Annotated in this window: 51 protein-coding genes and 6 tRNA genes (1 of these 57 cut by a window edge); 45 read left to right on the top strand and 12 right to left on the bottom strand. The window is 38.7% G+C overall.

The genetic code is table 11. The features are described from left to right. The first annotated feature begins 18 nt into the window (after positions 1–18). From RM539_RS09370 to RM539_RS09330, 9 genes are all read left to right on the top strand, one after another. The gene (locus tag RM539_RS09370) at positions 19–1,584 is read left to right on the top strand and encodes a glycosyltransferase family 2 protein (protein ID WP_311503128.1); all 1,566 of its coding nucleotides are present in this window, start codon (positions 19–21) and stop codon (positions 1,582–1,584) included. A 71-nt stretch (positions 1,585–1,655) separates the two neighbouring features. Beyond that, positions 1,656–2,654 carry a glycosyltransferase family 2 protein gene (locus RM539_RS09365; protein ID WP_311503127.1) on the top strand — a complete coding sequence of 333 codons (999 nt, stop codon included), beginning with the start codon at positions 1,656–1,658 and terminating at the stop codon, positions 2,652–2,654. Continuing rightward, positions 2,655–3,650 (top strand): glucosamine inositolphosphorylceramide transferase family protein, encoded by a 996-nt coding sequence (locus tag RM539_RS09360; protein ID WP_311503126.1) that lies wholly within the window; start codon positions 2,655–2,657, stop codon positions 3,648–3,650. A 7-nt stretch (positions 3,651–3,657) separates the two neighbouring features. Further along, positions 3,658–4,782, top strand: a complete 1,125-nt coding sequence (locus RM539_RS09355; RefSeq protein ID WP_311503125.1) for a glycosyltransferase family 4 protein — start codon at positions 3,658–3,660, stop codon at positions 4,780–4,782. Between the two features lie 80 nt (positions 4,783–4,862). Continuing rightward, positions 4,863–5,936 (top strand): glycosyltransferase, encoded by a 1,074-nt coding sequence (locus RM539_RS09350; protein WP_311503124.1) that lies wholly within the window; start codon positions 4,863–4,865, stop codon positions 5,934–5,936. 111 nt (positions 5,937–6,047) lie between these two features. Further along, complete coding sequence (locus RM539_RS09345) at positions 6,048–7,322, top strand: O-antigen ligase family protein (protein WP_311503123.1); 1,275 nt, start codon at positions 6,048–6,050, stop codon at positions 7,320–7,322. After that, positions 7,279–8,292 carry a glycosyltransferase family 4 protein gene (locus RM539_RS09340; RefSeq protein ID WP_311503122.1) on the top strand — a complete coding sequence of 338 codons (1,014 nt, stop codon included), beginning with the start codon at positions 7,279–7,281 and terminating at the stop codon, positions 8,290–8,292. The genes RM539_RS09345 and RM539_RS09340 overlap by 44 nt, the downstream gene beginning before the upstream one ends. After that, positions 8,250–9,311, top strand: a complete 1,062-nt coding sequence (locus RM539_RS09335) for a glycosyltransferase family 4 protein (protein WP_311503121.1) — start codon at positions 8,250–8,252, stop codon at positions 9,309–9,311. Before RM539_RS09340 ends, RM539_RS09335 begins: the two co-directional genes overlap by 43 nt. 33 nt (positions 9,312–9,344) lie before the next feature. After that, entirely contained in the window at positions 9,345–10,739 is a 1,395-nt protein-coding gene (locus tag RM539_RS09330; protein ID WP_311503120.1) for a sugar transferase, read from the top strand. Between the two features lie 295 nt (positions 10,740–11,034). On the opposite strand, the gene lnt is transcribed toward RM539_RS09330, so the two are convergent. Beyond that, positions 11,035–12,627, bottom strand: a complete 1,593-nt coding sequence (gene lnt, locus RM539_RS09325) for an apolipoprotein N-acyltransferase (RefSeq protein WP_311503119.1) — start codon at positions 12,625–12,627, stop codon at positions 11,035–11,037. Between the two features lie 378 nt (positions 12,628–13,005). On the opposite strand from lnt, the gene RM539_RS09320 reads away from it, so the two are divergent. Further along, positions 13,006–13,767, top strand: coding sequence for a CDP-alcohol phosphatidyltransferase family protein (locus RM539_RS09320; RefSeq protein ID WP_311503118.1), 762 nt, complete (start codon positions 13,006–13,008; stop codon positions 13,765–13,767). Between the two features lie 51 nt (positions 13,768–13,818). On the opposite strand, the gene lptB is transcribed toward RM539_RS09320, so the two are convergent. From lptB to RM539_RS09300, 4 genes are all read right to left on the bottom strand, one after another. After that, a complete protein-coding gene (lptB, locus tag RM539_RS09315; protein WP_311503117.1) occupies positions 13,819–14,559 on the bottom strand; it encodes an LPS export ABC transporter ATP-binding protein in 741 nt (246 codons plus the stop codon). Between the two features lie 286 nt (positions 14,560–14,845). Further along, a complete protein-coding gene (locus RM539_RS09310; RefSeq protein WP_311503116.1) occupies positions 14,846–15,208 on the bottom strand; it encodes a carboxymuconolactone decarboxylase family protein in 363 nt (120 codons plus the stop codon). Continuing rightward, entirely contained in the window at positions 15,192–16,049 is an 858-nt protein-coding gene (tatC, locus tag RM539_RS09305) for a twin-arginine translocase subunit TatC (RefSeq protein ID WP_311503115.1), read from the bottom strand. The genes RM539_RS09310 and tatC overlap by 17 nt, the downstream gene beginning before the upstream one ends. Continuing rightward, positions 16,049–17,020 (bottom strand): KpsF/GutQ family sugar-phosphate isomerase, encoded by a 972-nt coding sequence (locus RM539_RS09300; RefSeq protein WP_311503114.1) that lies wholly within the window; start codon positions 17,018–17,020, stop codon positions 16,049–16,051. Before RM539_RS09300 ends, tatC begins: the two co-directional genes overlap by 1 nt. An 83-nt stretch (positions 17,021–17,103) precedes the next feature. Between RM539_RS09300 and RM539_RS09295 the strand changes: the two genes are divergently transcribed. Next, complete coding sequence (locus tag RM539_RS09295; protein WP_311503113.1) at positions 17,104–19,302, top strand: RecQ family ATP-dependent DNA helicase; 2,199 nt, start codon at positions 17,104–17,106, stop codon at positions 19,300–19,302. Between the two features lie 349 nt (positions 19,303–19,651). Here the strand turns inward: RM539_RS09295 and RM539_RS09290 are convergent, their stop codons facing one another. Continuing rightward, complete coding sequence (locus RM539_RS09290; RefSeq protein ID WP_311503112.1) at positions 19,652–20,458, bottom strand: hypothetical protein; 807 nt, start codon at positions 20,456–20,458, stop codon at positions 19,652–19,654. 57 nt (positions 20,459–20,515) lie between these two features. Further along, positions 20,516–21,232, bottom strand: a complete 717-nt coding sequence (locus RM539_RS09285) for a class I SAM-dependent methyltransferase (RefSeq protein ID WP_311503111.1) — start codon at positions 21,230–21,232, stop codon at positions 20,516–20,518. An 11-nt stretch (positions 21,233–21,243) separates the two neighbouring features. On the opposite strand from RM539_RS09285, the gene RM539_RS09280 reads away from it, so the two are divergent. Continuing rightward, on the top strand, positions 21,244–21,741 hold the full coding sequence (locus tag RM539_RS09280; RefSeq protein ID WP_311503110.1) for a YkgJ family cysteine cluster protein: 498 nt from the start codon (positions 21,244–21,246) through the stop codon (positions 21,739–21,741). Between the two features lie 218 nt (positions 21,742–21,959). On the opposite strand, the gene RM539_RS09275 is transcribed toward RM539_RS09280, so the two are convergent. Next, entirely contained in the window at positions 21,960–23,204 is a 1,245-nt protein-coding gene (locus tag RM539_RS09275; protein WP_311503109.1) for an exo-beta-N-acetylmuramidase NamZ family protein, read from the bottom strand. A gap of 9 nt (positions 23,205–23,213) precedes the next feature. Here RM539_RS09275 and RM539_RS09270 point away from each other — a divergent pair, with 9 nt between their 5' ends. Together RM539_RS09270 and RM539_RS09265 are read left to right on the top strand one after the other, a co-directional pair. After that, entirely contained in the window at positions 23,214–24,446 is a 1,233-nt protein-coding gene (locus RM539_RS09270) for an ABC transporter permease (RefSeq protein ID WP_311503108.1), read from the top strand. Between the two features lie 201 nt (positions 24,447–24,647). Beyond that, on the top strand, positions 24,648–25,655 hold the full coding sequence (locus RM539_RS09265) for a PLP-dependent cysteine synthase family protein (RefSeq protein ID WP_311503107.1): 1,008 nt from the start codon (positions 24,648–24,650) through the stop codon (positions 25,653–25,655). 384 nt (positions 25,656–26,039) lie between these two features. Here the strand turns inward: RM539_RS09265 and RM539_RS09260 are convergent, their stop codons facing one another. Next, positions 26,040–26,264, bottom strand: coding sequence for a hypothetical protein (locus RM539_RS09260; RefSeq protein ID WP_311503106.1), 225 nt, complete (start codon positions 26,262–26,264; stop codon positions 26,040–26,042). A 167-nt stretch (positions 26,265–26,431) separates the two neighbouring features. Between RM539_RS09260 and RM539_RS09255 the strand changes: the two genes are divergently transcribed. From RM539_RS09255 to RM539_RS09135, 25 genes are all read left to right on the top strand, one after another. Next, positions 26,432–27,136: an SGNH/GDSL hydrolase family protein gene (locus RM539_RS09255; RefSeq protein WP_311503105.1), complete on the top strand. Its 705-nt coding sequence runs from the start codon at positions 26,432–26,434 to the stop codon at positions 27,134–27,136. Between the two features lie 47 nt (positions 27,137–27,183). Then, positions 27,184–28,464, top strand: coding sequence for a DUF2851 family protein (locus RM539_RS09250; RefSeq protein WP_311503104.1), 1,281 nt, complete (start codon positions 27,184–27,186; stop codon positions 28,462–28,464). Between the two features lie 165 nt (positions 28,465–28,629). Further along, positions 28,630–28,860 (top strand): PspC domain-containing protein, encoded by a 231-nt coding sequence (locus RM539_RS09245; protein ID WP_311503103.1) that lies wholly within the window; start codon positions 28,630–28,632, stop codon positions 28,858–28,860. A gap of 167 nt (positions 28,861–29,027) precedes the next feature. Beyond that, positions 29,028–31,115 carry an amino acid carrier protein gene (locus RM539_RS09240; RefSeq protein WP_311503102.1) on the top strand — a complete coding sequence of 696 codons (2,088 nt, stop codon included), beginning with the start codon at positions 29,028–29,030 and terminating at the stop codon, positions 31,113–31,115. An 11-nt stretch (positions 31,116–31,126) separates the two neighbouring features. Further along, on the top strand, positions 31,127–31,990 hold the full coding sequence (locus RM539_RS09235; protein ID WP_311503101.1) for a ComEA family DNA-binding protein: 864 nt from the start codon (positions 31,127–31,129) through the stop codon (positions 31,988–31,990). 134 nt (positions 31,991–32,124) lie between these two features. Then, positions 32,125–33,294, top strand: a complete 1,170-nt coding sequence (locus RM539_RS09230; protein WP_311503100.1) for an acyl-CoA dehydrogenase family protein — start codon at positions 32,125–32,127, stop codon at positions 33,292–33,294. A 247-nt stretch (positions 33,295–33,541) separates the two neighbouring features. Further along, the gene (gene rpsU, locus RM539_RS09225) at positions 33,542–33,736 is read left to right on the top strand and encodes a 30S ribosomal protein S21 (RefSeq protein WP_311483079.1); all 195 of its coding nucleotides are present in this window, start codon (positions 33,542–33,544) and stop codon (positions 33,734–33,736) included. A gap of 125 nt (positions 33,737–33,861) precedes the next feature. Continuing rightward, a complete protein-coding gene (locus tag RM539_RS09220) occupies positions 33,862–34,752 on the top strand; it encodes a tyrosine-type recombinase/integrase (RefSeq protein WP_311503099.1) in 891 nt (296 codons plus the stop codon). Positions 34,753–34,783: 31 nt separating this feature from the next. Continuing rightward, a complete protein-coding gene (gene hpf, locus RM539_RS09215; protein WP_311503098.1) occupies positions 34,784–35,086 on the top strand; it encodes a ribosome hibernation-promoting factor, HPF/YfiA family in 303 nt (100 codons plus the stop codon). Positions 35,087–35,185: 99 nt separating this feature from the next. Continuing rightward, positions 35,186–35,259: transfer RNA gene (locus RM539_RS09210), tRNA-Thr, on the top strand. A gap of 205 nt (positions 35,260–35,464) precedes the next feature. Next, positions 35,465–35,546 (top strand) — tRNA-Tyr (locus tag RM539_RS09205). Positions 35,547–35,606: 60 nt separating this feature from the next. After that, positions 35,607–35,679: transfer RNA gene (locus RM539_RS09200), tRNA-Gly, on the top strand. 389 nt (positions 35,680–36,068) lie between these two features. Beyond that, positions 36,069–36,140: transfer RNA gene (locus tag RM539_RS09195), tRNA-Thr, on the top strand. 58 nt (positions 36,141–36,198) lie between these two features. Next, positions 36,199–37,386, top strand: a complete 1,188-nt coding sequence (gene tuf / locus RM539_RS09190; protein WP_311503097.1) for an elongation factor Tu — start codon at positions 36,199–36,201, stop codon at positions 37,384–37,386. 53 nt (positions 37,387–37,439) lie between these two features. Then, positions 37,440–37,512: transfer RNA gene (locus tag RM539_RS09185), tRNA-Trp, on the top strand. Positions 37,513–37,622: 110 nt separating this feature from the next. After that, positions 37,623–37,820: a preprotein translocase subunit SecE gene (gene secE, locus RM539_RS09180; RefSeq protein WP_311503096.1), complete on the top strand. Its 198-nt coding sequence runs from the start codon at positions 37,623–37,625 to the stop codon at positions 37,818–37,820. Positions 37,821–37,831: 11 nt separating this feature from the next. After that, positions 37,832–38,383, top strand: a complete 552-nt coding sequence (gene nusG, locus RM539_RS09175; RefSeq protein ID WP_311503095.1) for a transcription termination/antitermination protein NusG — start codon at positions 37,832–37,834, stop codon at positions 38,381–38,383. 72 nt (positions 38,384–38,455) lie between these two features. After that, positions 38,456–38,893: a 50S ribosomal protein L11 gene (rplK, locus tag RM539_RS09170; RefSeq protein WP_311503094.1), complete on the top strand. Its 438-nt coding sequence runs from the start codon at positions 38,456–38,458 to the stop codon at positions 38,891–38,893. A gap of 19 nt (positions 38,894–38,912) precedes the next feature. Beyond that, entirely contained in the window at positions 38,913–39,611 is a 699-nt protein-coding gene (gene rplA / locus RM539_RS09165) for a 50S ribosomal protein L1 (protein WP_311503093.1), read from the top strand. A gap of 9 nt (positions 39,612–39,620) precedes the next feature. Continuing rightward, positions 39,621–40,142 (top strand): 50S ribosomal protein L10, encoded by a 522-nt coding sequence (gene rplJ, locus RM539_RS09160; protein WP_311503092.1) that lies wholly within the window; start codon positions 39,621–39,623, stop codon positions 40,140–40,142. A 56-nt stretch (positions 40,143–40,198) separates the two neighbouring features. Beyond that, positions 40,199–40,573 (top strand): 50S ribosomal protein L7/L12, encoded by a 375-nt coding sequence (gene rplL, locus RM539_RS09155; protein WP_311503091.1) that lies wholly within the window; start codon positions 40,199–40,201, stop codon positions 40,571–40,573. Between the two features lie 134 nt (positions 40,574–40,707). After that, positions 40,708–44,520, top strand: a complete 3,813-nt coding sequence (gene rpoB, locus RM539_RS09150) for a DNA-directed RNA polymerase subunit beta (RefSeq protein ID WP_311503090.1) — start codon at positions 40,708–40,710, stop codon at positions 44,518–44,520. An 82-nt stretch (positions 44,521–44,602) separates the two neighbouring features. Continuing rightward, positions 44,603–48,904, top strand: coding sequence for a DNA-directed RNA polymerase subunit beta' (rpoC, locus tag RM539_RS09145; protein WP_311503089.1), 4,302 nt, complete (start codon positions 44,603–44,605; stop codon positions 48,902–48,904). A 104-nt stretch (positions 48,905–49,008) separates the two neighbouring features. Then, positions 49,009–49,323 (top strand): DUF3467 domain-containing protein, encoded by a 315-nt coding sequence (locus RM539_RS09140; RefSeq protein ID WP_311503088.1) that lies wholly within the window; start codon positions 49,009–49,011, stop codon positions 49,321–49,323. 130 nt (positions 49,324–49,453) lie between these two features. Continuing rightward, positions 49,454–51,037 (top strand): Ppx/GppA phosphatase family protein, encoded by a 1,584-nt coding sequence (locus RM539_RS09135; RefSeq protein WP_311503087.1) that lies wholly within the window; start codon positions 49,454–49,456, stop codon positions 51,035–51,037. A 57-nt stretch (positions 51,038–51,094) separates the two neighbouring features. Here the strand turns inward: RM539_RS09135 and RM539_RS09130 are convergent, their stop codons facing one another. Both RM539_RS09130 and RM539_RS09125 read right to left on the bottom strand, forming a co-directional pair. Next, on the bottom strand, positions 51,095–52,465 hold the full coding sequence (locus RM539_RS09130) for an alanine/glycine:cation symporter family protein (protein WP_311503086.1): 1,371 nt from the start codon (positions 52,463–52,465) through the stop codon (positions 51,095–51,097). A 118-nt stretch (positions 52,466–52,583) separates the two neighbouring features. Beyond that, positions 52,584–54,173 (bottom strand): peptide chain release factor 3, encoded by a 1,590-nt coding sequence (locus RM539_RS09125; protein ID WP_311503085.1) that lies wholly within the window; start codon positions 54,171–54,173, stop codon positions 52,584–52,586. A 195-nt stretch (positions 54,174–54,368) separates the two neighbouring features. On the opposite strand from RM539_RS09125, the gene RM539_RS09120 reads away from it, so the two are divergent. The 6 genes from RM539_RS09120 (at position 54,369) to RM539_RS09095 (ending at position 57,300) form a co-directional block, all read left to right on the top strand. Then, positions 54,369–55,250, top strand: a complete 882-nt coding sequence (locus RM539_RS09120; protein WP_311503084.1) for a retropepsin-like aspartic protease — start codon at positions 54,369–54,371, stop codon at positions 55,248–55,250. Between the two features lie 239 nt (positions 55,251–55,489). After that, a complete protein-coding gene (gene idi, locus RM539_RS09115; RefSeq protein WP_311503158.1) occupies positions 55,490–56,008 on the top strand; it encodes an isopentenyl-diphosphate Delta-isomerase in 519 nt (172 codons plus the stop codon). Then, on the top strand, positions 56,005–56,415 hold the full coding sequence (locus RM539_RS09110; RefSeq protein ID WP_311503083.1) for a 6-pyruvoyl trahydropterin synthase family protein: 411 nt from the start codon (positions 56,005–56,007) through the stop codon (positions 56,413–56,415). The genes idi and RM539_RS09110 overlap by 4 nt, the downstream gene beginning before the upstream one ends. After that, a complete protein-coding gene (locus RM539_RS09105; protein WP_311503082.1) occupies positions 56,416–56,871 on the top strand; it encodes a peroxiredoxin in 456 nt (151 codons plus the stop codon). It begins immediately after the preceding gene. Between the two features lie 79 nt (positions 56,872–56,950). Further along, positions 56,951–57,217: a hypothetical protein gene (locus RM539_RS09100; protein ID WP_311503081.1), complete on the top strand. Its 267-nt coding sequence runs from the start codon at positions 56,951–56,953 to the stop codon at positions 57,215–57,217. Between the two features lie 9 nt (positions 57,218–57,226). Beyond that, positions 57,227–57,300 (top strand) — tRNA-Thr (locus RM539_RS09095). A 163-nt stretch (positions 57,301–57,463) separates the two neighbouring features. Here RM539_RS09095 and mqo read toward each other — a convergent pair. Next, a protein-coding gene (gene mqo / locus RM539_RS09090; protein WP_311503080.1) for a malate dehydrogenase (quinone) crosses the window boundary here: on the bottom strand, positions 57,464–57,671 show its end. It continues 1,298 nt past the right edge of the window; only the last 208 of its 1,506 coding nucleotides appear in the window; its start codon lies off the right edge, out of view; its stop codon occupies positions 57,464–57,466.

Below are 57,671 nucleotides of genomic sequence, written 5' to 3'. Positions count from 1 at the left end.
GTTCAAAGTCAATTCTCCTTGAAAATTCTCATTCATCAAAAAGCACAAATTCCTATAAAAGTAATTTCTTCAGATGCTGAAGAAGTAGCGTTAACCAATACTACCTGTCCTGGCGCCTTATGGGAATTAGCAGAAAGATTTCCTAATGAAATTATTGGCTGGTGCGAAGAAGAATTATATAAGAATGTAAAGCTAGAGAATTGGAATAGAACTTTCCAGCATAACTTAATGATGGCTTCCTATGCTGTAAAAACAATTTTTCTGCCTGAAAGTATAGGTTATGTAGATCAATTGCCTTTTGTGAATGTGAACCGGAAGGTAAAATATCCTACCTGGCAAATGAGCAGCGACTTGGGGGGTATTAAGGGCAAAGTATTGCTGAAGTTTAAAAGATTGTTTAAGGATATTTCCGGCCTCGGCTACCTTTTAAATTCCATTGCTAAAACAGGGCAACAAAACGGTCTTTTTTGCTATAGCGATCCCGCTCTTACCACTGAAGGGACAAGTAATAAACCTGTTTCACAGGCTTCACAGTCGGAATTGTTTTCATTTATTCAGCAACATTATACCGGCTTCTGGACTTCGGTTTTGTTGTGGTGCTTATGGAAGTACGAAAATAAATTGCCTGTTTTGGCTTATTTCCTGGCTTTTTTTAAGAAAAACATTTTTAGGGAAGAGGTAGAGCTTTCGGAGTTTAAATATGAATTAACCTGGGGCAGCAATAATGCTTCCGTAGATGTAATCATTCCCACTTTGGGCAGGAAAAATTATCTTGAACAGGTGCTGGAAGATTTGAAAGTACAAAGCTTAAAACCACAACATGTTATAATTATTGAACAGGATCCTGAAAAAAATTCTGAGTCTCAGCTTAAAGAAATTATTAGTAAAGATTGGCCTTTTTCAATTATCCATCATTTTACACATAAAACCGGGGCCTGTAATGCCCGCAATATTGCTTTACAAAAAGTGCAAAGCGAATGGGTGTTTTTTGCTGATGATGATATCCGCCTGCCATCAGATCTCCTGAAAAATGTTTTGGAAGAAGCATCAAAATATCAAATCTCAGCTGTTAATTTAAATTGTAAACAGCCTGGTGAAGAAACTGTATTTGGAAAAATTAAACAATGGGGCAGTTTTGGTGCGGGTACGAGCGTGGTTAAAAAAGCTTTTGCCAAAAAATGCCGTTTTTCAGAAGTCTTTGAATTTGGATTTGGAGAAGATGCCGATTTCGGAATGCAGCTGCGCAAGCACGGTTGCGATATAATTTATCATCCTGAACTTCAAATCATCCATTTAAAAGCTCCTTCAGGAGGTTTTAGGAATAAGAAGGTTGTTCACTGGGAGCATGGTGAGATGTTGCCCAAACCATCTCCCACTTTAATGGCTTATGCCTTTAAACATTATACCCCGCAACAAATAAAGGGTTACAAAGTTTCATTATTTTTAAAATACTATAATCGGCAACCGGAAAAGAATCCCTGGAAATATTTCAGGCAAATGCAAAAAAGGTGGAAGTTAAGTGAAGAATGGGCAGAGGAATTATTAAAGAGCAATGGTTCTTTACACTCATCTCTCAATTCATAAAATCTTCTTACTGCCTTTATTGGTTTTTATATATTTGTTCTGCCTTTACCCCAAATTTCTTAGAAACCAGGATGAAATTTTCTTTAATAATATGTACCTATCACAGGCCACAGCCTTTGCTGAAGCTTTTAAAGTCTGTTGCGGAACAAAATCTTTATCCTGATCAAATCCTCATTATCGACGGTTCCCATAACAATGACACCGCTAATGCACTTGAAAAAGAATCCTTTTTAAAGCTGAAATATTTTAAAGTTACTGAGGAAAATCGTGGGCTTACAAAACAGCGTAACTTTGGAATAAAAAGAGTTGCCGCATCTTCTGAAATTGTTTGTTTTCTCGATGATGATATTGTGCTGACTCCTTCTTATTTTAAAAATCTTCTAAATACGTACACCGCTTTTCCTGATGCTGTGGGAGTGGGAGGTTATATTATTGATGAGGTTGAGTGGAATAAATCTGATAATGAAGATTCACATTATCATGAATTTGAAATTGATGGTTGGAAAAGAAAACTTGGGAGCCGGAATGTGTTAAGGAAAAAATTAAATTTACTTAGTACCAAGCCTCCCGGTTATATGCCGGCAGAAGGTAATGGATTTTCAACCGGCTTTTTACCTCCTTCCGAAGAAAATTATTCTGTGGAATTTTTTATGGGAGGAGTGGCTTCTTATAGAACTTCATTGTTTGAGAAAATATCATTTTCAGAATATTTTCAGGGTTACGGACTTTATGAAGATATGGATTTTTGTCTCAGGGCTTCTAAAGTGGGACAACTCTATGTTAATACAAATGCTAAACTTTATCATTATCACGAAGAGGGAGGAAGGCCAAATAAGTTCAGGTATGGCAAGATGGTGGTTCGAAATGGCTGGTATGTTTGGCGTGTAAAATATCATCATCCGACGCTAAATGCGAAAATTAAATGGCACGCAACGGCATGGCTGCTCACATTAATCAGGTTGGGGAATGGATTTACTACTTCAGAAAAAAAATCGGCATTTACAGAGAGTGTGGGGAGAATATGGGGATGGTTGAGCTTACTTTGGAATACGCCGAATGTGCATAGATAAATGAGGAGAAAATTTTTTACATATTTGGGGATTTTTCTTCTGGTGGGAATTTTCATGTTGTTGATATTGAATTTTAAATATCCGTTCATAAACTCTGTGGTAGGCAAATGGTCTGTAGGATATTCTTTTAATGATGAGGTGCTTGAAAAGCCAGTTCTGGATCCTGATAATATTATTTCATATCCCGAAGTGGATAGTATTTTGGATGAACCAGGTCATTATATTGCTGATCCTTTTTTTATAATGGAAAAGGATACTTTTTACCTTTTTGTTGAGCTAAAAGGAAAAAAAGATGCTGACATTGCACTTTTTACTTCTCCTGATGGTGAAGATTACCAGTATAAAGGCGTTGTGTTGGATGAGCCTTTTCATCTTTCTTTTCCGCAGGTCTTTAAGCACAAAGATGAATTTTATATGTTTCCGGAAACTAATCAATGCGATAATGTGATTCTGTATAAGTCCGCTGATTTTCCTTATAAATGGCAAAAAATCGATACCCTTATAAAAAACCGAAAATTAAAAGATCCAGCTACTCTGCTTTCCGAAGATTTGAACCTGATTGTGGCCGTAGATGAGCATATGCAACAGTATATGTTTACAGCCGATTCCTTAAGCGGGGCGTGGAATAAAGCAGAAGATTATACAGGTCGGCTTGGAAATGAAACCCGACCGGGGGGGAGATTTTTCGAATTTAATGGCAATCATTATTTGCCAATTCAGGACCGGAGGTATGGTTATGGTTCGGCAATTTCAATTTTCAGATTAGCTAATAAGGATAATCATCTGGAATTAATCCGTGAAGAAAGGGAGTATCTTGGTCCGAAGGAAAATATAAAGTGGTTTAACCGTGGAATGCATCAGATTGATATTCAGAAGGTAAATGAAAATTATTACATGGTTTATGATGGTGATTATAATAAAAATGGCGAAACTTATTTCCAGTATAAGCGTACTTTAAAGTTTATATATTCAGATTTTTATAATTTGTTTCATTAAGGACAGCATGAAATTCGGAATTATCACTTACATATTGCATAAGGAAGGGATAGATGGAAAGTTTTATTCCTATAGTCCTTATATTTCTGAAATGAATATCTGGATGAAGCTGGCCGATGAAACATTAATTGCAGCTCCAAAAGTTTCCGGCACTGCGTCTGCTATTGAAACTGCTTATTCTGAAGCTGGCATAGATTTTTATCAAATTCCGACACTTAATTTTACCAGTCTGGGCAACAGCTTCAAATCACTTTTGAAAATGTCTTCCGTAATTTTGGGAATTTTAAAAGTAATGCGGAAAGCAGATCATATTCATTTAAGGTGCCCCGGAAACATCAGCTTAATAGGTTGTTTTCTACAGATTTTTTTTCCGAAGAAGCCGAAAACGGTAAAATACGCCGGCAACTGGGATCCAAAAGCGGTGCAGCCATGGAGCTATAAACTTCAGAAGAAAATCCTGGGTAACACTTTTATTAGCCGTAATGTGAAGGTTTTGGTCTATGGAAAATGGCCCAACCAGTCGGCCAATATTGTGCCTTTTTTTACCGCCTCCTTTTCAGAATTGGAAAAGGAAAGGATTAATTTAATAAAGGAATTTCAGCCTCCTTTTCAATTTCTATTTGTGGGAAGCCTTGTTGAAGGAAAAAGACCTGGATATGTTGTAGAGCTTATAGAAGCACTCCACAATAAAGGAATTAAGATAAAACTAGATATTTTTGGAGACGGCCCGCTAAAAAATGACTTACAGAAGTACATAAGCCTACAGAATCTGGAGCATGTTATAAGCATAAGAGGCAGTGTTGAAATTTCAGAATTAAAACATGCCTATAAAAAAGCACATTTCGTAATACTTCCTTCCAAAAGCGAAGGCTGGCCTAAAGCAGTGGCCGAAGCTATGTTTTTTGGTTGTATTCCTATTGCAACCCCGGTTTCCTGTGTTCCCTGGATGCTTGATAATGGAAACAGGGGAATTTTAATTGGAGAAGAACTTAAACCTGCTCTGGCTGAAATAAGAAATTATCTTGAAGATGGGGAAAGGTTAGAGGCCGTTTCAAAAGCTGCGATGCAGTGGTCTCAACAATATACTTTAGAAAAACTTGAAACCGAATTAAAAAATGTTTTGGAAGGGTAGGGGCAAAATTATTTTTAAACCAAACACCAAACACCAAACACCAAACACCAAACACCAAACACCAAACACCAAACACCAAAGTGCGAGTACTTCAACTTATCGACTCTCTTAGGCCCGGCGGGGCAGAACTAATGGCGGTTTCCTATGCTAATGCTTTGAGTACTAAAATATCAAAGTCTTATCTTTGCTGCACCCGGGAAGAAGGTATTTTAAAGGAACGATTAATGCCGGAGGTTTCGTACTTGTTTTTGTGTAAGAAAAATAGTCTGGATATGACGGCGTTTATGAATTTGAATAAATTTCTGAAAGCCGAAAAAATTGATATAATCCATGCGCATGGAACTTCTTATTTTATGGCAGGAATACTGAATTTTTTTGGAGGAGATTTTAAACTGGTCTGGCATGACCATTACGGGAACAGCGAATTTTTAAGTCAGCGCAGCCTTCAGCCTTTATCTTTTTTATCCGGTTTTTTTGACGGAATAATTTCAGTAAATACCACTTTAGAAAAATGGGCGAAAACTAGGTTGAAGTGTAAAAAAGTAATTCAGCTAAATAATTTTGTTTCATTCGCGGAAGGTCCGGAGAATGAGAAAAATGTGGTGCTGAAAGGGGAAGAAAAAAAGTTTAAGATTATTTGTGTTGCTAATCTACGGCCTCAAAAAGATCATTATACTTTGCTGAAAGCTTTTGAAATTTTAGCGGAAAAGATTCCTACAAGCCTTCATTTGTTAGGCCAGGATCCTTGCGATGAATATTCCGGAAAATTAAAGGAGGCTTTTCAAAATTCATCACAAAGTGCAGAAATATTTTATTATGGCGAGCAAACAGAAGTAAATGTTATACTGAAAGAAGCAGATTTAGGTGTTTTATCTTCCAGATCTGAAGGTTTACCGCTGGCTCTTCTGGAATATGCAGGTGCAGGATTACCCGTAGTGGTGACCAATGTTGGAGAATGTTCTAAAATTGTAGGAACTAACGGAATTCTCGTGGAAAAAGGGAACCCCTCCCAACTTGCTTCCGGAATAATGAATTATTACTTCCAAGAGAAACAGAGGAATGCTGATGCTAAAAATCTTAAAAAATCTGTACAGGAAAATTTTTCAGAAAAGGCGATAATAAAAGAGGTGCTGGATTTTTATCGGAGTTTATAGAAATTAACTTAAAAAAACGGAGTAGAAATTAAAGACTTAAACTACATATCTTATCTGCAGTTAATCCTGGGGCATGTACTAATAGGGTTCCTGGTTTATTTGTACCGGCCCATGGCCGAGATACTACTTTTAGCGGTACTGGCATTTTCGCTCTTTTATGTCATTATCAAAGATAATAAGAACAACGAGGCTCTGATGGCAGCAGCCTATATTGCCGGGGCAGAAGTTTTTTTCAGAATGAACGGGGGGATGATTTTCTATGAAACAGGAAAATACGCCGTAATTCTTTTTCTGCTTATTGGTATGTTTTACAAAGGTACTTCAACAAGAACAGTTCCTTTTTGGATTTACCTTCTTATTCTGATTCCTGGTATTGTAGTGGCGTCCCAGACCCTGGATTATGATGTTGTTTTCAGGAAAGCCATTGCCTTTAATCTTAGCGGTCCTGTATGCCTCGGGATCTCAGCGCTTTACTGTTATTATAAAAAAGTATCAAAAATCCAGTTTAATTATATCTTATTGATGCTGTTATTGCCTCTTGTGGCCAATATGGCTTATCTTTATTTTTATACCCCAAGTATAGGAGAGGCATTAATGTCTGGTACAAATTCCAATTATGCGGCTTCCGGAGGTTACGGGCCCAACCAGATTTCTACGGTGATGGGTTTGGGAGCTTTTTTGGTATGTACCCGCCTATTTACTGTAAAAAACAGGGTGATCAATTTAATAGATATTATTTTGATGACGCTATTGAGTTACAGGGCTATAGTTACATTTTCAAGAGGAGGGGTTTTAACCGCAATTATTTGTGTTTTAGCATTTCTACTTATCTTTTTTGTGAAGCAGGATGTTCGTTCCCAGTTCAGATTAATAAAAAAACTGGCTCTTCTTTTTTTAACAATTGTGGGGATGTGGACAATTGTTACCATTCAAACCCGGGGATTAATTGCCTACAGGTATACCAACCGGGATGCGTCGGGAAAACTGGAAGATGATATTACCACGGGAAGGGCAGAATTAATAATAACAGAACTGCAGGGTTTTTATAACAATCCCGTAATAGGTGTGGGAGTGGGCAAAGCCAAGGAATTTCGTATGGAGGAAACAGGAATTGAAACGGCTTCACACAACGAGGTAAGTCGCCTTTTATCGGAACATGGCTTACTCGGATTACTAGCTTTGTTAATACTTATTTTTGTTCCCGTTATATTTTGGACTAAATTTAGGAACAATTATTATTTTTTGGCGTTCTTAGCATTTTGGTTTTTAACCATAAATCATTCGGCCATGCGAATTGCCCTTCCGGGTTTTGTTTATGGTCTGGCTTTATTATATATTGTAGATGACAAAAAGGATCCTGTACATAGGAAACGACTTACAACTTGATAGTTTTACCGCCACTTATATTTCTTTTTTAAGCAAAATGCTGAAAAAAGAAGGATATGAGGTAAGAACAGCTTCAACAAGAAGTAATAAAGGTTTACGGCTGGTGGAGATGCTGGCTTTGGTGGCTAAACATAGAAAACAAACCGATGTTGTGCTTATAGATACCTACGGGGCTATGAATTTTTATTATGCTTACCTGGTGGGTAAAACCTGTCGCCACTATAACTTGGATTATATTCCTATTCTGCATGGGGGAAACCTGCCGGAGCGACTGGAAGATTCACAAGCTTACAGTAAAAGTCTTTTTGGGAAAGCCAAAGTTAATGTGGCGCCTTCCCTTTTTCTATATGATATTTTTAAAGCTAAAGGATTTAATAATACTAAAATGGTTCCCAATGCTGTTCAGCTGGAGAACTATCCCTTTAAAGAACGTAAAAAATTTCGTCCACGGCTGTTGTGGGTACGTCGTTTTCAGAAAAGGTACAATCCCTTACTGGCACTAAAAGTGCTAATAGAACTGATGAAAAAATATCCCGATACAGAACTCTGTATGGTTGGTCCCGATAAAGATGGCAGCATGCAAACCTGTAAATCTTATGTGCGCAAACATAAACTGCCGGTAAGATTTACCGGAAAGCTCAAAAAGAAAGAATGGGCAGCACTTTCAATAGACTATGATTTTTTCATCAATACCACAACCATAGATAATACCCCAATTAGTGTGATAGAAGCGATGAGCCTGGGCCTTGCGGTAGTATCTACCAATGTAGGGGGAATGCCCGTTCTTATCCATGATGAAAAAGAAGGAAAACTGGTGCCTCCAAATAATAAAGATGCTATGGCGGGCGCTATAGCTGAATGTATTGAAGATCCTGCTAAAACTGCTGAAATTTGTAGTGCTGCCAGGAAAAAAGTTGAAAAATTTGATTGGGAACTGGTAAAAACAGAGTGGAATCACGTGCTCAAATGAATACCGGCATAAAGCGAATTATCTATATAGGTAATAAGCTGGAAGCAATTGGCGCTTCTCCCACAACTATAGACTTTCTCTCCAAACTCCTTAAGAAAGAGAAGATGAGGGTGATTACTGCTTCTTCAAAAAAGAACCGGCCGGGAAGATTGTTTGAAATGCTTTTTACGCTTGCCCGCACTCCTAAGCCTGTAGATTATGTTCTTATAGATACTTACAGTACGCAAAATTTCTGGTATGCGGTTTTGTCGGCACAGGTGTGCAGGGCAAGGAAAATAGACTATATACCTATTTTACATGGAGGTAACCTGGAAAAAAGGCTTCAGCAGAACAAAAGGCTTTGCAGGGATTTATTCGGAAAAGCATTTGTAAATATAGCGCCATCCCATTTTTTACTGGATAAATTCATCAAATACGGTTTTACCAACCTGAGATATATTCCTAATCCTGTAAAACTTGAAAACTACCATTTTAAGAAAAGAAATCAATTGCAACCGAAGCTCCTTTGGGTACGGTCTTTTGCTGAAATTTACAATCCGTTAATGGCTCTGAAAATTTTACAATTGCTTTTACCTGAATTTCCTGATGCCGAATTGTGTATGATGGGTGGCCGGAAAGACAGCAGCCTGGAAGATTGCCGAAAATATGCTGAAGAAAATGAGCTGCCGGTAAAATTTACCGGAAAACTGCATAAAAAACAATGGATTAAAATGGCCTCAGATTTTTCTATATTTCTTAACACTTCTAATATAGATAACACGCCTGTAAGTGTAATAGAAGCTATGGCACTGGGCCTGCCGGTGGTATCTTGCCAGGTAGGGGGAATGCCTTATCTAATCAAAAACCGTGAGGAAGGAATTCTTATAGAAAAAAATAATCCCCAGGCAGGTGCACGGGCTGTAAAATTTTTATTGCAATATCCGCAGGAAGCACAGAAATTAAGCTTTGCTGCCCGAAGAAAAGCTGAAAAATTCGACTGGGAAATTGTGAGGCAGGAATGGTTGGAAGTACTCACTTAAAACTTTATCTTAGGCTCGTCCCAAATTGTTTATATGTCCGGAAAGCCATTATTTCATTTTGAAATCTCGGAGCGCAAGATACTTCTGCGGTTATTTGATAATATTATAGTGCTGCTTGTTTTAAGCCTGGTAGGGATTTTATTTCAATTTGATTACTTCAGGATTGATTCCCAATACTGGATGTGGACCCTGATATTGATCCTGTTTCTCAATTTTTTTTCTACCGTTTTTGAACTTTATGATCTTCAGAAGGCCAGCAGGTTTGATAGTGTACTTAAAAATGTTATTCTAGCCACTTCCACTACAGTCCTGTTTTACATGCTTACGCCCTATTTAACGCCCAGTTTGCCTGAAAACCGCTTACAGATATTATTCTTTTTTATTTCTATAGCAGGGGCTCTACTCATCTGGAGGTTTTCTTACATTAATCTTATTTCTACCCCAAGATTTTATAAAAGGGTTTTAGTAGTAGGCGATTCTTTCGATATTAAACTTATTGCTGAAGATTTGCAAAAAACAGATCCTAATTATCATATTGTAGGTTTTATCAATACAGATAACCATGTAAAAGCCAGTTTGGATACCCATAATTTAAAGGAATTTCATGTAGAGGAATTGCCGGAAATTATTCCTGAAAATCATATTAGTGAAGTAGTGGTAGCCAGTGCATACAGAAGGGGATTAATGCTTCCCTTGTACAATAAGCTATATGAATTGCTGAAAAAAGGAGTTCCCATTAAAGATTATACCCAGGTTTATGAAGAGGTTACTCAACGGATTCCTGTGGAAAATGTAGATAAGGATTTTTACAGATATTTCCCTTTTAGCAGGAATAATGCCAACAAATTTTACACCCTCATTTTCAGGTTTTTTGATATTGTTATTTCTTTAGCGGGAATAATTATCGGCTTATTGCTTCTGCCGTTTATTGTTGCGGGAAACCTTATTGGAAACAGGGGATCAGTATTCTATTCCCAGGAACGCGTGGGGAAGGATGGTGAAGTTTTTAGTATTCTGAAGTTAAGAACCATGCGGCGCGACGCAGAACACGCCGGCCCCCAATACGCCCAAAAGAATGACTACAGAATTACAAAGTTCGGGAGATTTCTAAGAAGAGCGAGAATAGATGAAGTGCCGCAATTCTACAATGTACTTAAAGGTGAAATGAGTATTATTGGCCCAAGGCCGGAAAGGCCAGTTTTTGTTGAAGGACTTTCGCAGGCAATTCCATTTTACGATACCAGGCATATCATTAAACCAGGGCTTACTGGTTGGGCGCAGGTAATGGCGAATTACGGTACCTGCCATACCGATAGCCTGGAGAAACTGCAATATGACCTCTATTACATAAAACATCGCAGCATATTTCTGGATCTAAATATTCTTCTTAAAACCTTAAGTACTATCTTATTCTTCAGAGGACAATAATTATTTAAGATAGAAAGTGAATGTAAAATAGTAGAAAATTGGAAGCTGAAGTTTTAGCCAGACAGGCGGAAAACTGCATAATTAAAGGTTGCTAGTGAGGTGAAAAACCCGAATTTCAGATCCCAAATATGTAGCTTACAAATTGAAGAGCGAAAATAAAAAAAGGCAATTAAATCAAGATAGCTTAAACCACAAACCACAAACCACAAACCACAAACCACAAACCACAAACCACAAACCACAAACCACAAACCACAAATCACAAATCACAAATCACAAACTCTAAATAAACCTTTCACGCCGGTCTTTTTCTTCTGTATTTAACTATTGCAAAAAGAAAAATAAAGAGGGCCAGAAATTGAGCAACGCGGGCAATATAATTTCCATACTTAACGTAGAAAGTTTGCTCGTCATTTAGAACAAGATCATGTTTCAGGCTTCCCCTTTCTTCATACGCTAAACTTTTTTCCACATCTCCCAGCGGATTTATAAAAGCTGAAATGCCGGTATTGGCACTTCTTACCACTGCTTTCCTGTTTTCAATCGCTCTCAACTTGGCATAGCTAAGATGTTGTTGATGACCCGGTGTATCTCCCCACCAGGCATCGTTGGTGATAATAGTAAGAAACTGGGCGCCATTTTGAACATAGCCGGTTACATATTCCCCATAAACCGATTCATAGCAAATAATAGGTGCAGTAAGGCTGCCATTATCCAGCTGGAAAACTTCACGCTCGGGTTGGGTGGTTTTCATGGCTACGGTACCGCCTAGGTCTATCATAATATTTCCCAGGAGAGGCCGTAACAGGCTTTGATACGGAAAATTTTCAACCCCCACCACTAATTTAGATTTGTGATAAAGCTGGGTATTCTTAAAATTGCTGATCAAAAATGCCGAATTATAATCATCATACCAGTCGTTCATACCAATCCGGTTACTTTGGGGCCTTACCAGGGAAGGATCACTAAAACGCTGATAAAAGGAAATTCCACCGAGAAAACTTAGATTTTCATGATTTCTTACCAGTTGCCTGCCAAAAAAGGCAGCTTCAGAATTTTCAAATTCAGATAAAACAGTACCATCGGCAAATACTGTTTCCGGAGCCACAAGAAGGCTGGTGGAATCGGTTATTTTTTCCCTGCTTAGCTCCTTTAGCAGCTCTCCAATTCGGGTATCTGTAGTATTATATTTTTCAGTATAAGGATTAATGTTAGGCTGCAGCACCACAGCTTCCATTCTTTTGGAAGGTATTTCATAATTGTACCTTATGAGGTAGGAGAGGCCAATGGGAATACCAATGAGTAGCATCAGCTTTACAATTCCGCGGTAGACAATACCTTTATCTTTGAATTCCCGGTATAGAAGCAGTGCCTTAAAAACCATAATATTGGAGAGCCAGATCCAAAGCGTCCCACCAAATGTACCTGTATATTCATACCATTGGATAAGGTTGTGATATTCGGAAAATCCATTCCCGAGGTTTAGCCAGGGCCATGAGAAATCCCAGTTGAGATGTATTTGTTCAAAAACCATCCACAGGCTCACCAGGAAAGTGGATGCCGCAGAAAAACCGGTTCTTTTTGCCACAATATGATAGATAAGAAATACAATGCTCATCAACAGGGAATTTGCCAGAATGGCAAAAGCACCGCCAAAGGGAGTGGAAAAATAAATCCAGTAAGTGGTAATAAGGTTCCAGATTAGAAACGTGAGATATGCCGCACCAAAAACTTTCCACTTAACAGCTTTTTCTGAAAAATTCCTGATTTGAAATTCTGCAAAAAGCAGCGGTACAAAAGCAAAAAAGAGTAAAAATGGGAAACCAAAGATGGGCCATCCCAGTGCCAGAAGCAACCCGCTTAAAATTGCAAAAAATACTTGTTTCATTTTAGCTGTTTTTCAGGAAAGATTAAAATCCAGTCTCACCACAGATGTCTCAAAAATAGGAAACTGAAACGCATAAGTGGAAAGTGAAAAGTTAAAATAGTGCAGAGTGAATGGTCGACACTAATCAAGGATGTACAGGGGGCACTGAAGAATGGATTCCGCAGTAATTAATGTGATTTGCGCGAGAGTTTTAAAGTGAACGTTAAAATAAGAGACAGGCGAATTATTCTTGAATAGTAACTGGCCACAGATTGAGATTCTGGCCACAAATTCAGCAGAAATAAATAGCTGTTATATATTACACCACCTCGTACTTCGAACCTCGTAGTTCTAAAATCATATTTATTCTTACCTTAGTATTTTTATACAAAATTTTATATGGCCTTAAAAAAACATATCCCCAACCTAATCACGCTTCTCAATCTTTTAAGTGGAACTATTGCCGTAATTTTTGCCGTACAGGGAAACCTGATTATGGCTGCTGCTTTTGTATCGCTGGGAATATTTTTCGATTTCTTTGACGGGCTTGCCGCCAGGGTACTTGATGTGAAAAGTGAAGTAGGGCTGCAGCTGGATTCATTGGCCGATGCCGTGACCAGCGGCGTGGTACCGGGTATTGTGATGTACCATATGTTGGCAAAAGCCTTACCTGGCAGCCCCGAAGAAATTTCTACGGAGTGGAGTGCGGATAGCTCTTTTATGGAGTGGAATTTTAATAATCTTGCCCTGGTGGGGCTTTTTATAACATTGGCTTCAGCTTACAGGCTGGCTAAGTTTAATGTTGATGATAGGCAAACCGATTCTTTTATTGGACTTCCCACTCCTGCAAATGCTTTATTAATTTTGAGCCTGCCTCTCATTCTTACTTATCAGCCGGGAGAATTTGCTTCTTCGCTTATTCTGAATGAATGGTTTTTGTTAGGCCTTACTTTATTAAGCTGTTATTTTCTAAATGCTGAAATAAAGCTATTCGCATTGAAGTTTTCTAACTGGTCTTTTCAGCATAACAAGCTACGGTATATTTTTATCCTGTTGTGTTTGGTGCTTATAATCCTGCTACAGTTTGCAGCTATTCCTGCAATAATTATAAGTTACGTGTTGTTATCCCTTTTGTTCGGAGACCAGAAGAATATTGCCTGAAAATCGTTTCTTGCAGATGAGCAGATAAATTAATGAACTTTGCCAAAAAAATTATTCAAATATTTTCTTTTTCCGAAGCTCGAAATTTTTACCCAGATAAACTTTTCTAACCATTTCATCCTCTGCCAGTTCTTCTGGCTGCCCGTGTTTTAGAATGGAACCTTCAAACATAAGGTAAGTGCGGTCTGTAATTGCCAGTGTTTCCTGTACGTTATGATCTGTAATGAGGATGCCGATATTCTTGTTTTTTAGCTGGGCAACAATTCGCTGAATATCTTCCACAGCCACCGGATCTACTCCGGCAAACGGTTCATCTAGAAGGATAAATTTGGGATCGGTAGCAAGTGCGCGGGCAATTTCTGTTCTACGGCGCTCTCCACCGCTTAAAAGGTCCCCGCGATTCTTGCGGATATGATTTAACCCGAATTCATCAATAAGGGATTCCATTTTAAGCTGCCGTTCTTTTTTGGAGAGTGAGGTGAGTTCCAGTACACTCATAATATTATCTTCAATACTAAGCTTTCTGAAAACCGAAGCTTCCTGCGCGAGATACCCAATACCGTTTTGTGCACGTTTGTACATTGGATATTTGGTGATATTTATCTTATCCAGAATAATACTGCCGCTGTTAGGTTTTATAAGTCCAACTATCATATAAAAAGAAGTGGTTTTCCCCGCTCCGTTGGGACCCAGCAATCCAACAATTTCTCCTTGGTTTACCTCCAGGGAAATTCCTTTAACAACAGATCTTCCTTTATATGTCTTTACTAGTTTTTCGGCGCGTAATTTCATCCTTTTTAATATTTGTTCAGTCCAAAGGGTTTAATCAAAAATATATCCAAAAATGCTCCATTGCCATTAATTTTAAGGATTGGCCGTCACATAAATCACATTCAGTTTTAAAAATAATGACACTGAAAAGTGTAAAAAGGCATTCTTATTTATATAAGAAAAGATTTATGATTTTGGGAAAAGATTTCATGGATCATCTTTGAATGTGCATTAGGCCAACCTGTATAAAGGTAAGCTGGGAGAAACATACTAAAGTCATTCTACATAGCGTAAAATAATCCATAAGTTAACCTTCAACTTCTCCCTTTGCATTTTCCAAAGCTTCCCAATACTCAAAAGCCCGGCGCAGATGAGGAATAACTATGGTTCCTCCAATGAGTGTCCCAATACTAAGGGTTTCCATTACTTCTTCCCTGCTGATATCTTCTTTATGGCTGGATTCCAGATGATACTTTACGCAATCGTCACATCTTAAAACCAGTGAGGCCACAAGTCCGAGTAATTCTTTTGTTCTTTTATCAAGGGCACCTTCAGAAAAAGCATTGGTATCCAGATTAAAAATCCTCTTGAGTACTTTATTATTTTCCCTTAGGATCCTGTCATTCATTTGTTGGCGATAGGAATTAAATTCCTCAACCTTGTTGATCATAGCCTTTTTTATTTAAATTTTTTAATTCTCTTTTGTAGATTATCTTAGAGATAATAATACTTACTTCGTATAAAATCAAAACAGGAATAGCCACAATTATCTGGCTTACAATATCTGGAGGGGTAATAACTGCTGAAATTATTAACACGATGACCAGAGCATATTTTCGGTAAGTTCTCAGGAAATCGGGAGTTACCACCCCCACTTTTGTAAGAAAATATATTACAATAGGTAGTTCAAAAATTAAGCCGCTGGCAAGTACTGATGCTCTTACAAGGCTAATATAGCTACTCAGGTCAAAATCATTAAAAACCACTTCACTTACCTGATATTTCCCCAGAAAGTTAATAGAAAGCGGAGTTATTACATAATAACCAAAAAGGACACCCATGAAGAAAAGAATGGAGGTAATAAAAATAAATCCTTTTGCATTTTTTCTTTCATGCTCATGCATGGCTGGAGCCACAAACTTCCAAAATTCATAAATAACATAGGGAAAGGCAACTATAAAGCCTGCTGTTATAGAAGTCCATACGTGGGCCGAGAACTGCCCGCCCATAGTTCGACTTTGAATTCTAAAGGGCATTTCATCAAAACAAAAGCCACCGTCTATTCCTATAAAAGTAGACATGCGGCAAAGCATATCATATGAAAAGAAAGTTCCTTTACTGGGGCCAAAGAGCAAAACATCAAATATAAAATCCTTTGCCAAAAAAGCCAGTGCTGCTGCAATTACCACTGCGAGCGTGGCCCTTATTAAATGCCACCTGAGATCTTCCAGGTGGTCTAGAAAAGACATTTCTCTTTCCTGTTCCGGTTGAGGAGCTTCGATTTTTTTCATTATAAAATTCCTTCGCGAATTAAATTATGAAGATGTACCACACCGGCATAGCTATTTTCATTACCTTCTATGGCCAGCAACTGTGATATTTTGTTTTCTTCTATAAGTTCAAGAGCATCTACGGCCAAAGCGTCCTGTGTAATAAGCTTCGGATTTTTGCTCATAATGTCTTTAGCTTTAAGTGCTTTAAATTCAATATTATCCTTTAACATACGTCTTATGTCTCCATCGGTAATTACCCCTACTATTTTACCATTCTCAATCACGGCTGTAACGCCCAGCATTTTTTCAGAAATTTCTATGATTACTTCTGTAACACTGCTCTCGGGTTTTACCATGGGCTTTTCATTCTGTGAGGTAATATCCCGCACTCTCAGATAAAGTTTTTTGCCAAGGGATCCCCCGGGGTGATATTTGGCAAAATCCTTTCTGGAAAATCCTTTTAATTTTAAGAGGCATATGGCTATGGCATCACCAATTACTAACTGTGCGGTAGTACTGGTGGTTGGTGCCAGGTTGTTTGGGCAGGCTTCTTTTTCTACGTAGGAATTTAGAACAAAATCGGCCTCTTTTCCGAGGAAAGACTCTTTATCTCCGGTGATTGCCAACAGAGAATTATTGAAATTTTTAATTAAAGGAACCAAAACTTTAATCTCAGGGCTATTTCCACTCTTGGAAATACACAGCACCAGGTCATCTTTTTGAATAGTTCCAAGGTCGCCATGAATGGCATCTGCAGCGTGCATAAAAATTGCCGGGGTACCTGTAGAATTTAGAGTAGCCACGATCTTTGTAGCAATAACGGCACTTTTGCCCACTCCTGTAACAATTAATCGCCCTTTGGAATGATAAATTTTTTCTACCGCCATTACAAATTCATCATCAAGAAGGTTCTCCAGATTTGCAATTGCTTTAGCTTCGGTAGAAATGGTTTCTTTTGCGGCTGTAAGAATTTTTTCCTGAAGTTTCAAATTTGATGAATTATGGATTGTAAGTACTAAAGAAATATGTATATTTAGTATTGCAAATGTATATAAAATTGTAAGACAATTGAATGAGTTTGACGGAAATTGATTTACACCAACAACTGAAGAAATACTTTGGATTTAGCCAATTTAAAGGACTTCAGGAAGAGGTGATTACCAGTGTTGTGAAAGATAATGACACATTTGTGGTAATGCCGACCGGAGGAGGAAAGTCCCTATGCTACCAACTTCCGGCCTTAATCGCCGATGGGACAGCAATTGTGGTTTCGCCCCTTATTGCCCTTATGAAGAACCAGGTAGATGCCATTCGTGGGATCTCCTCTGAACATGGCGTGGCACATGTTCTTAACTCCTCCCTGAACAAGACCGAGGTACGGCAGGTGAAGGAAGATATTAGCAATGGAATTACCAAACTGCTATATGTAGCCCCCGAATCTTTGACTAAAGAAGACTATGTGGATTTTCTAAAAACACAGAAGATATCTTTTCTGGCTATAGATGAAGCGCATTGTATTAGCGAGTGGGGCCACGACTTCAGGCCTGAATATCGCAATTTGCGAAACATTATTGGCAGGATTGGAGACAATATTCCTATTGTGGCACTTACAGCAACCGCCACGCCCAAAGTTCAGGAAGATATTTTGAAGAACCTGGGAATAACTAAAGCGAAAACTTTTAAGGCAAGTTTTAACCGGCCTAATCTTTATTATGAAGTGCGGCCGAAAACTAAAAATGTAGATGCCGATATTATTCGTTTTGTAAAGCAGAATGAAGGGAAATCCGGTATAGTTTATTGCCTTAGCCGAAAAAAAGTAGAGGAGCTGGCGCAAACCCTTCAGGTGAACGGGATAAGTGCAGTACCCTACCATGCAGGATTAGAAGCTAAAACAAGGTCCAGGCATCAGGATATGTTCCTGATGGAGGAAATAGATGTGGTAGTAGCCACCATTGCATTTGGAATGGGGATAGATAAGCCAGATGTACGCTTTGTTATCCATCACGATATCCCCAAAAGTATCGAAAGTTATTATCAGGAAACAGGTAGAGCGGGAAGAGATGGTGGCGAAGGCCACTGCCTTGCTTTTTATTCTTATAAAGATATAGAAAAGCTGGAAAAGTTTATGAGCGGCAAACCCGTGGCAGAGCAGGAAATTGGCCATGCCCTGCTACAGGAAATTGTAGCATATGCCGAAACTTCAATTTCCAGGAGAAAATTTATTCTGCATTATTTTGGGGAAGAGTTTGATCAGGAAACAGGTGAGGGGGCTTCCATGGACGATAATGTGAGGTATCCCAAGAAACAAACTGAGGCACAAAACGAAGTTGAGTTGTTGCTGAAAATAGTGAAAGAAACCAAGGAGTTATATAAGGCTAAAGACCTGGTACGAACACTGGTGGGGAAATCCAATGCTATTATTGCCTCTCATAAAACCGATGAAAACCCGCTTTTTGGGAAGGGAGATTACAAAGATTCTAAATTTTGGATGGCACTTATAAGGCAGGTACTGGTTTCAGGTTTTCTCAAAAAAGATATTGAAACTTACGGCGTCATAAAGATAACTCCAAAAGGAGAGGATTTTCTAAAGCAGCCGACTTCTTTTATGATGACTGAAGATCATATTTTTGATATTACCACTGAGGCCGCACCTTCAGCTTCCAACAAAGCAGGGGGAGCAGTGGATCGGCAACTTGTGAATATGCTGAAGGATTTGCGGAAGAAAGTGGGGAAAAAACTGGGGCTACCTCCTTTTGTTATTTTCCAGGATCCCTCGTTGGAGGATATGGCACTTAAATATCCAGTTAGTATTGAAGAATTGGGAAGTATTTTTGGAGTAGGAGAAGGTAAGGCTAAAAAGTACGGAAAAGAGTTTGTAGAACTTATCGGCAGGTATGTTGAGGAGAATGATGTTACTCGTCCTGATGACCTGGTGGTGAAATCAACCGGAGCCAATTCTGCATTAAAACTTTATATTATCCAGAATGTAGACAGAAAGTTACCTTTAGATGATATCGCTTCGGCTAAAGGAATGGCAATGGATGAATTTATTAAGGAAATGGAAGCAATTGTCTATAGCGGAACCAAGCTCAACATAGATTATTATCTTCAGGATATTTTAGATGAAGACCAGCAGGAGGAGATCCATGAATATTTTCTTGAAGCTGAAACCGATAAAATTGATGACGCGATAGAAGAATTTGACGGAGATTATGACGATGAGGAGTTACGGCTTTATCGCATCAAATTTATTAGCGAAGTGGCAAATTAGAAAATAGATTTTGTAGTGCAGTTGGTTTCTACTGAAAAACCACCCCGGCCTCCGGCCACCCCTCCTTAAAAAAAGGAGGGAAGCTTTTTTAGCTGCTTTTAGGAATAAACCTTTATTATTTGAAGTCACCTACCCATAATTGATGAGGATACCTATATACTTCGGATTTTTGATTTCATTTTATCTTTTCACTTTCCATTTTTTTGAGGGAAAGCTAATTATCTTTTCTCCTAAATAAGGATGGGAGCTTTTTCAGCTGCTTTAAAGAATGAATTTTAATTTTTTCAACCACAACCCCTAACCGATAAAGAAACCTTCTAACTTCCCACTTCTAACTTCATTTAATTCATTACCGGCCACCGTTTGCCTGTAAATCCCTAATGCAAAGATCATCCAGCATGGGTACACCGTTTTCATCCAGCATATTGGAAATTCCATAACCAAATTCTATGGAAGAACGCATAAGGCACCCACTGGTAGTGCAGTGTCCGTCGTTTTCGCTATCGGCATGATCAGACTGGGCTTCAGTACCAATGTCTACAAGGCCTAATAGATGCCCAAATTCATGGTTTAAGACCGCTGCCTCTACCGTATTACGTGAAGGATTTCCAGGTTTGGCAACAAAATCTTCTATAGTTTTACCGTATATAACCATAGATGTGTTCCTGAAAGCCGAACCTAATATTACCTTATTATCTTCATCATTTTCATTGCTGCCATCTGCATAATAAATAAAAACCGCAATTTCATCTCCTGCACTATAAACCGTTCTCTCTTGTTTCTCTATTTCAACAATTTCCTCTATTTCGAATGGTGCTTCTCCTGAAGATTCCACTGCACGTAAACTTATGTTGATGCCATCAGGCTTAAAGGTTCTTCTTTCCAGAAAATTTTTGAACATTTCCAGGGCATCAGAGTCTGGAGCATAACCCCTTACATATACAATTTCAAGATTCATGGAGGTGAACTCCTCATCGCTTAAAAGTTCGCTGGCTGAATCTCCCAACCCACGGAGATTGACACTTTTATCAATCCTGTCACTTAAATCTTCATTGTCTTTAGTACAGGAAACAGTAAAGCTAAAAAGTACTAAAATCAGCAACAGTTTGTTTAGCTGTATTTTCTTCGGAAAAACTTCAGGTATCTTATGCTTCATTACTTGGAGGTCGTATTTAAGATTTAAGGTCGGGTAGTAAACACCAAAAATATAAAATTACTTCATTTTTGGCTGCAGTCTTGCCAGATAATCATAATGTCTGCCCTTTTTTAATAGTTCACAGTCAAAGTTGTTATAACCGGCAATATATTTCAGCGACTCAAAATCTATATACAGCCAGTCAAAACTTTCAGATTGATCTCCTTTATAGCTTAGCTGAAACCGGATTTCTCCAATATACTTTTCACCTGGCTCCTCTTCATCTTCATCATCCCTTAAATAACTCAAATCTGAGGAATCAATTAACAGTTGTCCGCCGGGCAGCAATAAGGTTCTTATATGGCTGAAAAAAGAGTTCAGGTTTCTAAGATTGCTAATAATTCCTGTACCATTCATCAGCATCAGCAAGGTGTCGAATTTCTCATTTTTCAGCTTAAAGAAATCGAGATGGCGTACATCTCTAAGACCTCTTTCCGCAGCAATTTCCACAGTACCTTTAGAAGTGTCTATGCCGGTAACTTTTAATTTTCTGTTATTCTGAAGATAAAGTGCGTGGCTTCCAGCGCCGCATCCTACATCAAGTACCTTTCCGTAACAATTTTTTAAAGCCGTTTTTTCAATAGGAGGCATGTCGCAGAATTCCCGGAACAGGTAAGAAACAGGGATAATATCATCGTCAAAATCTGGTGAATGTACAATAATGTCGCTTTCATCCTGATGATGATAATAGGCTAAAATAGCCATTCCAAATATGTCTTTCTGGGTCTTATTCATATCTTTGCACTATGCAGGAAACGTTAGAAAATCTTCCCGACCGGGCCAAAGATAAGCATAAGGAGAATAAAAAGTTTTTTTCGAAATTAAGAAAAAAGCCTCCCAAAGATCTGGACAGGCAAATGCAGGAGCTGCATGAGGAAGAATTTGCCGAAACTAACTGCCTGAATTGCGCGAATTGTTGTAAAACCACCGGCCCACTTTTTACCAATAAAGATATTGAGCGCATTAGTAAACATCTAAAACTAAAGCCACAGCAGTTTATTGATAAGTATCTGCGGGTAGACGAAGATAAAGATTACGTGTTACAAGAGGTTCCATGTGCCTTTCTGGCTCCGGATAATTACTGCCTCATCTATGATGTGCGGCCTAAAGCCTGCCGGGAATATCCCCATACCGACAGGAAGGATTTTCATAAAATCTCTAATATCACCATTAAAAACACCGCTATTTGTCCCGCCGCTTACAACATTGTAGAAAAAATGAAGGCGAGAATTAAGCTGAAATAGTTGATTGATATTATAGATAGGACTTCTCCACTTCCACAGGAAATGACGGGAGTCAATTGACTTCTAAGAAAAATTCTAATTAGCTTTTAAGGCCTACTATTGAAAGGTTTTTTGATTTATAACATTTTTTAAGAACTTAAAAGATCATCATTTACTTTACGCACAAATTTTTGTTCTTGTGTCTTGCAGCATAGCGGTCTTTGGTCTTTAATCAGGTGCTAAGGTTTATAAATTAAATACTGTTCTCTTGTTCTTCGGAAATTTTCAAGCCCGACTTTCCAGCTTTCCCTAATTTCTTCAGCTGAAAGTCCGCTTTCAATTTGCTGTTGAAGTTTTTTAGTGCCTGCCAGTTTCGTGAAGAACGAGTTGAAAAATTCCGTTTTATCAGCAGTATTCTGGTAAGCTTCAATCAGCCACTCCAGGTTGATTTTTTCAGGAACATTAGCCTTACTTAGATCTTCTCCATAACAGGTTTTTCCCAAATGTTTCGGACTTTTCGCACCGGGCATAGATTGCGGGGTGTATATAAAGTCATAAATATCTTTATCTAAATAAGGTGAGCCGTAAACCTGGAATTGTTTGTGTGTTCCGCGGCCGGCATTTATATTGGTGCCTTCAAAAAAGCAAAGGCTTGGGTAGAGTTTTATGGCCTGGTCATTCGGTAAATTTGGGGAAGGTTTTACCGGAAGGCTGTATGGTTTGGAATGATCATAATTTTCCATTTCAGTTACAGTGAGATTGACTTTTTTTCCATTTTTAAGCCAGCCCTCGCCGTTGATCATTTTTGCATATTCTCCCATGGTCATGCCATGTACCACGGGAATAGGGTGCATGCTCACAAAACTTTGATGTTGTGGTTCCAGCACCGGTCCGTCAATATAATTACCGTTAGGGTTTGGGCGATCAAAAACCAGAACGTCTATATTATTTTCGGCGGCTGCTTCCATAATATAATGAAGGGAAGAAATATAGGTGTAGAACCTTGTGCCAACATCCTGAAGGTCAAAAATAAGGATATCGATTCCTTCTAACTGCTCAGCGGAAGGTTTTTTGTTATTGCCGTAAAGCGAAATAACCGGAAGTCCGGTTTTTGGATCTTTTCCGTCCTGCACTGCTTCCCCGGCATCGGCATCCCCGCGAAATCCATGTTCAGGGGCAAAAACTTTTTTAATATTTATTCCTGAACTTTTTAAGGAATCCACCAAATGAGTATAATTGCCGTCTTCCTTTTTAATTAATGAACTCTGGTTGCCAATAATTCCCACACTTTTATTCTTCAGCAATGGCAGGTAATTTTCAGTTCTGTTGGCTCCCACTATTATTTCTTCCAAAGGGCGGACAGTTTCTTCATTTTTTTGTTGTGGAAGAACTTCAGCGTTTTTTGGTTTGCTGTTTGTGTTTCCGCAGGAAAGAAAGCCTATAAGAGCGAATAAAAATGTACTTTTGAATAACCTTTTAATCATGTATCTGGTTTGAATTTCGAGTTTTTCGTTGTAAAACGGCTGATTAGCACTAAAAAGTATAAAAGTAGTATTTCCGCGCCTATAATGAAAATAGCAGTGGTTGCTATTGCTATTGGGGTGATTATGATGCTGGTTTCTTTTGCTACCGGGCTTGGACTTCAGCAGAAAATAAGGGACAAAATTGCTGCTTTTAACGGCCATGTTATTATTTCAAATTATGACAATAACAGTTCGCAGGTTACCCTTGAGCCGGTTTCAAAAGATCAGGATTTTTATCCCAATTTTGAAAAAGTAGAAGGTATTGAGCATCTCCAGGCCGTCGCTACAAAATTTGGGGTTATACGAACAGCGACCGATTTTGAAGGCGTGATTGTAAAGGGAGTGGGAGAAGATTATAACTGGAAATATTTCAAGGATTTCCTGGTGCAGGGTGAATTGCCCGATGTTCAGAATAAACTGAATGATGAAGTGCTTATTTCAGATTATCTGGCTAACCGGCTTCAGCTAAAAGTAGGAGATAAGGCTCCCACTTATTTTTTAAGAGAAGATAATGAGCGCCCATTATTACGTGCTTTTGTAATTACGGGTATTTACGATTCAGGCTTTCAGGAATTTGATGAGCTGTACATGATTGCCGATATAAGGCATATTCAGAGGCTGAACAGGTGGGAAGAAGATGAAGTGGGAAATTTTGAAGTTTTTATAGATGACTTTGATGAAATTGATTTTAAAGGAAATCAGATTTATGAAAACACGGGTTCTTTCCTTGATACCCAAACCATTAACCAAAAGTATTATGCTATTTTCGAGTGGCTCTCCCTGTTCGACTTTAATATTGCGCTTATTATAGGGATAATGATTTTAGTGGCGGGAATAAATATGATTACCGCTTTGCTGGTGCTAATCCTGGAAAGAACACAAATGATTGGCGTGTTAAAAGCCCTGGGAAGTACCGACTGGACCATCAGGAAGATCTTTTTGTACAATGCCGGATATCTTATTCTGCGTGGGCTCTTCTGGGGCAATTTAATAGGAATAGGACTGCTGTTGCTTCAGAAGTATTTAAAACTATTTCCTCTGGACCCGCGCACGTACTATGTCACTGAAGTTCCGGTTTACCTGGATTGGGATTATATAGTAGCTGTGAATATTGGAACCTTAATACTGTGTATGCTGATGCTGCTCATTCCCTCCATAATTATCTCTAAAATTTCACCTGTAAAAGCGATGAAATTTGAGTGATAAAGTGAAGAGTGAAAAAATAGTAGTTTTTAACAGACAACAGACAACAGACAACAGACAACAGACAACAGACAACAGACAACAGACAACAGACAACAGACAACAGACAACAGACAACAGACAACAGCCTAAGGCAAAATCTGTAGTTATTCGCGTGTTCTGCGGAGAAAATTTTACATTTGCACATCTTAAAATGAAAGAATGGAATACGCAGAAAATATATTAGGTACAATCGGCAATACGCCGCTAGTGAAAATGAACAGGATCACGAAGGAAATTGATGCGCTTGTACTTGCCAAATATGAAACTTTTAATCCCGGGAATTCTGTAAAAGACCGTATGGCTCTAAAAATGGTGGAAGAAGCCGAAGCCAACGGCCGGTTAAAACCCGGCGGAACAATTATAGAAGGAACCTCAGGAAATACAGGTATGGGGCTTGCCCTTGCCGCTATAGTAAAGGGGTACAAAATGGTGTGCGTGCTTAGTGATAAACAAAGCAAGGAAAAAATTGATATTTTGAAGGCGGTAGGCAGTGAAATTGTAGTTTGCCCTACCGATGTACCGCCGGATGATCCAAGATCGTATTATTCCGTTTCCCGTCGTTTAGCTGAAGAAACTCCCAACAGCTGGTATGTAAATCAATATGATAATCTGGCAAATACCAAAGCGCATTATGAAAGTACCGGCCCTGAAATCTGGAGACAGACCGATGGAAAGGTTACTCATTTTGTAGTAGGGGTGGGTACCGGCGGAACCATTTCCGGTGTTGGGAAATATCTGAAGGAGCAGAACCCCAATATCAAAGTATGGGGAATTGATACCTATGGTTCGGTTTTCAAAAAGTATCATGAAACGGGTGTTTTTGACGAAAAAGAAATATATCCTTATGTAACTGAAGGAATTGGAGAAGATATCCTGCCTAAAAATGTGAATTTCAGTGTAATTGATGGTTTTACCAAGGTAACCGATAAAGATGCGGCTATTTATACTCAGAAACTTGCCAAAGAGGAAGGTTTTTTTCTTGGAAACAGTGCAGGGGCAGCTGCAAAGGGTTTGCTTCAGCTAAAAGAACATTTTACCAAAGATGATGTGGTGGTGGTTCTTTTTCATGACCATGGAAGCAGGTATGTTGGTAAGGTGTTTAATGATGAATGGATGAGGGAAAAAGGCTTTTTGGATGAGGGGCCTGTGGAAGATGAAATTTCGTAAAAATTTAAAAGCTGCCTTCCCCGGCGGCTTTTTTATTTCCTAAGTGTATGTGTTGGAAAAAATAAAATGAAAGAGCGCTGCTAAAATACATTAGGACATCTATATAATCTGCCGTATATCTGTTCATAATTTCTGGAAGGAAAAATTCAAAATACCAACTATAGAAAACGGTGAGAACTAAAATTGGGGAAATACCTAGTTTTAAATTATAATCTTGTTTTAGCCACTGTACCGTTATTAAGCATATTCCCAGTACCACCGGCATGCAGAGGAAATCTTTCAGATGGTATAAAATCCAATTTGGAAGATCGAGGCGTATAATGATAGCAGCTTCAATATTTAGAAATAAAATGGAACAGGTAAGGCAAAATAACCATAACAATTTCATATCGCTACCAGAGATATAATAAATGCCAGAATACCGCCTATAACCATTACACTTATCCAAATAGCATAACCGGTTTTGGCAAATGCCTGAACAATAGGGTTTCTCTTTTTTTCTTGGGCGTCACCACTGTTACCGGCTTCTTTTCCGGAAAACTCTGAAGAGGTCTTTTTGTAATCCCTGGCTTTATGGTTCTGATGGTTTTCTTCCTGTGGATCTGGCATGATTAAGTAATTAGTGGAATAAAAAATACGAAAAAACACTTTGATAGATTAAGAGTTTCTACCGTTTTACCAGAGATTTAACTTTTATCTCCTACCAAGATTTTCAAAAAATGCAGGTAAGACTAAAAGTCCTTTAAATTGTTTAATTTGGAGCAAAAATTATATAGATGAGAAACATATACTTCCTAATATTCGTAGGGCTATTAACCGCCTGCAGTTCTACTTCTGAAACCACCAACCCCCCGGCACAGCCTTCTACTGAGGATTATAATTACAGCTACCTTGCTCTTGGAGACTCCTATACAATTGGAGAAAGCGTAGAAACAGATGACAGGTGGCCGGTACAACTGGCTGTGGCCTTAAGGGAACGTGGCTATAAAGTGGCACCTCCCAAAATAATCGCACAAACCGGATGGACTACACGAGACCTTTTGGATGGGATTGAGGATGAGCTTAACGTTCAGCGGGATTTTGATCTTGTTTCAATTTTAATAGGAGTAAATAATCAATACCAGCAACGTTCTATAGATGAATATGAAACGGAACTGCGGGAGGTTTTTAGAAAAGCCATAAACCATAGCAAGAACAGGGAAAAAGGTGTATTTGCCTTAAGTATTCCGGATTATGCTGCCACCCCGTTTGGACAGGATAATGCTGAGGTTATTACCGAAGAGGTCAACCAGTTCAATGCTGTTTTCCGGGAGGTGGCTAATGATTATAATGTGCCATTTTTCAACATCACTCCCATTTCCAGAAGAGCTGAGGACAATCCCGGACTGGTTGCACAGGATGGTCTGCATCCAAGCGCTCTCATGTATCAATATTGGGTGGATGAGGTTTTGGAGGAGGTGACTCAGATACTTCAGGAATAATTTTATTTTGCTGATTTTCAGATTGATATTTTCCCTACTTTTAGTAGATGCAGGAGGATTTTCTACATTACATCTGGAAATTTCAAAAATATAATTTCACCAATGCGGTAACTACTGCAGGGGAAGAAATTGTAGTAGAGGATGCAGGTTATCATAACAGGCTTTCCGGTCCCGATTTTTTTAATTCCAGGATAAGAATAGGTGGTCAGCTATGGGCTGGCAATGTAGAGATTCATTTAAAGTCTTCAGATTGGTATGCCCACAAGCATGAATCAGATGAAAGCTATGATAATGTAATACTTCACGTGGTATGGCAGCACGATATGGAAATTTACAGAACCAATAATTCCGTTATCCCTACGCTGGAGTTAAAACATATTGTGCATTTGGAGATATTGGAGAAATATGAACTTCTGCTTGCCCGGGAGCCCAGGTGGATTAATTGTGAAAACTCTTTTGCACAATTTGACAATTTTGAGACTTTACATTGGCTGGAGCGGCTTTACTTTGAGCGGATGGAGCAGAAATCACTTCTAATTTCAGAACTATTGCAGAAGTCGGAAAATGATTGGGAAGCAGTTCTTTTTCAGCTTCTGGCCAAAGGCTTTGGCCTTAATGTCAACGGGGATTCTTTCCTGAGCATTAGCCAAAGTTTCAACTTTACAATTTTCCGCAGAAATCAGTTGGAAAACCTGAAGCTGCAAGCCATTTTATTTGGTCAGGCCGGACTGCTTGAAGAAGAGCATGAAGATATTTATTATCAGAAACTTAAAAAAGAATTTAAATACCTGCAGTATAAATACAGGCTGACCAATGATGGAGTGATTAAGCCGAAATTTTTTCGTTTGCGGCCGGATAATTTCCCTGTTATCCGGTTAGCACAGCTGGCAAAAATTTATTCAGATACAGGTAGCATTGTTGAAAAAGTTATTAATGCTAGTGGTGTAGAAGAGCTCCTCGGCATTTTTGAGGTAGAATTAAAAGATTACTGGAAATCGCATTATAACTTTGGAAAAGAGCATCTGCCGAGGAAGAAAAGAACCACTAAAGCTTTTATTGATCTTATTTTAATCAATATCATAATTCCATTTCGGTTTGCCTATTCCAGTTACTTGGGCAGGTCCGTTGAAACTGACCTGGAGCTTTCTGAAAAAATTCCTGCCGAAAAGAATTCCGTAATTTCAGGATTTACTGCTCTTAAACCAGGAATTGCCGTTAGTGCAATGGAATCCCAGGCTTTATTAGAATTGAAGAAAAATTATTGCGATCTAAACAGATGCTTACAATGTGAGTTTGGGATGAAATACCTTCAGCAAAATGTAAAATAATTCCCTTTATGGTCCGCTATAGGCAAAGTGTTTTATCAGGTTGATTATATTTATATGAGGTTAGATGATAAGAAAACCTGCTTTATAGCCAGACAGCTTCGTCGTTATCAACTTTAATTTGTAGCTAATTACAGGAATCAGTATAATTTTAATAATTTTGCTTCCATGCAGAGCTTTATCTACGATACCCGATATTTTTTTGAAAGACGTGGCTTCTATGTCTCGTCAAGGTTGGCCGATAAGCTAGGGATACGCGCCAAGAATGTGAGACTATTCTTTATTTATGCATCCTTCTTTACCATGGGGGCAGGTTTTGTTATCTATTTGACGCTGGCTTTTTGGCTAAAATTAAAGGATCTTGTGTACACCAAAAGAACATCGGTTTTTGATCTTTAAGATTTCATTATTATTGTATTTCTAATTCAGGAATAAAACCTGGAGGAGCAGAATGTAATCCTTAACAGTTTCTTTAGAATTTAACTCCTGAAAATTTGAAATAGGCTATTTTTTTAGCATCTTGCTGCGCTGAAAAATTAATCTAATCTAAATACTCCGCGAGACATATGAGAAAGTACTTACTTTCATTCCTTTTTCTATTTTCTTTATTATCAGGATTTGCTCAGGAAATTACCGTAAATGCTGAAGTTGGGAACCCCTCAAATATTATTAATGACGGTTTTATAGACCTTGAAGTATCCGGAGGAACTCCTCCCTATACATACGAGTGGACCAACCAGGAGACACCTCTGGATTCTAAACGTTCTGAGGGGCTTACAGAAGGAGTTCCTTACAATGTTACCGTTAGTGATAGCCAGGGAAATTCTGTCACCAAAAGTTTTAAAGTAAAAGCTGAAGCCATCACCGAACATTTCAATGGTACTTTTGTACCTATAGTTGAGGGGATGACTTACATCTTATTCTGGGATCCTTTCGCTGCACTGGGTATTTACGATCCAGTTCTATATGCCGATGTGAAATATGTTGCTACTCCCGGCTGGAGCGCAGATGTGCAGGATAAATTTGTACTTCAGGAATGGATTGTAGAAGAAGGAGCCCATGTTCAGGAAGGTGAGTCTATTGCCATTGTTAATTCCGGCCAGGATGGGAGTATAGAGGTGGCAGCGCCTGCCTCTGGTACCGTTAACTATTTGGTAAAAGAGGGAAATACGATCTTTGATTATGAGAATCCTGAAGATTTAATTGAAACAGGAGCTCATTATCTGGCCGAAATTGAATATGATGAGCCGGTAATGCTTACACATCCCAATGGAACTCCTCAAGCCAATTCGATTCCATTTATTGTAGTGTGGCTTATTTTTGGTGCAGCTTTTTTTACTTTTAAAATGGGCTTTATTAATATAAGAGGCTTTGGTCATGCGCTGGAACTCGCTAAAGGTAAATACGATGATCCCAATGCTCCCGGAAGTATTACCCACTTCCAGGCCCTTACAACTGCTGTTTCTGCTACAGTAGGTCTCGGAAATATAGCCGGGGTGGCAGTAGCAATATCACTGGGAGGAGCAGGTGCAACTTTTTGGATGATTATTGCTGGTTTACTTGGAATGTCTTCAAAATTCGTGGAATGTACCCTTGGAGTGAAATATCGCTTTATTAATTCTGAAGGAAGAATTTTTGGTGGTCCTATGAATTACCTGCGTTACGGACTGGAAAAGCGAAACATGCGAGGTCTGGGTAAATTTCTTGCCGGATTTTTTGCTATTCTGGGGATAGGAGCTTCTTTTGGAGGAGGTAATATGTTCCAGGCCAATCAGTCTTTTGAAATTCTTCAGGGCCAGTTCCCAATGCTTGCAGGAAATGGCTTTTGGTTTGGGCTTGTGGTTGCTATTCTTGTTGGAATAGTAATTATTGGAGGAATTAAAAGTATTGCCAATGTAACAGGCAAAATAGTTCCTTTTATGGCTGCAGTTTATGTAATTGGTGCTTTAATTGTAATAGGCATTAATATTGAAAATATTGGCCCTGCCTTTACAGCTATCTGGGACGGGGCTTTTAGTCCTTCAGCTTTAAAAGGGGGAATTATAGGAGTATTAATTGTAGGTTTCCAGAGGGCGGCATTTTCTAATGAAGCCGGGGTAGGTTCTGCCGCAATTGCCCATAGTACTGCCAAAACAAATAATCCGCCTTCTGAAGGTTTTGTGGCCCTGCTGGAACCGTTTATTGATACGGTTGTGGTATGTACACTTACAGCTTTGGTACTCATCTTTACAGGAATGCACGAAGTAGAAGGAGTAGGAGGGGTAGAACTTACCTCTTCGGCTTTTGCCAGTGTAGTTTCATGGTTTCCTTATGTATTGGCGGCGGCGGTATTTTTATTCGCTTTTTCAACAATGATTTCATGGTCTTATTATGGTATGAGAGCGTGGACCTATTTATTTGGAAAGAGTGCAAAAACAGAGCTTATTTATAAAATTTTATTTCTGGTATTCGTTGTAGTAGGATCGTCTGTAGGTTTAGGAGCTGTATTGGTATTTTCTGATATGATGATCCTGGCAATGTCATTCCCTAATATTATAGGCCTGTATATCATGTCTGGGGAAGTTAGGCAAGACCTTCGGGAATATTTTAGGAAACTTAAGGCAGGTGAACTTTTTACGGCTTCAGGTAAACCTAAGGAAGTGAATCAAACCTAATGGTCTAAAATATGAAGTCTTTTAAATCCCATTTTGTTTTCAACAGAAGTCAGCAAAATGGGATTTTTATTTTGGTGTTTGTAATTATTATTCTGCAGGTTATTCTGTTTACCGCAGATTTTTCTTCGGATGCTGAGCCTCCGGAGATCTCTGATGAAGAACTGGAAAGCTTTCAGAAAATGATAGATTCTGTAAAACTGGCCGGAGCTGAAAAAATTACAGAAGTCTTTCCTTTCAACCCTAATTACATCACCGATTTTAAAGGCTACACCCTAGGGATGTCCCCTGAAGAAATTGATCGCTTATTAAAATTTCGGAAAAGCGGGAATTGGATCAATTCAGCAGGAGATTTTCAGAAAATTACTGGTGTTTCCGATTCTTTACTAAAAGAAATTTCTCCATATTTTAAATTTCCGGAGTGGGTTCAGCAACAGCAAGAAGCGGTGGCAAATTTGAAAAATCCTGTTCCTGTTGCAAAGAAGGATATTAATATGGCTGGGCTTGAAGATCTTGTGGAAGTAAACGGCGTAGGGGAGGTGATTGCACAAAGGATTATTAACTATCGTAGTAAAATTGGTGGTTTTGTAGATGATATCCAGTTAAAGGATATTTACGGGCTTAACTTTGAAAACAGGGAAAACCTTCTGCGGAATTTTTCCGTACTTACCAAACCTGATGTTGAGAAGAGAAGTATTAACGCCATAGGTATTCTGGAACTTTCTGAAGTTCCCTATTTTAATTATGAACTGGCCCGAGAGGTTATAAATTACAGGCAACTGCACAGTGGAATAACTTCTTTTGAAGAATTGGCAAAAATCAATAGTTTTCCTGCTGATAAAATTGATAGAATTAAATTATATTTGACAATAAATTAATTATTCTGAAATAAATATAGTTTTTAGAAATTTATCTGAAAATTATAACATTTCCAAAATAGCCTTTATTTTAGAGATTTAATTTGAAGGTTATCAGGAACCTTTTTTAAAGGTGACATAATAAAATTGCTAATATGAACAGTATGTATTTTACAGAGGAACACGAACTTTTCAGGAAGAGTTTTCAGGAATTTCTTCAAAAGGAAGTGGTGCCTCATATTGATAAATGGGAAAAGTCAGGAACCATAGAAAGGTTTATCTGGGCGAAATTTGGGGAAATGGGATATTTTGGTCTTAATCAACCCGAGAAATACGGTGGATTAAACCTGGATCTTTTTTATACAGTAATCTTCCTGGAAGAATTACAAAAGATAGATTCCGGCGGTTTTGCCGCTGCTATGTGGGCGCATGCCTACCTGGCCATGACGCATGTGAAAACTGAAGGAAGTGATGCAATAAAGGAAAAATATCTTACAGCAAGTATAGACGGGGAGAAAATTGGCTGCCTTTGTATTACTGAACCATTTGGTGGCTCTGATGTTGCCGGAATGCGAACTACAGCAGAGAAGAGAGGTGATAAATATGTAATCAATGGCTCTAAAACTTTTATTACAAATGGCGTATATTCTGATTACTTAGTAGTTGCAGCCAAGACCAGTCCTGAAAAAGGTAATAAAGGGATGAGTATCTTTATTATAGATCGTGATACTCCCGGTATATCCGCCGGAAAGCTTGACAAATTAGGCTGGAGGGCTTCAGATACTGCTGAAATAGCTTTTGATAATGTAGAAATTCCTTTGGATCACCTTATGGGAGAGGAAGATAAAGGTTTTTCCTACATTATGCAGCATTTTGCCATGGAGCGGCTAATAATGGGTATTAATGCGCATGCCCGTGCAGATTATGCCCTGAATTACGCTTTAAAATACATGTCTGAAAGGGAGGCCTTTGGGAAGAGTATTGATAAATTTCAGGCACTAAGACATTCAGTAGCCGATATGGCGAGTGAGATAGAAATGTGTAGGGAGTTTAATTATTCTGTTGCCAAAAGGATGCAGGAGGGAATTTATGTGGTAAAAGAGGCAAGTATGTCTAAGCTACTTTCTACAAAAATGGCTGATAAAGTAATCTACGACTGTTTGCAAATGTTAGGTGGTTACGGATATATGGAAGATTATCCTTTAGCCAGATTGTCCCGGGATAGCAGGCTTGGCCCAATCGGTGGCGGTACTTCTGAAATTTTGAGAGAAATTATCGCTAAAATGATAATCGATAAAAAGGAATATAAACCTGCCGCGTATTAACCTGATTGGCATTTTGGCGAAAATTGCTTTTCTAATTATCGCTAAAATGATAATCGATAAAAAGGAATATAGGCCTGCCGCATATTAATTTTAAGGGATAAATGCTAAGTGCAAAGTGAAGAATGGGCAATTTTCCTCACTTTCCATTTACCTGATTTGAAATTAAAAAAATCAAATTTTAATTGTGAGTTTGTAATTTTGAAGTATCTTTGCAGCCTAATAATTTTTAAAGAAAGGAGGTGACACTATGTTAATAATACCAGTAAAAGACGGAGAAAATATTGATAGAGCGCTGAAGCGTTTTAAGAGAAAGTTTGATAAAACCGGAACAATGCGTCAGTTGAGAAGTCGTCAGCATTTTACAAAACCGTCAGTAGAACGTAGGGCTCAAATCCAAAAAGCTGAATATATTCAGCATCTTAGAGATCAGGAAGAAATTTAGTATTTCATTCAGTTCTTTTCGAGGAGAGATTTAAATAAATCCAATGAAGCCCTGCTTCTTTGGTATGATTATATCTACTGTTGGTAAACAAAAGTTTCTTAGCTTTGTTTACCAACAGTTTTTTTATGCCCTATCCTGAATTCTTCGATTATCTCCAGCTTGAAAAAAAATATTCTTCGCTTACCATAAAGGCGTATAAAAGTGATCTGGAATCATTTCAGGCATTTATTCAGAAGGAATATGAAACTGAAGAAATTTTTCATGTAAATTATAGCCAAATAAGAAGCTGGATTGTACAGCTGGTGGAAAACGGCATTTCTAACAGAAGTATTAACAGGAAAATTTCTTCCTTAAAGGCTTTTTACAAATTTCTTCAGAAAACAAAGCAAATAGATTTTTCTCCCCTGGCTAAACATAAAGCATTAAAAACAGCCAAAAAATTACAGGTTCCTTTTTCAGAAAAAGAAGTCTCAGATGTTTTTGAAGCTATGGATATTAATAGCTTTGCAGGTCTTCGGGATAAACTAATTGTGGAGTTGTTTTACTCTACCGGAATCAGGCGCATTGAACTTATTGAAATTAAACTACCTGACGTTGACCTTTCCAATGGGATGCTTAAAGTGTTGGGAAAAAGAAATAAAGAACGCTATATCCCTTTGTTGCCTGCTGTGGTGGAGACTATAAAGGCTTACCTGAAGGAAAGAAAGGAAATAGAGGGGGGTGATGATAAATCCTATTTATTTCTTTCAAGTAAGGGGAAGAAACTATATGAAAGTTTTGTTTATCGGTTAATTAATAATTATTTTAGTAAAGTTTCCGGTAAGTTAAAAAAGAGTCCGCATATTCTGCGGCATTCCTTTGCCACACATTTGCTGAACCAGGGAGCTAATCTTAATGCTGTTAAGGAACTATTAGGACATACCAGCCTGGCGGCTACACAGGTCTATACCCATAACAGTATTGCAGAGTTATCCAAAGTGCACCGCCTGGCGCATCCAAGGAACAGGAAAGACTAGATCAACCATTGTTTAATTAAATATATAAATTATGAAAGTAAATGTGCAATCCGTAAATTTTAATGCAGATCGAAAACTCATAGATTTTATTCAGAAGAAACTGGATAAGCTGGATAATTATTATGATAAAATAATTTTCGCTGATGTTTATCTTAAGGTGCAGAATACAAGTGGTAAAGAAAATAAAACTACAGAGGTTTTATTAAGTGTTCCGGGAGGGGATGTAATGGTTAAGAAAACCTGCAAGAAATTTGAGGAATGTGTAGATGAGTGTATTACTTCCTTACAACGACAGCTTATTAAAAGGAAGGAAAAATTGAATGCTCATGTATAATTTTTTTATTAAAAATATTTTGAGAAAGAAATATTTTAATTACATTTGCAGTCCGTTAGAAATAGCGGACTTTTTTATGCTGAAAAAGTAGCGTAAAAAGCCGATGTAGCTCAGCTGGCTAGAGCAGCTGATTTGTAATCAGCAGGTCGTGGGTTCGAGTCCCTCCATCGGCTCTGAAATTTTTAATTTTCTGTTATTAAAAATTGAGTTTTTAATTAAAAGGCTGATTTTTAACAAACTGAAAAAAGTTCTCAAAAATTTTGAAGTAATGCTTTGGATGGTGCTGTAAAATTGTTTTTATTTGCAGCCGCAAAAATACCATCATAAAGCTTAGCTGGTAAAAAAGCTACGGTTCTATGAAATAGTGGAAATAATTTTGGGGAGATACTCAAGCGGCCAACGAGGGCAGACTGTAAATCTGCTGTTTTTAACTTCGCAGGTTCGAATCCTGCTCTCCCCACAAAAAGCAAAGGTTTAAAGTTAGTTTCTTAACGTGTTTCTTTATCCTTTGTATTTTAATGCGGGAGTAGCTCAGTTGGTAGAGCGTCAGCCTTCCAAGCTGAATGTCGCCGGTTCGAACCCGGTCTCCCGCTCTAAAGACTTTCTTGCCAAAACAGGCTTTGATTTAGTTCAGGTTGTGTTGAAGGTGGAAAGCAGAGTGAGAAGCCTGTCCCGGGAGCTGGAAAAGCGAATCGAAGGGAACCGGATCTTCCGCTCTAAGCAGTCTGGAACTTTGGGTTCATGATGGCTTTGTAATAAGTGGAAGTGTTATTTTTCTTTCGCTAATGATTTTAGAGATCTGGTCTTGGGGCCGATTTTTCTGATTTTATTTATTTGCAGGCTTTGAATTTAGAAACAGAAGACGTTGAGTGATCTTCTGTATTGTTGTAGGCAATATTTATCCCGTAAACCATCAGGTTTAAGGTTTTTGTTGTTTGTGAAAATGAAATTTAAAGTCGGGATGTGTGACATCTCAATATAAGCCGACGTAGCTCAGGGGTAGAGCGCTTCCTTGGTAAGGAAGAGGTCACGAGTTCAATTCTCGTCGTTGGCTCTTGTTTTGTATAAAATTGAACACTAATATATAACTAAGATTAAAATAAGTATTAATTATGGCAAAGGAAACTTATGATCGTTCCAAACCGCACCTTAATATTGGTACAATTGGACACGTAGATCACGGAAAAACAACTTTAACAGCAGCGATTACACGTGTAATGGCTGACGCTGGTTATTCAGCGGCCAGTGCTTTCGATCAAATCGACAACGCTCCTGAAGAAAAAGAAAGAGGTATTACAATTAACTCTTCACACGTTGAGTACTCGACTGCAAATCGTCATTACGCTCACGTTGACTGTCCTGGTCACGCCGATTATGTAAAGAACATGGTAACTGGTGCTGCTCAGATGGATGGTGCTATTTTAGTAGTGGCTGCAACTGATGGTCCTATGCCACAAACCCGTGAGCATATCTTGCTTGGACGCCAGGTTGGTATTCCAAAAATTGTTGTGTTCCTAAATAAAGTTGACCTTGTTGATGATGAGGAACTTCTTGAGTTGGTTGAAATGGAAGTAAGAGATCTTCTTTCTTTCTATGAGTATGATGGTGATAACGGACCTGTAATTTCTGGTTCTGCACTTGGAGCTCTTGAAGGTGACGAGAAATGGTCTAAAACAGTTCTTGATCTTATGGAGGCTGTAGATTCATGGATTGAATTACCGGAACGTGATGTTGATAAGCCGTTCCTGATGCCAATCGAAGATGTATTCTCTATTACTGGTCGTGGTACTGTTGCAACCGGTCGTATTGAAACTGGTGTGGCTAACACCGGAGATCCGGTAGAAATCATTGGTATGAACGCAGGTAAACTAACTTCTACTATTACGGGAGTTGAGATGTTCCGTAAGATATTAGATAGAGGGGAAGCTGGTGATAACGTTGGTATCCTTCTTAGAGGTATTGAGAAAAGCCAGATTTCAAGAGGTATGGTAATTACCAAGCCTGGATCTGTAACTCCTCACTCTAAATTTAAAGCAGAGGTTTATATCCTTAAAAAAGAAGAAGGTGGACGTCACACTCCATTCCACAACAACTACCGTCCTCAGTTCTACGTACGTACAACTGACGTAACAGGAACAATTAACCTTCCTGAAGGAGTTGAGATGGTAATGCCAGGTGATAACCTTACTATTACTGTAGAGTTAATCCAACCTATTGCAATGAACCAGGGACTTCGTTTTGCTATCCGTGAAGGTGGTAGAACAGTAGGTGCTGGTCAGGTAACTGAGATTTTAGATTAATAACAGTTTAGAATATAGAGGTATCCCGTTTTAACCCGGGGTACCTTCTTTATACGGGTTTAGCTCAGTTGGTAGAGCACTGGTCTCCAAAACCAGGTGTCGGGAGTTCGAGCCTCTCAACCCGTGCTACAATGTTGAAATCTTCTTTTCCTTTTATGATTTCGGCTAAAACATAATCACGTTACGAGGAACCTGTCCTATAGGAAGTCTCTCCATTCGTGCAAATAAATATAAAAATGGCAGGAATTGTTAATTATGTATCAGAGTCTTACAACGAACTAAAAAACCATGTTACCTGGACAAGCTGGCCTGAAGCTCAACGCTTAACTATTGTAGTTGCGGCATTTTCAATTATCTTCTCGCTTTTGATTTGGGGTGTGGATTCTTTGTTCAGTCAGGTTATCGAGCAATACTTCGAATGGATTAAATCTTAAATTAAGTACACATGGCAGAAGTAAAGGATAAAAAATGGTATGTAGTTCGCGCCGTTAGTGGTCAGGAAAATAAAGTTAAAGATTATATTGAAAGAGAGATCGCCCATCATGGTCTGGAAGATCAGGTAGATCAGGTTCTGGTTCCTACAGAAAAGGTTATTCAAATAAGGAATGGCAAAAAGGTAAATAAGGAAAGAGTATATTTTCCCGGTTACATAATGGTGCAGGCAAATTTAATAGGGGAGATTCCTCATATTATAAAAGGTATTAATGGTGTAATTGGATTTTTGGGTGAAACAAAAGGAGGAGATCCTGTGCCGCTTAGAAAATCTGAAGTTAACCGTATGCTTGGTAAAGTGGATGAGCTTTCTGTTAAAGAAGATAATGTGGCGATTCCGTTCACTCTTGGTGAAACTATTAAGGTAATAGACGGGCCTTTCAATGGATTTAATGGAACTGTAGAGAAGATTAATGAAGAAAAGCGTAAACTTGAAGTGATGGTAAAGATCTTCGGAAGAAAAACTCCATTGGAGTTAAGTTACATGCAAGTAGAAAAAGTATAAACTAACTGTTACATATTTTTTGATAGTTTTTTCAGCTTCCACTCAATAAACTATCACTTAAAAATTTGAAAAATGGCAAAAGAAGTAAGTAAAGTTGTAAAACTACAAGTTCGAGGAGGTGCTGCTAACCCGTCACCACCAGTTGGACCTGCTTTGGGTGCTGCCGGAGTAAATATCATGGAATTCTGTAAGCAATTTAATGGTAGGTCTCAGGACAAGCAAGGAAAAGTACTGCCAGTTGTGATTACTGTATTTTCAGATAAGTCTTTTGATTTTGTAATCAAGACTCCACCTGCAGCAGTACAATTGATGGAAGCAGCTAAAACTAAGAAAGGTTCTGGGGAGCCAAACAGAAAAAAGGTAGCAAGTGTTTCTTGGGATCAGGTTAAAGCTATTGCAGAAGACAAAATGCAGGATTTAAATGCATTTACTGTGGAGTCTGCGATGAAAATGGTTGCCGGAACAGCGCGTTCTATGGGAATCACTGTAAAAGGTAATGCACCGTTTTAATCCAAAAAGAAATTAAGAAATGGCAAAAGTAACTAAAAAGCAAAAAGAAGCTCAGGCTAAAATCGAAAACGGAAAACTGTATTCGGTAGCAGATGCTTCAGCTTTAATAAAAGAAGTTTCCAACGAAAACTTTGATGCTTCTGTGGATTTGGCGGTTCGTTTGAACGTTGATCCAAGAAAAGCAAATCAAATGGTTAGGGGGGTTGTAACACTTCCTCACGGTACCGGAAAAGATGTAAAAGTTTTGGCTTTGGTGACTCCTGATAAAGAGGAGGAAGCTAAAGAGGCCGGTGCAGATTTTGTTGGTTTGGATGAATATCTTGATAAAATTAAAGGCGGCTGGACAGATGTTGATGTAATTATCACTATGCCCAGTGTTATGGGTAAATTAGGTCCCCTTGGTAGAATTTTAGGACCAAGAGGTTTAATGCCTAATCCCAAAACTGGAACAGTAACTATGGATATCGCTAAAGCGGTTTCTGATGTGAAAGCAGGTAAAATTGACTTTAAAGTTGATAAAACAGGAATTGTTCATGCTGGAATAGGTAAAGCATCTTTTGATGCTGAAAAAATAGCTGGTAATGCAAGAGAATTATTAACTACGCTGGTAAAGTTGAAGCCTCAGGCTGCCAAAGGTGTCTATATAAAGAGTATTTATATGGCTAGCACCATGAGCCCGAGTGTGGCAATTGACACTAAAAAGTTTACTGAGCAATAATAAGTTATTATGACAAGAGAAGAAAAATCACAAGTAATAGAAGATTTAACTGCCCAGTTAGCTGATACTCCAACCATATATTTAGCAGATATCTCTGGTTTAAATGCAGGTGCTACTTCTAACTTAAGAAGAGCATGCTTTAAAGCAGACATAAAGCTATCGGTAGTTAAGAATACATTGCTGGCCAAGGCTATGGAAAATGTGGATAAGGATTTTGAAAATCTTCCATCTGTTCTTAAAGGCAATACATCTATAATGTTAGCTGAAACCGGAAACGCTCCGGCTAAAGTTATCAAGGAATTCAGAAAAAAATCTGAAAAACCTCTTCTTAAAGGAGCTTTCGTAGAGGAAGCAGTTTATGTAGGAGATGATTACCTGGAAACATTGGTAAACATCAAATCCAAAGAAGAAGTTATTGGAGATATTATCGGAATATTACAATCACCTGCCAAGAACGTTGTTTCTGCGCTTAAATCTGGTGGTGGTAAACTGGCCGGTATTCTGAAGACCCTTTCTGAAAAGGAAGGATAAATACGTACGCACTTTTTAACAATTATAAATAAAGAACTTTTTAAAACGATAGAAAAATGGCAGATTTAAAAGATTTCGCAGAACAATTGGTTAACTTGACTGTAAAAGAGGTTAATGAGTTAGCTGATATTCTAAAAGAAGAATATGGTATCGAACCTGCTGCTGCAGCTGTAGCTGTTGCTGGTGGTGCCGGAGGTGGTGAAGAAGCCGCTGAAGAACAAACTGAATTTGATGTAATCCTTAATGCTCCGGGTGGATCTAAATTAGCAGTTGTAAAACTTGTTAAAGAACTTACCGGACTTGGACTTAAAGATGCTAAGGAATTAGTAGACAATGCTCCAAAACCAGTAAAAGAAGGAGTTGCTAAAGACGAAGCTGAAGCACTAAAAGCACAGTTAGAAGAAGCAGGAGCCGAGGTTGAGCTTAAATAAGCTTGACGAAAGCAATATTATTTAGGTTTAGGCCTCAGGATACGCTCCTGAAGGTCTAAACCCTTTTGCGTATATAACGGCACAGTCCTTGTAACGCACCCACATATATAACTAAATTATAATTCCGTCCATAGATGTTAGCAAAGCAAACTGAAAGATTGAGTTTCTCTTCTGTAAAGAACAGGCCTGATTATCCCGATTTTCTGGATATCCAGATTAAGTCATTTCAGGACTTCTTTCAATTAGAAACAAAATCAGAAGAGCGGGGAAATGAAGGTTTATATAATACCTTCTTAGAGAACTTCCCAATTACGGACACCCGTAACCAATTTGTACTTGAATTTTTAGATTATTTTGTGGATCCGCCAAGATATTCTATCCAGGAATGTATTGAGCGTGGTCTTACCTATAGTGTTCCGCTTAAAGCAAGATTGAAGCTTTATTGTACAGATCCGGAACATGAAGATTTTGAAACAATCGTACAGGATGTGTATTTGGGAACAATCCCTTATATGACCCCTAGTGGAACCTTTTGTATCAATGGTGCAGAGCGGGTTGTAGTTTCTCAGTTACACCGTTCCCCCGGCGTTTTCTTTGGACAATCTTTCCATGCTAATGGAACAAAATTATATTCTGCCCGTGTAATTCCTTTTAAAGGATCATGGATAGAATTTGCTACCGATATCAATAGCGTTATGTATGCTTATATCGATAGGAAGAAAAAATTACCTGTTACCACTCTTTTCCGTGCAATCGGTTTTGAACGTGATAAGGATATTCTTGAAATTTTTGATCTTGCTGAAGAGGTTAAGGTATCAAAAACAGGACTTAAGAAAGTATTGGGTCGTAAACTTGCGGCCCGTGTATTGAATACCTGGTATGAAGATTTTGTTGATGAAGACACTGGAGAGGTAGTTTCAATTGAACGTAATGAGATTGTATTAGATCGTGATACAGAACTTGAAAAAGAACATATAGAAGAAATCGTGGAAACCGGAAGCAAAACTATCCTTCTTCATAAAGAGGATAATCAGACCGGTGACTATGCAATTATTCACAATACACTACAAAAAGATCCTACCAATTCTGAAAAAGAAGCGGTAGAACACATTTATCGTCAGCTGCGTAATGCTGAGCCGCCAGATGAAGAAACTGCGCGTGGTATTATAGATAAATTGTTTTTCTCAGATCAGCGTTACAGCCTTGGAGAAGTTGGTCGTTACAGAATGAACAAAAAGCTTGGTCTTGATGTGGCTATGGATAAGCAGGTGCTTACCAAAGAAGACATTATTACCATTGTTAAGTATTTAATAGAGTTGATTAACTCTAAAGCTGAGATTGATGATATTGATCACCTTTCCAACCGTCGTGTTAGAACCGTAGGTGAGCAGTTGTCTCAGCAATTTGGTGTTGGTTTGGCTCGTATGGCACGTACTATTCGTGAGCGTATGAACGTTCGTGATAATGAGGTATTTACTCCGATTGATTTGATTAACGCAAAGACATTGTCTTCTGTGATCAACTCTTTCTTTGGGACTAACCAGTTGTCACAGTTTATGGACCAGACGAACCCGCTTGCAGAGATTACTCACAAGCGTCGTCTTTCAGCACTTGGACCAGGTGGTTTATCAAGGGAAAGAGCAGGTTTCGAGGTACGTGACGTTCACTATACGCACTATGGAAGACTTTGCCCTATTGAAACTCCTGAAGGACCAAACATTGGTTTGATCTCTTCACTTGCAGTTTACTCTAAGGTAAATGGTATGGGCTTCATTGAAACTCCTTATCGCACGGTTTCCGAAGGGAGAATTAATCTTTCTGAAGAGCCTATTTATTTAAGTGCTGAAGAAGAGGAAGGAAAGAAAATTGCCCAGGCAAATATAGATTTAAAAGAGGATGGTACTATAGAGCCTGAAAAAGTTATTGCCCGTATGGAAGGTGACTTTCCGGTTGTGGATCCAAAAGAGGTTCATTATACCGATGTTGCTCCTAACCAAATTGCTTCTATTTCAGCTTCATTAATTCCGTTCCTTGAACATGATGATGCGAACCGGGCATTGATGGGATCAAACATGATGCGTCAGGCTGTACCGCTTTTAAGAGCAGATTCTCCTATTGTGGGAACAGGTCTTGAAAGACAGGTAGCTACAGATTCCCGTGTATTGATTAATGCTGAAGGAGATGGGGAAGTGGAATATGTTGATGCAAACCAGATCACTATCAAGTACGATCGTACTGAAGAGGAGAGAATGGTAAGTTTTGACAGTGATTCCAAAACTTATAATCTTATCAAATTCCGTAAGACCAACCAGGGAACTTCTATCAACCTGAAGCCAATTGTAAGTGTGGGGGATAGGGTAGCTAAAGGTCAGGTGCTTTGCCAGGGCTATGCCACCGAGGCTGGTGAGCTTGCTCTTGGTAGAAACATGAAGGTTGCTTTTATGCCATGGAAAGGTTACAACTTTGAGGATGCAATTGTAATTTCTGAAAAAGTGGTTAGGGATGATATTTTCACCTCTATTCATATTGATGAATATTCCCTGGAAGTTCGTGACACCAAATTAGGTAATGAAGAATTGACCAATGATATTCCTAACGTTTCAGAGGAGGCTACAAGAGACCTTGATGAGCACGGTATGATTAGAATTGGTGCCGAAGTTAAACCTGGTGATATTCTAATTGGAAAGATCACTCCAAAAGGAGAAAGCGATCCTACTCCTGAAGAAAAACTTTTGAGAGCTATCTTTGGTGATAAGGCAGGAGATGTTAAAGATGCGTCTCTTAAAGCTTCTCCGTCATTAAGTGGAGTGGTAATCAATAAAAAACTTTTCGCGAGGGCTATAAAAGACAAGCGGAAAAGAGCTCAGGATAAAGAAGATATTTCAGCCCTGGAGCAAAAATATGAAGCTAAGTTTCAGAGTTTAAAAACTGATCTGGTAGATAAATTATTTGCTATCATTGGCGGAAAAACTGCTCAGGGTGTTCAGAATGATCTTGGAGAAGAAGTAATGCCAAAGGGTAAGAAATATACTCTTAAGATGTTAAATGCTGTAGACGATTATACTCACCTTACCCAGGGTACCTGGACTACAGACGATCACCTGAATACTTTAGTGGCAGATCTCCTGCATAATTATAAAATTAAAGAAAATGACCTTCAGGGTAACCTAAGAAGGGAGAAATTTACCATCTCTGTTGGAGATGAGCTTCCTTCCGGTATCCTTAAACTTGCTAAAGTTTACATCGCCAAGAAACGTAAGCTTAAAGTAGGGGATAAAATGGCGGGACGTCACGGTAACAAAGGTATTGTTGCAAGAATCGTTCGTCAGGAAGATATGCCATTCCTTGAAGACGGAACACCGGTAGATATCGTGTTGAACCCGCTAGGGGTACCTTCACGTATGAATATTGGTCAGATTTATGAAACTGTACTCGGTTGGGCTGGTCAGAAAAACGGTAAGAAATATGCGACTCCTATTTTTGATGGTGCAACTATTGATCAGATTAACGGTCTAACCGACGAAGCCGGTATTCCAAGATATGGTCACACCTATCTTTATGATGGCGGTACAGGAGAGCGATTTGACCAGCGTGCAACTGTAGGGGTGATTTACATGTTGAAATTAGGGCACATGATTGACGACAAAATGCATGCGCGTTCAATTGGTCCTTACTCATTAATTACCCAACAACCACTTGGTGGTAAGGCACAATTTGGTGGTCAGCGTTTTGGTGAGATGGAGGTTTGGGCACTTGAGGCTTATGGAGCATCAAGCACCCTTAGGGAAATCTTGACCGTAAAATCTGATGACGTGATAGGAAGGGCTAAAACCTACGAAGCAATCGTGAAGGGAGAGCCTATGCCGGAACCGGGATTACCAGAATCTTTCAATGTACTTATGCATGAATTGAAAGGTCTTGGCCTGGACATTAAGTTAGAAGAATAATATACTGTTTTAGCATATGGGCTGCTTCAAAGGCAGCCCTTTAAAACAGATTTTTCACAATAATTAGATAGCAGCATTTATTATGGCTAGAAATAATGATAAAAATACAGTACAGAGATTTGACAAAATCTCTATCGGCTTAGCTTCCCCCGAGTCTATCCTTGCGGAATCCCGTGGTGAAGTTCTTAAGCCGGAAACTATCAATTATCGTACGCACAAACCAGAGCGTGACGGTTTGTTCTGTGAGCGTATTTTTGGTCCTGTAAAGGACTATGAGTGTGCCTGTGGAAAGTATAAGAGAATCCGCTACAAAGGTATTGTTTGTGACCGTTGTGGGGTAGAGGTAACAGAAAAGAAGGTACGTAGAGACCGTGTTGGACACATTAATTTGGTAGTTCCTGTAGCACATATCTGGTATTTCCGTTCTTTACCTAATAAGATTGGTTATTTACTTGGCCTTCCGTCTAAGAAATTAGACATGATTATCTACTACGAACGTTACGTGGTAATCCAGCCTGGTAATGCCAAAGATGAAGAAGGAAATGATCTTAAGAAAATGGATTTCCTTACTGAAGAAGAATATCTGAATGTTCTTGATAGTCTTCCTCAGGAGAATCAATATTTGGACGATAATGACCCTACCAAGTTTATCGCCAAAATGGGAGCTGAATGTCTTATTGAAATTCTTAGAAGAATAGATCTTAATGAACTTTCTTATGAATTAAGACATAAAGCAAACAATGAAACCTCGAAACAACGAAAGACTGAAGCTCTTAAAAGACTTCAGGTTGTTGAGGCACTTCGTGATGCCAATAAAAACCGCGAGAACAATCCGGAATGGATGATCATGAAGGTAATACCGGTAATTCCGCCGGAATTGCGTCCTCTTGTACCACTTGATGGTGGGCGTTTTGCGACTTCAGATTTAAATGACCTTTACCGTCGTGTAATCATCCGTAACAACCGTCTTAAGAGATTAATGGAGATTAAAGCTCCTGAAGTGATTTTACGTAACGAAAAACGTATGCTTCAGGAATCTGTAGATTCATTGTTTGATAACACCAGAAAATCTTCAGCAGTAAAAACTGACTCTAACCGTCCTCTGAAATCCCTTTCAGATTCATTGAAAGGTAAGCAGGGACGTTTCCGTCAGAACTTACTTGGTAAACGTGTAGATTATTCGGCACGTTCGGTAATTGTTGTAGGCCCGGAATTAAAAATGTTCGAGTGTGGTCTTCCGAAGAATATGGCGGCAGAGCTTTACAAGCCTTTCGTGATCAGGAAACTGATTGAAAGAGGTATTGTAAAAACTGTTAAATCTGCCAAAAAAATTATAGATAAAAAAGAGCCCGTAGTATGGGATATTCTTGAGAACGTTCTTAAGGGTCATCCGGTATTACTTAACCGTGCTCCTACGCTTCACCGTTTAGGTATTCAGGCATTCCAGCCAAAACTTATTGAAGGTAAAGCTATTCAGTTACACCCACTGGCATGTACGGCATTTAACGCCGACTTTGATGGTGACCAGATGGCGGTTCACCTTCCGCTGGGGCCGGAGGCTATTCTGGAAGCGCAAATGTTAATGCTTGCTTCCCACAATATCCTTAATCCTGCAAATGGTTCTCCAATTACGGTACCTTCACAGGATATGGTTTTAGGTCTTTACTACATGACCAAGCTTAAAAAATCTACCGAAGATGAAGCTGTTCAGGGAGAAGGTTTAACTTTCTATTCTACGGAAGAAGTTATTATAGCTTATAACCAGAAGAGAGTAGACCTGAACGCCAGTATTAAAATACGTGCCAGGGATTTTAATGATGCCGGTGAGCTTGTTTACCAGATTATAGAAACTACAGTTGGTAGGGTATTGTTTAATGAAACTGTTCCTGAAAAGGCGGGTTATATTAACGAAGTACTTACCAAGAAGTCTTTAAGGGATATAATTGGCAATATTCTTAAAATTACCAGTGTTCCTGAAACTTCTGAATTCCTTGACAAGATCAAATCTCTTGGTTACGGATTTGCATTCCGTGGCGGACTTTCCTTCAGCCTGGGTGATATTATTATCCCTGAAGAGAAACAAGCTATGATTGATGAAGCCAATGAGCAGGTTGAAGGAATCATCGGTAACTATAACATGGGTCTTATTACCAATAATGAGCGTTATAATCAGGTAATTGATATCTGGACATCTACCAATGCAGGTTTAACTGAGTTGGCAATGAAGCGAATCCGCGAAGACAAGCAAGGATTTAACTCCGTATATATGATGCTTGATTCCGGGGCCCGAGGTTCTAAAGAGCAGATCCGTCAGTTAACAGGTATGCGTGGACTTATGGCCAAGCCTAAGAAATCAAGTTCAGGTGGTGGTGAAATTATTGAAAATCCTATTCTTTCTAACTTTAAGGAAGGGCTTTCAATTCTTGAGTACTTTATCTCTACCCACGGTGCACGTAAAGGTCTTGCCGATACCGCACTAAAAACTGCCGATGCAGGTTACTTAACCCGTCGTTTGGTAGATGTTTCCCAGGATGTGATTGTAAATGATGAGGACTGTGGAACTTTGAGAGGTGTTGAAGTAAAAGCACTTAAGAAAAATGAAGAAATTGTTGAATCACTGGGAGAACGTATTTTAGGACGTATTTCCCTGTATGATGTTCGTAACCCTTCAACTGACGAATTATTAGTTAATGCGGGAGAAGAAATCACTGAGGATGCGGTCAAGAAAATAAATGATGCGCCTATTGAAAGCGTGGAAGTTCGTTCCCCGCTTACCTGTGAGGCAAAGAAAGGAATATGTGTGAACTGTTACGGTAGAAACCTTTCCACCAATAAACTGGTGCAAAGAGGTGAGGCCGTCGGTGTTGTGGCCGCCCAATCTATTGGGGAGCCTGGTACACAGTTAACCTTGCGTACCTTCCACGTAGGTGGTATTGCCGGAAACATTTCCGAAGAAAATAAATTGATTGCAAAACTAGATGGTGTTGCTGAAATTGAAGACCTGAAAGTAGTTAAAGGCGAAGCACCGGATGGAAGTACATCAGATATTGTTATTTCCCGTACTGCTGAACTTAAGATAAAGGATAAGAATACCGGGGTGGTATTGAGCAACAATAACATTCCTTATGGTTCTCAGATCTTTATTGAAGACGGAGCTGATGTTTCTGAAGGAGATGTTATCTGCCAGTGGGATCCATATAACGGTGTAATTATTTCTGAATTTGCCGGTAAGATTAAGTATGAGAATGTGGAGCAGGGTGTAACTTATCAGGTTGAAATTGATGAGCAAACCGGATTCCAGGAAAAAGTTATTTCTGAATCAAGAAACAAAAAACTTATTCCTACGCTTCATATCTTAGGTAAAAAAGACGAAGTGATCCGTTCTTATAATCTTCCGGTTGGAGCTCACCTGATGGTGGACAACGAGGAGAAAATTGGTGTAGGTAAGATTCTTGTAAAGATTCCGCGTAAATCTTCCAAAGCTGGGGATATTACCGGTGGTCTTCCAAGGGTAACCGAGCTGTTTGAAGCCCGTAACCCATCTAACCCTGCCGTGGTTAGTGAGATAGACGGAGTGGTTTCCTTCGGAAAAATCAAGCGTGGTAACCGTGAGATCATTGTAGAGTCTAAACTTGGTGAGGTTAAAAAGTATCTTGTGAAACTTTCCAACCAGATCCTTGTTCAGGAAAATGACTATGTTCGTGCAGGTATGCCGCTTTCTGACGGTTCTATTACTCCTGAGGATATTTTAAGCATTAAAGGGCCCAATGCTGTACAACAGTACCTTGTGAATGAAGTTCAGGAAGTTTACAGGCTGCAGGGTGTGAAAATTAACGATAAGCACTTTGAGGTTGTAGTACGTCAAATGATGCGTAAGGTAAGGATCCAGGATCCGGGAGATACTATTTTCCTTGAAAACCAGCTTGTTCATAAATCAGATTTCATCGAGGAGAATGATAAGATCTTCGGTATGAAAGTGGTGGAAGAAGCAGGTGATTCTGAAAACCTGAAAGCAGGACAAATTGTAAGTCCAAGAGATTTGAGAGATGAAAACTCAATTCTTAAAAGGGAAGACAAGAATCTTGTTACTGCAAGAGATGTAACTGCCGCTACGGCAACTCCGGTTCTTCAGGGTATTACCAGGGCATCGCTTCAAACCAAATCATTTATCTCGGCTGCTTCCTTCCAGGAAACAACCAAAGTACTAAATGAAGCTGCGGTTAGCGGTAAGATAGATGAACTTGAAGGCTTGAAGGAGAATGTAATTGTAGGTCATAAAATACCTGCAGGTACCGGAATGCGTGAGTACGACAGCATTATTGTTGGTTCCAAAGAAGAATTTGACCAGATGCTCGAGAAAAAGCAGGAAGTTAATTATAATTAATATTGAAATCAGGGGGCATATGCCCCCTGATTCTTTTACTATATAAGAGATCCCGGCCTTAGTCGGGATTTTTTGTAACTTTAAAATTGAAAAAACAGAGAATCATGAGCGAAGAAAAAAAATCTAAAAAAGGACAAATAAATATAGAACTTGATGAGGCTGTTGCTGAAGGTACTTATTCAAATCTTGCAATTATCAATCATTCGGTTTCTGAATTTGTAGTTGATTTTGTAAATATTATGCCGGGCAAACCTAAGAATAAAGTCAAATCCAGGATTATCCTAACTCCACAACATGCGAAAAGACTTCTGAAAGCTTTGGCAGATAATGTTCAACGTTTTGAAAAGGCGCACGGAGAAATCAGGGATTACGAAAAAGCTCCCCTTCCGTTAAATTTTGGCCCTACCGGCCAGGCATGATCGGTAAGAAAAAATTTTATAACACCTCACAGTTTCTATGGATCCTGTGAGGTTTTTGTTTTGCCAAAGAAGCAATTAAAACAAATTAGCTACCTTAGGGAAAGGTGCCAAAAAAATAACTTTAAAGACTATGAGTGAAGCTCCTCTTAATGACCAGGCAACAAAACGTATTGCAGCCATAGATCTTGGCACCAATTCTTTTCACGCCGTTCTTGTAGACATATATCCGGATGGAAGTTTTAGAACTGTAGATAAGCTTAAGGAGATGGTGAGCCTTGCTGAAAAGGGGTTGGAGGACCACCTTAGCCGTGATGCCATGGATAGGGGATTAGAAGCGCTAAAAAGAATTAAATTTTTGTGCGACAGCCATAATGTGGAGAATATACTGGCTTTTGCAACCAGTGCCATACGGGAGGCTGAAAATGGCGGGGATTTTATACATGAAGCAGGAGAAGAAGTAGGTATAAAAGTACGTGCCATTTCAGGAAAAATGGAAGCTGAAATGATTGGTTATGCCATAAGGCATAATATTGTTTTAGGAGAAGAGATGGTTTTGATGGTGGATATTGGCGGGGGAAGCGTTGAATTTATAATTGGTAACAGTAAAGAATTTATATATTACAATAGTCTCAAACTGGGGGTTGCCAGGATGGCGGCAGCTTTTGTAAGTTCAGATCCTATTAAAAAGAAGGAAATAAAAAAGCTGCAGAACCATTTTAAAGAAGAACTTACCGAAGTACTGAGGTTGCTAAAGGAGTATAAGGTGAAAACGATTATTGGCTCTTCAGGAACAATGGAAAATGTTGGTGCCATGGTAGCCGGAAGAAATTCTCTCACGGCTAACAGAAGCCTTAATGAACTGGAGTTTCATACGGAAGATTTCAATAGTTTGTATGGTGATTTTATCAATTTTGATAAAAAACAACGTCTGAAGGAAAAAAAACTGGAAGAGAAAAGGGTGGATATCATCAACCCCGGGATGGTTTTGTTGAAGTTGCTGGTGGATAAATCTAATATCCAAAACTTTAAAATTTCAGAAGCAGCCCTTCGTGAAGGAATGATTCTGAATTATATAAATAATAAAAAGGAAGAACTTAATCTTGATCTTGTTGGTAGTTTTCAGGATCCGCGCCGTAGAAGTGTTTATGAATTGCTGCGGAAGTGTAACTGGCCTGAAGCACACTCCCGCCATGTTTCAAATTTTGCTCTACAGCTTTTTGATGAATTTAAGGAGGAGCTTAAATTAGAGGAACCAGACAGAGAGCTTCTAGAATATGCCAGTTTATTGCATGATATTGGTTACTATATTTCTTATAGAAAGCATCATAAACATGCGCTATACCTTATTCGAAATTCAGATTTACTGGGTTTCAAAGAAGATGAAATCAATATAATGGCTAATGTTGCCAGATACCACCGCCGGTCTGCTCCCCGCAAAAAGCATAAATGGTATAAAGATCTGGATAAGAAGCTTAGGAAAAAAGTTAAAAAGCTTTCGGCACTTCTAAGGGTGGCCGATGGATTAGATAGAAGCCACTATCAAAATGTCCAAAAGCTGGAAATACAAAATGGGGCTGAAATTGTTAATCTTCTTATCACTACTCAAAGTGATCCTGAACTGGAAATTTGGGGATGCTTACGAAAAGCCAGTTTATTGGAAAAATTAACAGGAAAAGAACTAAAGATTTTTGCAGTAATGGAAAACTCGAAGTAATCTTCACAACATGACCGGATATACTCCTAATTTTCGTAATGCTGAATATAACACAAATTAATCAAGGTGCTTCTTAAAATAAATTCTTGCTGCTTTCATAACTCTCGGTGCAAGTATCAGGGTAGAAATCATGGTGGGTATGGCCATAAGAGCAAAGAAACCATCAATAAGATTAATCATCATGCTTAATGATGTTGTTGCACCAATAAGAATACTCAGAATATAGAAATAGTTATAGTAGTGTTTTCTCTCAGCGCCTATCAGAAAATTAAGACATTTGGTTCCGTAGTAAGAATATGAAAATAAGGAGGAAATGCTGAAGGCTGCAATACACAAGAGCAAAAGGTAATCTCCAAAATATGGTATAGAATTTTCAAAAGCCTTGGCTGTTAAAGTAACACCATTGGCGTCGCTGCTTTGCCATACACCGGTAACCAGAATAGTGAGTGCCGTTAATGTACAAATAACAAGGGTATCTATTGCCGGTCCCAGCATAGCAACAAGGCCTTCACGTATAGGCTCTGAAGTTTTACTGGCACCATGGGCCATTGTTGCAGTCCCTATTCCGGCTTCGTTGGAAAAAGCTCCTCTTCTAATCCCCAATATCATCAATCCGCCTACAATTCCGCCAAACAAAGGTTCACCTTTGTAATTTTCAGCAGCAAAGGCATCGGTAAAAATTAATCCCAGATAACGTGGCAGTTCATCAATATTTACGAATAGAATGGCGAGTACAGAAATGAAATAAAGTGCCACCATTGCCGGTACCAGTTTTGAAACCGTTCGGCTAATGCGGTAAAGTCCGCCAAGGATCACTGCGGAAGTTATGATAACTAAAACTATCCCGATAATTAAATTGGTAGTAAAACCTGTTTCAACACCCTGGGGTTCCAGTAAAATTGTATTGATTGCCTGGGTTAGCTGGTTCACGTTAAAAACCGGAAGGGCTCCCACCAATCCTGCTACAGCAAAAAATACAGCCAGAGGTTTCCATGCTTTTCCCAGGCCTTCCACTATAAAGTACATCACCCCGCCCTGGATATTTCCCTGAGTGTCTTTTCCGCGGTACATCACGGCCAGGGTGTTGGTAAAAAATTTTGTAGACATGCCTACAATGGCACTAATCCAAAGCCAGAATACCGCACCCGGCCCGCCTAAAGCGATAGCCACTGCTACTCCGGCAATATTTCCCATACCCACAGTGGAAGACAACGCAGTAGATAAGGCCTGGAAATGGTTAATTTCACCGGGTGCATTTGGATCATCATATTTCCCGCGGAGCAAATCCAGCGAATGTCCCAGGTAACGGAAAGGTAGAAATCTTGAGGAAATTAATAAATACAGTCCGCCGCCAATTAGCAAAATTACAAGAGGTAGCCCCCATACCAGGGAGGCAAATTCAGCAATGAGACGGTCCAGTTGATTCATAAAATTTAGGTTTGGACCGAAAATAGTAAATAAAAATTTACCAAAGGTTCTTACTTCCGTATTTTGGACTTATAACAGGTGCTTAAAATCATAATTTTTGGAAATCAGTAAAAGATTTCTAAAATTCAGAAGTAAAATGAAATTTAATATCAGGATATTTTTGCTGGGCCATTTGTAAAGAGAATTGGGAATCGGCTAAAAATACCAACTGCCCCTGCTTATCTTTGGCTAGAAATTTTGCTTTTACCCGTTTAAAATCTTTAAATTCTTCACTTTTGGTATCTTTGGCCTCCACCCATGTTGCCTTATGAACATTAAGGTTTTCATAGGTGCATTTCGCACCGTATTCATGTTCCAGGCGATACTGGATTACTTCAAACTGTAAGGCGCCTACCGTTCCAATTACTTTACGGCCATTTAATTCTAAAATAAAAAGCTGCGCCACCCCTTCATCCATCAGCTGGTCTATGCCTTTTTCCAGTTGTTTGGATTTCATAGGATCGGCATTGTTGATGTAACGGAAATGTTCAGGAGAGAAACTTGGAATCCCGTGGTACATCAAGGTTTCTCCTTCAGTTAAAGTGTCTCCAATTTTAAAGTTTCCCGTGTCGTGCAGGCCAACAATGTCACCGGGATAAGAAACATCCACAATTTCCTTTTTTTCAGCAAAAAATGCATTTGGACTCGAAAATTTGAGGTTTTTCCTGTTCCTTACATGAAGATAGGATTTATTTCTTTCAAATTTTCCGGAGACAATTTTTACAAAAGCCAGACGGTCACGATGTTTTGGATCCATATTCGCATGAATTTTAAACACGAAGCCTGTGAATTTATCTTCATCGGGCTCAACCACGCGCTCATCACTATCTTTTGGTCTTGGAGTGGGAGCGATGTTAATAAAGCAATCCAGCAGTTCCCGCACTCCAAAATTATTTAAGGCTGAACCAAAGAAAACCGGCTGTAAATTTCCGGCGAGGTAAGCGTCTTTTTCAAATTCAGGATAAACTCCCTGCGCCAGTTCCAATTCCTCCCTTAGAGTGTCTGCTGCTGTACTTCCTATTAGATCGTCCAGCTCTTCGGAAGCCAGATCTGATATTTCCACAGTTTCTTCAATATCTTTGCGCGGATCTCCGGTAAAGAGGTTTACATTTTGCTCCCAGATATTGTAAATACCTTTAAAATCATATCCCATTCCTATAGGAAAGCTTAGAGGCGTAACGGTAAGCTTTAGTTTTTGCTCAATTTCATCAAGCAGTTCAAAAGCATCTTTTCCCTCACGGTCCAGTTTGTTTATAAAAACAATCATGGGAATATTCCGCATGCGGCAAACTTCCACCAGTTTTTCAGTTTGTTCCTCCACTCCTTTGGCAACATCAATCACCACAATAACACTATCTACCGCGGTAAGGGTGCGAAAGGTATCTTCAGCAAAATCCTTGTGCCCAGGTGTATCCAGAATATTAATTTTGATGTCTTTGTATTCAAATGCTAGTACAGAAGTAGCTACAGAAATCCCCCGTTGGCGTTCAATTTCCATAAAGTCACTGGTGGCTCCTTTCTTAATCTTGTTAGATTTAACCGCTCCTGCTTCCTGGATTGCACCTCCAAACAGCAATAATTTTTCTGTAAGTGTGGTTTTACCTGCATCGGGGTGGGAAATAATTCCAAAAGTCCTTCTTCTTTTTATTTCTTTCTGAAAACTCTTCATTTCACGTCATTTGAAGGGCAAAAATACTATTAATTTCACGAATCTGGGAAGGAAGAATAAGCCAAATTCGCTTGGCTTTATCAGTACGCAGGCAAACATTATTGATTCGGAAATCTGAATTTCTACAATGCGATTAAATTGTAACAATACCCCGGGCTATTCGTTGTACTTATAAAACCAATACATAAATCTTTTATGACTAAATTAATTACATATATTCTAATCTTATTTACAAGCTTATCTTATTCTCAGCAAATACCCAAACAGGTAAATATTCCATTTACACAAACGCCCAACGGACATATAATTATTCCTGCTACAATAAACGGAGTAGAGGGAAGCTTTATATTTGATACTGGAGCTGGTATTAATCTGTTAACTAAGAAATTTGCAGATAAAATAACAGACCTTAAAGAAACAAATCATTTCTATACCGGACATAGAGCAACTGGAGAAGAAATAAAATCTGATCTATGGAATTCAAAATATCTGGAAATTGGGAATTTTAAAATAAAGAATGAAATATTCGCAGTTTATGATCTTGAATTTCCGCTGGATGGCCTGATATCATTGACGCCTTTTAAGGATAGACAAATTACTATTGATTTTAAAAATAAAATTCTGAGTATTGAATCAGAAAAATCCTTGAATGAATTGATAACCCAAAAAGATTTTGAAATGCCTTTACAAATTTCAAATGACAGAGAAATTAAAATAGGTATTTCTACAAAGGTTACACTTAATGATAAACTTTCTCTAAATGTAGGTCTGGATAGTGGCGCTGGTTTTGATGTCTATAGATTTAATTCAGAATATATGGAATTGTTAGACATTGATTCCACAAAAATACATAGTGAATTCAAGCCAAGCATTTTCAAACCGGAAGAAGGAAATAGTTATTACTACACTAATTTGGCAGAATTAACTGATAGTTCTAAAAATGTATCAGTAAAAGATTTTAAAGCTACATTTATTGATGGTTTGATCTATGAAGGAATTATGGGAATAAACTGGATTGGAGAAATGATCACAATTGATATCCCAAACAAAAGATTAATTGTCCGGAATTATGATTAATCGCATGTCTAATCTTGAATTATTACTGGAAAAAATGACCATTCCTGAAATTTGTGGATTTTAAGTGATTAAACAAAACCCAAAGTGAAAGCAGCAGGTCAAACTTATTTGGTAAAGCAGACACCTATTTTGTACATTTGGATTTTAACCAGGGGCTTAAGCAGGCATGATGGAAAGATGATAATATCGTTTAACCAGTTGCCGGCTCTAAAACTGTAAGTCCGTTAGTGAGGGAAAGAATGGCAATGGAAAAGGTGATTTTAGTCAACGAGAGTGACGAACAAATAGGCCTGATGGAGAAAATAGAGGCTCATGAAAAGGCACTTTTGCATCGTGCATTTTCTGTTTTTGTATTTAATGATAAAAATGAGCTTATGATCCAGCAGAGGGCGTTGGGAAAATATCATTCGCCCGGTTTATGGACCAATACCTGTTGCAGCCATCAGCGGGAAGGCGAAAGCAATATTACAGCTGGAAAGAGGCGCTTACATGAAGAAATGGGGTTTTCTACAGAATTAAAGGATACAATTTCTTTTATTTATAAGGCTCCTTTTGATAACGGACTTACAGAGCATGAGTATGATCATATTCTTGTGGGCCAGTTTGACGGGGAACCCGATTTGAATCCTGATGAGGTTGCCGACTGGAAATGGATTTCTCTGGAAGATGTTGAAAAAGACATGAAGGAGAATCCCGATATTTACACCGAATGGTTTAAGATTATTTTTGATAAATATTATACCCATATAAAGGCATGAGATTAACCGTTCACAGAAAAGCACATTTTAATGCAGCCCACCGGCTATTTAAAAAGGAGTGGGACGATGCTAAGAATGAAGCGGTTTTTGGTAAATGCAGCAATCCAAATTATCACGGGCATAATTACGAACTTACCGTCTCGGTAACCGGAGAAATAGATCCTGAAACCGGATTTGTGATGGATCTTAAAATCCTGAAGGATTTGATTTTTGAAAAAGTAGAGCAGGTCTTTGACCACAAAAACCTTAATGTGGAGGTAGAGGAATTTAAAAATCTGAATCCAACTGCAGAAAACATTGCGGTGGTAATCTGGAATAAACTGCGGAAAGAATTGAGGGAAAATCTGGATCTTATGGTAACTTTGTACGAAACTCCCCGGAATTTTGTAACCTATAAAGGCGAATAGATGTCACTTAAAATTGGAGACAGCATACCCGATCTGGAGCTAAAGGATCAAAACGGAAAAATTTTTAACTTTTCTTCGCTGAATGGAGTTCAGCCGTTTGTGGTATATTTTTATCCCAGGGATTTTACTCCGGGTTGTACAAAACAAGCCTGTTCGTTTCGGGATCAATATGAGGAATTCAGGGAACTGGGAGCGGAAGTTATAGGAATTAGTTCAGATTCTGAAGATTCTCATGCCAGATTCGTTAAAAAATACGATTTGCCTTTTATTATCCTTTCTGATGAAGACCAGAAGGCAAGAGAGTTGTTTGGAGTAAAACCCAATTTGCTCGGAATGGTTCCTGGCCGGGAAACCTTTATTTTTGACCTGCAGGGAATGCTTAAATACCGGTTTAACAGTATGAATGCTAAAAGACATATTCCTGAGGCTCTGACTGCACTTGAAAATATAAAGTAAAATTTTTTGAAAAATTTAATTTACCTGTTTCCGTATATTGAAAAATAGACTACATTCGCACCCGGAAAATTGAATAATTATGCCAAGTAAAAGAATTTTGAAGAGGGATGTGAATAATGTTATGGGAGATATTATTGATGCTGCATATCTTCATCAGGCTGCCAATCCCCAGGAGGACCCCGCAAAATCTGAAGCTATTGTTGATGAAGCCATAGCCACCTTTGACGGATTGATTGAAAAGATCAACAAGAGAGATGTGCAGGATAAAAAACAACATTTTAAAGAAGTAAATAAAGAATTTGAAACTAAAGCTGAAGCTTTGGTTGAAAAGGTGAATGCCCTGTAATTAATTTTTGCCGATGTAGCTCAGCTGGCTAGAGCAGCTGATTTGTAATCAGCAGGTCGTGGGTTCGAGTCCCTCTATCGGCTCTTTTTTAAAACCTCTCATTTTGCAAATTGAGAGGTTTTATTTTTTAATATATTCTGAAGAACAACCAATCCTGAGAAAGCTGCTTTTTTTGCATAAAAACCTCACAAGTTTTGGAAACCTGAGGTTTGTCATAAATTATCGTTGGAAATTTTGGATCTCCTCCTAATGTAAAACTTCCAGTTCCAGTTTCTTTGAAGAATTAGCCTGAACTTCTTTAAATTCTTTCATGTGGTCCTGAATTTTTCTGTCCCACATCGGGATCATTTCAGTTAGCTTCTTTTTCCATGCCTCCGATTTTATTTTTTCCGGAAATGCAATTTTAAGTACATCTACCATTATTGGTACTGCCACAGAAGCGCCCGGTGATGCT

The organism is Autumnicola musiva (assembly GCF_031846585.1).
GTDB classification, from domain to species: domain Bacteria; phylum Bacteroidota; class Bacteroidia; order Flavobacteriales; family Flavobacteriaceae; genus Autumnicola; species Autumnicola musiva.
Note: the sequence above shows the minus strand (reverse complement) of the source record. Positions and strands in the feature narration are given on the sequence as shown.

Bases quoted from the DNA above. Each gene is read 5' to 3' on its own strand.
- RM539_RS09365 (WP_311503127.1), top strand. From the start codon at position 1,656: ATGAAATTTTCTTTAATAATATGTACCTATCACAGGCCACAGCCTTTG.
- RM539_RS09360 (WP_311503126.1), top strand. From the start codon at position 2,655: ATGAGGAGAAAATTTTTTACATATTTGGGGATTTTTCTTCTGGTGGGA.
- RM539_RS09355 (WP_311503125.1), top strand. From the start codon at position 3,658: ATGAAATTCGGAATTATCACTTACATATTGCATAAGGAAGGGATAGAT.
- RM539_RS09345 (WP_311503123.1), top strand. From the start codon at position 6,048: ATGGCCGAGATACTACTTTTAGCGGTACTGGCATTTTCGCTCTTTTAT.
- RM539_RS09340 (WP_311503122.1), top strand. From the start codon at position 7,279: ATGACAAAAAGGATCCTGTACATAGGAAACGACTTACAACTTGATAGT.
- RM539_RS09330 (WP_311503120.1), top strand. From the start codon at position 9,345: ATGTCCGGAAAGCCATTATTTCATTTTGAAATCTCGGAGCGCAAGATA.
- lnt (WP_311503119.1), bottom strand. From the start codon at position 12,627: ATGAAACAAGTATTTTTTGCAATTTTAAGCGGGTTGCTTCTGGCACTG.
- RM539_RS09320 (WP_311503118.1), top strand. From the start codon at position 13,006: ATGGCCTTAAAAAAACATATCCCCAACCTAATCACGCTTCTCAATCTT.
- lptB (WP_311503117.1), bottom strand. From the start codon at position 14,559: ATGAAATTACGCGCCGAAAAACTAGTAAAGACATATAAAGGAAGATCT.
- RM539_RS09310 (WP_311503116.1), bottom strand. From the start codon at position 15,208: ATGATCAACAAGGTTGAGGAATTTAATTCCTATCGCCAACAAATGAAT.
- tatC (WP_311503115.1), bottom strand. From the start codon at position 16,049: ATGAAAAAAATCGAAGCTCCTCAACCGGAACAGGAAAGAGAAATGTCT.
- RM539_RS09295 (WP_311503113.1), top strand. From the start codon at position 17,104: ATGAGTTTGACGGAAATTGATTTACACCAACAACTGAAGAAATACTTT.
- RM539_RS09290 (WP_311503112.1), bottom strand. From the start codon at position 20,458: ATGAAGCATAAGATACCTGAAGTTTTTCCGAAGAAAATACAGCTAAAC.
- RM539_RS09285 (WP_311503111.1), bottom strand. From the start codon at position 21,232: ATGAATAAGACCCAGAAAGACATATTTGGAATGGCTATTTTAGCCTAT.
- RM539_RS09280 (WP_311503110.1), top strand. From the start codon at position 21,244: ATGCAGGAAACGTTAGAAAATCTTCCCGACCGGGCCAAAGATAAGCAT.
- RM539_RS09275 (WP_311503109.1), bottom strand. From the start codon at position 23,204: ATGATTAAAAGGTTATTCAAAAGTACATTTTTATTCGCTCTTATAGGC.
- RM539_RS09265 (WP_311503107.1), top strand. From the start codon at position 24,648: ATGGAATACGCAGAAAATATATTAGGTACAATCGGCAATACGCCGCTA.
- RM539_RS09260 (WP_311503106.1), bottom strand. From the start codon at position 26,264: ATGCCAGATCCACAGGAAGAAAACCATCAGAACCATAAAGCCAGGGAT.
- RM539_RS09255 (WP_311503105.1), top strand. From the start codon at position 26,432: ATGAGAAACATATACTTCCTAATATTCGTAGGGCTATTAACCGCCTGC.
- RM539_RS09250 (WP_311503104.1), top strand. From the start codon at position 27,184: ATGCAGGAGGATTTTCTACATTACATCTGGAAATTTCAAAAATATAAT.
- RM539_RS09245 (WP_311503103.1), top strand. From the start codon at position 28,630: ATGCAGAGCTTTATCTACGATACCCGATATTTTTTTGAAAGACGTGGC.
- RM539_RS09240 (WP_311503102.1), top strand. From the start codon at position 29,028: ATGAGAAAGTACTTACTTTCATTCCTTTTTCTATTTTCTTTATTATCA.
- RM539_RS09235 (WP_311503101.1), top strand. From the start codon at position 31,127: ATGAAGTCTTTTAAATCCCATTTTGTTTTCAACAGAAGTCAGCAAAAT.
- RM539_RS09230 (WP_311503100.1), top strand. From the start codon at position 32,125: ATGAACAGTATGTATTTTACAGAGGAACACGAACTTTTCAGGAAGAGT.
- rpsU (WP_311483079.1), top strand. From the start codon at position 33,542: ATGTTAATAATACCAGTAAAAGACGGAGAAAATATTGATAGAGCGCTG.
- RM539_RS09220 (WP_311503099.1), top strand. From the start codon at position 33,862: ATGCCCTATCCTGAATTCTTCGATTATCTCCAGCTTGAAAAAAAATAT.
- hpf (WP_311503098.1), top strand. From the start codon at position 34,784: ATGAAAGTAAATGTGCAATCCGTAAATTTTAATGCAGATCGAAAACTC.
- tuf (WP_311503097.1), top strand. From the start codon at position 36,199: ATGGCAAAGGAAACTTATGATCGTTCCAAACCGCACCTTAATATTGGT.
- secE (WP_311503096.1), top strand. From the start codon at position 37,623: ATGGCAGGAATTGTTAATTATGTATCAGAGTCTTACAACGAACTAAAA.
- nusG (WP_311503095.1), top strand. From the start codon at position 37,832: ATGGCAGAAGTAAAGGATAAAAAATGGTATGTAGTTCGCGCCGTTAGT.
- rplK (WP_311503094.1), top strand. From the start codon at position 38,456: ATGGCAAAAGAAGTAAGTAAAGTTGTAAAACTACAAGTTCGAGGAGGT.
- rplA (WP_311503093.1), top strand. From the start codon at position 38,913: ATGGCAAAAGTAACTAAAAAGCAAAAAGAAGCTCAGGCTAAAATCGAA.
- rplJ (WP_311503092.1), top strand. From the start codon at position 39,621: ATGACAAGAGAAGAAAAATCACAAGTAATAGAAGATTTAACTGCCCAG.
- rplL (WP_311503091.1), top strand. From the start codon at position 40,199: ATGGCAGATTTAAAAGATTTCGCAGAACAATTGGTTAACTTGACTGTA.
- rpoB (WP_311503090.1), top strand. From the start codon at position 40,708: ATGTTAGCAAAGCAAACTGAAAGATTGAGTTTCTCTTCTGTAAAGAAC.
- rpoC (WP_311503089.1), top strand. From the start codon at position 44,603: ATGGCTAGAAATAATGATAAAAATACAGTACAGAGATTTGACAAAATC.
- RM539_RS09140 (WP_311503088.1), top strand. From the start codon at position 49,009: ATGAGCGAAGAAAAAAAATCTAAAAAAGGACAAATAAATATAGAACTT.
- RM539_RS09135 (WP_311503087.1), top strand. From the start codon at position 49,454: ATGAGTGAAGCTCCTCTTAATGACCAGGCAACAAAACGTATTGCAGCC.
- RM539_RS09130 (WP_311503086.1), bottom strand. From the start codon at position 52,465: ATGAATCAACTGGACCGTCTCATTGCTGAATTTGCCTCCCTGGTATGG.
- RM539_RS09125 (WP_311503085.1), bottom strand. From the start codon at position 54,173: ATGAAGAGTTTTCAGAAAGAAATAAAAAGAAGAAGGACTTTTGGAATT.
- RM539_RS09120 (WP_311503084.1), top strand. From the start codon at position 54,369: ATGACTAAATTAATTACATATATTCTAATCTTATTTACAAGCTTATCT.
- idi (WP_311503158.1), top strand. From the start codon at position 55,490: ATGGCAATGGAAAAGGTGATTTTAGTCAACGAGAGTGACGAACAAATA.
- RM539_RS09110 (WP_311503083.1), top strand. From the start codon at position 56,005: ATGAGATTAACCGTTCACAGAAAAGCACATTTTAATGCAGCCCACCGG.
- RM539_RS09105 (WP_311503082.1), top strand. From the start codon at position 56,416: ATGTCACTTAAAATTGGAGACAGCATACCCGATCTGGAGCTAAAGGAT.
- RM539_RS09100 (WP_311503081.1), top strand. From the start codon at position 56,951: ATGCCAAGTAAAAGAATTTTGAAGAGGGATGTGAATAATGTTATGGGA.